Source organism: Paenibacillus sp. PsM32, from assembly GCF_030433815.1.
Classification (GTDB): Bacteria; Bacillota; Bacilli; order Paenibacillales; family Paenibacillaceae; genus Saccharibacillus; species Saccharibacillus kyungheensis.
Genome location: NZ_JARUWY010000009.1, coordinates 1 through 57,671, shown reverse-complemented (window position 1 = coordinate 57,671; position 57,671 = coordinate 1). Strand labels below are relative to the sequence as shown.

Below are 57,671 nucleotides of genomic sequence, written 5' to 3'. Positions count from 1 at the left end.
GAAGGAGGGTTTAATAATGGAAGTGAAATTATCGGTTGATTATGATCAGAATGAAAATGGGGTCAAGCTAAAAGATTTGATCACAGAACTGGTTGCTGATGTAGAAGCTTGCAAAGCCATTACCAGCTTGATTATAGGGGATTGGGGCGCAGCTTATGAAGATACGATGGATGATGCTATTCCAGCTCTGATTGAAGCAAGCCCGATATTACCGAATTTAAAAAGCCTTTATATTGGCGAGATGTCTTCAGAAGAATGTGAAGTTTCGTGGATCAATCAGACCAATCTAGGGCCTGTACTTGCTGCTTATCCACAGATCGAATCGTTTACGATTCAAGGAAGTACAGACTTATCGTTAGAACCTTTACATCATGATAAATTACATACATTAACTATTATTTGCGGAGGATTGCCCAAATCCGTTTTGAATGAGATTTATAACGCGCATTTACCTGAATTAACAACACTTACTTTATATCTAGGAGTAGAAGATTATGGATTTGATGGTTCTATAGAAGATATTTTGCCATTTTTGAATCAGAATCCTTTTCCTAAATTAAAATATCTAGGTCTAACTGATAGTGAAATTCAAGACGAGATCGCTATCGCAGCGGCAAATGCGCCTGTACTTGAGCAACTAGATACGCTCGACTTATCGAATGGAACACTATCTGATAAAGGTGCAGAAGCACTTATCAATAGTGATGCGGTCAAAAAGCTTAAACATTTGAATTTAAATTATCATTATATGTCTGACAAGATGATCAAGCGCTGGAAAGATACAGGCTTGTCTGTTGATACAGGTGACCAACAAGAAGTAGATGAAGATGGCGAGTACGAATGGCGTTATCCTGCACTTACGGAGTAATGAATTTGATATGAGTAGATCTACATCGACTTCTTATCAACAATGGCTAGCTTCTGCGTCTGCTTGTATTTTGTTTGGTAATCCTAATAACAAGCGGACAGCAGGCTGGCAACAAGCAAGAGAACAATATGATCTGTCTTCTGCATTGGTCGTTCCTTATATTCGTCTGTTGCATAGTATTCGTGCAGGAGAATCGCTGGATGATCTGTTACAAGCAGTATTTCAAAGACAGACTCATCATCAGCATCCTATTCGTGTGAGTGAACCCAAAATCGGTATTGATGGATGTTCAACATCCTCTGGTGTAGAGTCATCTTCGTTATCTCCATCTTCGTTATTATTGCGTCTGGATGCGCCTGGTGATCATTTTGCGGTTGAACGTGAATTGATTGCATTAGGTGCAGTAGATGCAGAAGGAGATATAGAGGATGCGTTAGTACCGTTAGATGCTTATACATTAGGTGCTTCAATCTCAGCAACAGCAGCACGTCGATTGCAACCTCAACATGGACGTATCTGGTATCCTGCTCAGTGGTTTCGAGGGTATTGCCGATTGTTATCGTGGCTTCAGCGTGAAGTATCATTGTTATTACCACACGCAAAATGGATGAATGATCCTGCTGATATTGCTATCATGTTCGATAAAAGGCGCTGTCATCAGTGGCTACATACAGCAGGTGTAGCTGTACCTCCACTTGTACCTGATCTGCTAGGAAAGCATACTGGTTATGAACAACTTCGGCAAAGTATGAAGCAACACCGAATTCATCGCGTATTTATCAAATTATTTTGTGGATCTGCGGCTTCGGGTGTGATCGCTTATCAATACAATCCCCGTACAGGGGCAGAGATTGCGACCACTACAATCGGAATAGATAACAGTGGCAACGAATCTTATTATTATAACTCTGGCAAATTACGTCGTTATACAGACTCTAAGACTATAGCGCAGATTATCGATTGGGTAGGGCAAGAAGGTATGCATGCCGAACGATGGATCAGTAAAGCCAGCTGGCAAAATAAAGCTTATGATGTACGCCAGTTGGTGTGCCGACATGAAGCAGGGCATGGGGTTATGCGATTAAGTCATACTCCGATTACGAATTTACATTTGCGTAATGATCGGTTGGTAGTGTCTCAATCTCATTTGTCAGCAGACCAAGTACATGCTATTGAACAGACAGCGATGGCCGGGCTACGTACGTTTCCTTATTCATTTTGTGCAGGAATTGATGTGCTTGTTCCAAGTCACGGTGGACAGCCTTATATTATAGATATGAACCCATTTGGTGATTTGCTGTATGATGTAGAGCATCGCGGGTTAGGCACTTATGCATGGGAGTTACAACAATGGTTAGAGCATGAGTGACAATGAAAGGATTATCGTTATGCTTAATATGAATGAAATTGTCGGTACACATGACATTTTGATGATTACACTGGATACGTTGCGATATGATGTAGCCAAGTTAGAAGAAGAGAACTGTACTCATTTATGTGCAACAGGAGGATGGGAGAAGCGTCATAGTCCGGGTAGTTTTACGTATGCTGCGCATCATGCTTTTTTCGGTGGATTTCTACCGACTCCTGCTAATACGGACAAAGCTTCACATATTCGATTATTTCATGGAAAACACAGCGGATTTCGCACTCATCCGTACACCTGGCTATTTGATGCACCTGATATCGTATCTGGATTGGCGCAAGAAGGATACCGTACGATCTGTATCGGTGGTGTAATCTTTTTTACGAAAAAGAATAAACTGGCAAAAGTATTACCTGCTTATTTCCAGGAGAGTTATTGGCGAATGACATTTGGCGTAACCAATCCACGTTCTACCGAACATCAAGTGAATCACGCGTTACAATTGTTAGACGGAGCTGATCTAGAGCAACGTTTATTTTTATTTCTCAATGTATCTGCTATTCATGGACCGAATCATTATTTTATTCCTAATCATATTCGTAAAGACTCGATAGAGACTCAGCGAGCGGCTTTGCGTTATGTTGATAGAGAAGTAGGACGACTATTTGAGGCTTTTCGCAAGCGAAAGCGCCCAACCTTATGTCTGGTATTTTCCGATCATGGAACCGCTTATGGGGAAGATGGATACGAAGGTCACCGGTTAGCACATGAAGTAGTCTGGAATGTGCCTTATCGTGAATTTATATTATAGAAAATGTATATGATATAAGCTGTGCATTGTATAAAAAGTATAAAATTATGCAGATAAAACAAAACATGAAGCTGTTCAAGTTAAGCGGTTATTGATAAAAAAGGAGTGTTGTAGTATGAATTCGGAATCATTACAGTTACCTCTCCATGCGATTCCACCATCAGAATGGACACCTCAGTTGCAGGAATGGGAACAACAGATGAAGAGTGCTCCTTATCGTTCATATCTTTACTCTTATCCACATAAGACAGCGTATCGTGAACTCAGTCCACCGTATTCGTTGCAACAATTATGGGAGCAAGAGCAACTGGAAAGTTATTTTCTTTATATGCATATTCCATTTTGCGGAGCCCGCTGTGGGTTTTGTAATTTATTTACGTTGCCAGATAAGCGGGTTGATGTACATCAGCAATATGTAGATGCGCTGGAACGTCAAGCCAAGCAATGGGCACCACTTGTAGCCAGACGACCTTTTTCACGATTTGCGATTGGTGGAGGTACGCCTACTTTATTACAGCCAGATCAATTGAATCGATTGTTTGATATTGCTGAACATATTATGGGGCTTGATCCTACACATGCTTCGATTTCTGTAGAAACATCGCCGGATACGGTAACACCTGAGCGGTTAGATATTTTGAAGCGTCGCGGAACTGACCGAGTGAGTATGGGGATTCAGAGCTTTGTTGAATCGGAAAGTAAAGCAATCTATCGTCCGCAAAAACCAGAGTTAGTACGTGAAGCGTTGCGGATGTTAGTGGATTATGATTTTCCTTTACTGAATGTAGATCTGATCTATGGATTGCCTGAACAGACGGTAGAGACATGGTTGTATTCAGTAGACCAAGCATTATCGTATAATCCAGGTGAAATATTTATTTATCCATTATATATTCGAGAAAATACCATATTGAAGCCAGGGCATACCGGATTAGAGCAAGATATTCGCTTAGAGTTGTATCATGCTGCTCGTACCCGTCTAGAAGCCGCTGGATATACACAGTACTCGATGCGACGTTTTGCTAAGCCGTTATCTTCCTCTAAGCAACTATTGCCGTATAGCTGTCAGGAAGAAGGGATGGCTGGACTTGGATGTGGAGCACGTTCCTATACTAGAGAGGTGCATTACGCTTCTCATTATGGAGTGAGCGCTGCCACAACACGTAGTATTATCGAAGACTATGTAGCCGCTGAACGTCATGATCAGGCGAATTATGGATTTGTACTGAATCAAGAAGAACGCCAGCGACGTTTTATTCTCAAAGCTATTTTACATCGCGAAGGATTAACGATAGCTGATTATGTAGAACGGTTTGGTCAATCACCACTTACTCATTTCCCAGAATTACACAATTTGATCTGGACAGGGATGGCTGAACTTGTAGAAGACGAGCAACAATCTCAAGTGTTACAACTAACCACTGAAGGGTTAGCTTATTCAGATGGTATCGGAGATTGGTTTATTTCAGACGATGTGTATGCATTGATGGAAGGATATGTAGGCTCATGAGTATGCAGGCAACTATTTATTATCGGGGCAAATTATCTTCGTGCAATTATAGTTGTCCCTATTGTCCGTTTAGCAAAACAGTCGATAGCAAAGAGACATTGATGCAAGATCGTGAACAATTGTCACGCTTTATGGAGTGGGTACGTGAACAACAGCATTATGGTCATCAGCTTTCTATCTTTTTCAATCCTTATGGAGAAGCTCTTGTTCATTCATGGTACCGGGAAGCGATGATTGAATTATCTCATATGAGTCATGTGAACAAAGTGGCTGTGCAGACCAATCTGTCTGTGAAATTAGATTGGACAGCTCAACTGAATCCAACCAAAGTATCGTTTTGGGCAACGTATCATCCAGAACAAGTACGTGAAGATCGATTTGTTGCTCAAGCGATGACATTGTATCAACAAGGCATAGTATTTAGTGCAGGTACAGTCGGATTACGGGAAGCTTTTCCAGCGATTCATCGTTTGCGTGCTCGATTGCCTGAAGATGTCTATGTCTGGGTCAATGCATTCAAAGATCGTCCGCACTATTATAGCGAAGCAGAAGTAAAAGAATTGAGCGGGATCGATCCTTATTTTAGATACAATCTGCAAGATTATGATAGTCTCGGGCAAGCTTGTCAGGCAGGGGAGCATGTTTTTTATGTTCAAGGTTCAGGGATTGTAAAGCGTTGTTATCAAGATAAGCGCGTGATTGGACATCTTTATCGTCATTCTTTGGAAAAGTTATCGCAAGATCGTCCGTGTCAGATGAAAACATGTGGTTGTTATATCGGTTATATTCATATGAAAGATCAACCGTTTGCTTCTATATACGGATCGCATTTGTTGGAGCGTGTACCTCAATCGTATCGTAAGTTAGCTACACCTATACATCTATAACAAAAACCGGAATGGAATATATCCATCACCGGTTTTTGTTTTTTATCGATTCTATTGGTAAAAGAGTATACGTTTATGAAGAAGAAACGCTGGTTTGTTGAGGTACTTGTTGTTGATTTAACATGTACTCCATATTGAACAATTGTTTTTCTACTTTTTCCCAGACGTTTAATTTATAACTATCAATCATAATACAACCGTTATGCATATTGTTCACATACACATGAGTACGTGCTTTGAGTACGCAGTGTGCATTGCTACTACTACCTACATTTTGAGCAACGATTCGATCCATAGCTTCCAGTTGAGAACCACGACATACGGAATGTTCATCTAAAAAAGCGATACTGCCCGCAGAATACAATTCACTTTGGATCACGCCTGCTTGTGTAACTACGATATCGCCATTTGATTTGATAATAGCATTCTGACATTGAGCCATTTCGATACTGACTTTGGTCTCTTGCATACTGGCTACATTGGAATGAAGCTGTTCTAACAATAATCTCATTCGTCCCAAAGTCTGTTCGCAGAAAATATCCGCTACTTGAGCGGATTGAATGATCTGTCGAAGCAATAGCAATAACTGTTCATTTTGTTCAGTCTGCACTTGTTGGATACTTGCAAATACTTGCAATAGATCACGAGCAAGATCAGGAATAATCTTAAATTTGCTTTCTAACAACAACATAATAACCTGTCCATACCGTACCGTTTGTTTACGTGCACGTATTTCATTAGTCAGCAATTGAGCAGCAATCTCTAAGCGTTCCATTTCTTGCTTGAGTTGCTTGGAGACCATATACATTCGATTGAACATCACTCCGAAATACCCTGAATACAACTGACCACTAATCACATTTCCTTTAACCAGAATACTTCCTGTCGCTGTGATTGTAGAATTATACACATTTCCATGAACATAGACATTGCCAAGCGATTCAATAATCATATGATCGGTGACATGACCATGAATAATCACATCACCTGAAAAGACGATATTACCAGTACTAAGATCTACATTGCCTTCCACGATAAAAGCATTAGAAATATCGAATTGATGTACTTTTTTGCCCGTTAAGCGTGGTCTGCCCGGAGTGAGAGCAATAATCTCACCTTTGTCATTCATTTCCGTTGATTCTTTAGCGACCACTATAATATCTTGAGCAGGTGTAGGAGGAAGCATATCTCCATATACGTTATAGCCTGGAATCCCATCGACCAATGCATGTTTGACAGCAATCACATCACCTTCATGAACAGAAGGGATACGGCGATGACTGCGATAATCGATTACACCACCAATTTCATGGAAGATCGTTTCAACTTGTTCAGGAAAAAATAACTCTAATCTTGCATCGATGCCCGGTGTTGACGCTTTGCCACGAGCTACCACCACAGGTTGGTGAGTAGGATGTTCCAATTCTTCCATAATAGCAGCGGTATCCACATGTTTGCGAATCCCTAGCTTCTCAAGTGTATTGATAATATGATTGAATTGCACCACATCAATTACCAGATCTTTGTTCGGTGCAACTTTAATAAAAGCACGATCAGAAGCAGGCAAATCTTGCAGTTCCCATGTATATTTTTCACGCGAATATAGAATGAATGAAGCTTCCATTTGATCGCGAGACACTTTAATTTCAAATAAAGGTGGGTATTTAATATCCCATGTAATAATATCGTCTTCGGTAACTTCTGTTGCTCCATTTAAAGGAATCCCGTTGATCAATAATGTTAAAGGGGAGACTGCACAAATAGTGGCCGGCTTTTTACCTTCATCTGGTGAAGTGACGATAATCTGATGATTCTCCACCTGAATCCATCCATTACCATGAAAAGAATCCGATGCACCAGACTTACGATCTACAGAAGCAGACGATGAATCCAAGTTCATTCGGTTAATAAGTAAGCCCAGTTCCTTTTCGGAGATGGGTGTAGCCATAGGGAATACCTCCATTTCAATTGCTGATAGATACTATAGGAAAATGGAACTGACATGAGTATGTTTGAAAAAATAAGTGGGAGCGTTTGCAAGTAGGAAAAGTATGTATGCGTGGGAGATTCGATATAGGTATATTAATCCACTTTTTTCCAATTGAAACTTATAATTGAATATAAAGTACCACGTATTTCATAAAAAAAACAGGTAATTCTAAGTATATAATAATTTTTTTTGAAATTAAATACATAATAGAGTATAATCAATAATGTTGTATTACATACATAACCTATTTGTCTCAGTAGCTCAGCTGGATAGAGCAACGCCCTTCTAAGGCGTCGGTCGGGGGTTCGAATCCCTCCTGGGACGTATTTTATTAATTACAAACGGATTGATACAATTGAGTTTAGAAGAAATTAGGGATTTGTTCAGGGCGTTGGTCACTGATGCAGAATCCCTTTTTTTATATTTAAAATTAGTAAGGAGTATAAAATGGATAAACAAAAACTTCAAAATGAATTACATAATGAACTTTTAAAAGCAGCAAAAATCGCTAGTAGCATTGGATATAATCCTCATATTTTTAATCAAATGTTAGCAAGTGAAGGAGGATACGCAGTTGCAAAAAAACTAATACACAAAGTTTCTTCAGGATTTGAAAAACTATGGGAAATTAATCGATTAGATTTATCCGCTGAAGCAGTGATGTTAAATCCTAAATTTAAAGACTTATTTACTCAAGAAGAAATAGATACAGCAAAAATGAGATTAAAAGAATTTGGTTACGAGATAGAAGAAATTATCTTACCTATTTTACAGCCAAGTGGTCGTAAAAGAGAATATGATAATTATCAAGATGAAATTAAAGCAAAGGTTATTTACGAGCATCTTGCTAATGGTTTAACACATAGAGAATTAGATGAGAAAGTACTTGGCTTAGATAGAGATAAAAGTAAAGGGTTACAGTCGATGAATATTCTTCATTATTTAGGAATGAAGGCTGATTACAAAGGCATTTTTGAAGGTAAGGAATTAAATGAAGTCTTAAATATCTTAAAAAAGCAAGATGAATCTTTTACAGAAGCAGTTCGATTACTAATATTATTAACTGATGAAGAATTAATAAACAATATTAATTCAGATCTAAAAGCTGAGTTAGAAGAAGAAGGTCATAGGATTGAAGGACAAGTAAAATATTATTATGGTAAACGTTATGAGAGAGATTCTAAAAATAGATTACTAGCAGTTAAAAAGCATGGTTTAAACTGTTATACTTGTGGATTCAATTTTGAAGCAGTATATGGAGAACGTGGTAAGGATTTTATTGAAGTACATCATATTAAACCATTAAGTACATTAGAAGAAGCAACTGAAGTGAACCCTGAGACAGATTTAGTTCCTCTTTGTGCCAATTGTCATCGAATGATACATAGGAGAAAAGAGGAGATACTAAGCCCTGACGAACTCAAAGTATTAATAGAAAAATTCAAGAATGTAACTTGATTCAATCCCTCCTGGGACGTAAAAAAAGAAGTCTTCTCATTATACCAATGGGGAGACTTCTTTCTATATTCAATAACCATAAATAAAAACAGTAAGCATACAATCACTTAGCAATAGATTTCACTTATGTGTTACTAACTAGATAAGTCACATTACATACATTCCCACTACCACCAATCACCTGAACCGTATAAGCAGGTGAACTACTTTGTGCAGAAAATCCGTCTGAACCCACGTATGGATCATCAAAGTACAACGTAATTTCTCCTTGAGGTAACTTGTAATAAATTGTTCCTTCTACCCCTGTTGCGAATCCATCAGAATCTGCTTCAAAATTAACAGGCTTAGCATTGTTTGTTACATTGGTCGGAGAAACCACCCATTCTCCATGAGCTAAATTCGTTTTACTTTCCAAAACCAATTCGCTGTCAGTTACATTAATTACAGAAATGTGTACTTCGCGTTGAGACATACGAAAATCACTCCTCTAATATAAAGTGGTCTTGCAGAACTATAATAATTTAATTTACTAATTTAATCAATATATTTATTTTAAAACATTTTTGGTATAAAAAGTAAAATGTAAGTATGAATGTAAAGCTTTGAATAGTTTCATTGCGGGTTCTCAATTCCGATTGTATAATCTATGGATAGACGAATATATACAAATAAAAGATCGTAGATCGTTATAGAATAGAGGAGGATCACCTTGAAATCGTGGATGAGTCATATTTATAAAATACCTGCTATTTTACAAGGAATATTGAATACTACACTTGTTTTAGTAGGTTTTACACTAACGTTTTTTCTTCTTAAAGAAACATGGTATATTTTTAGCTTTATGTTTATTGATTCAGATGTGGGTAAAACAGATTATGAATTTACAGAACAGCTTTTAGTATTCTTTTTGTATTTCGAATTTATTGCACTGATTATCCAGTATTTTAAAAGTGGATTTCATTTCCCGTTACGCTACTTTATTTATATTGGGATTACTGCGATTATTCGTCTGATCATTATCGACTACACCAACGCATCCAATACATTATTGTGGTCGATCTCGATTGCTGTATTGTTAGGTGCACTGGTACTGGCGAATATGAAAGTCGTACGAAGAGACGAGCATTAAAGACTTATTCATCTAACCCTAATTCTGGAGGAATCCGTATGAGTGAACAAGTGAAAGTATCGCAGCGTACCGCATTGATTTTAGAGCGTCTACGTCGTGATGGAATAACGCAAGAGCAATTGATCGATGCTTTGGAACGCCAAGATATCGCTCCATTAGAGCAAATCACATCATCACAGACTGATTTTCAAGAATGGTTTACTTATGCAATAGAGCATAATGAACCTCTAGTACAGGCAGTAAAAGAAGGATACCGAATCACATTTAATACGATTCAAGGACTGAAAATGTGGTTGGATTATCGCTTTTTGCTTGAAGAAGATGATGATTATACAGAAGGCGAAGGTCGCTTGGATGAGATTACATTGACTGCTGACCAGATTGAGCAATTAAAAGAGGCTATCGCTGTAAATTGGGTAGTGTTAGAACAAGAAGATGGTACAGTATCTCTTGCGCTACGAGGATTGTTACCTGCTTCATAAATACATGTACAATAAAAAGACTTCTATACTCACACTTAGATGATATATCGGTGGAGATCGAAGTCTTTTTATTTTGTTTGGTTTGCGGCTTTTTGAAGCTAGCTTTTTTGATATTAACTTTTTGATTTCAACTTATAATAATGTGATTTTAATAAGTGATCATTTCAATCTATCTTATGCTTCATTTGAACATAGCATTTCATTACGATATGGTATACATAGACTCAAATCAAAAAGAAAACAATAGGAGAACGATGATGCAAAATATTGAAACACAGCGATTGCGATTGAGACATTTTATCGAAGCAGATGCGCAAGGACTTTTAGAATATTTAGGACAGCCACGGGTAAATTGTTTTCTCGATGACAAAATCAATACATTACAAGAAGCTCAATTAAAAATTCAAAAAAGAAGCAAAGATGATTCATATATCGCTGTCTGCCTTAAAGAAACGAATGAGTTGATCGGAGAATTATTTGCGTTAAAAGAAGAACCGGATACGTATTGTGTCGGCTGGAACTTCAATGCTCGGTTTGAAGGCAAAGGGTATGCCAGTGAAAGTGTACAGGCGTTGTTTCAATACCTATTTACACAGATGCAAGCGAGAAGATTATATGCTTATGTTGAAGATGATAATTATAGATCACAGAAATTATGTGAACGATTTAAAATGCGTCAAGAAGGTTGTTTTGTAGAATTTGTATCTATGACCACGTATGAAGACGGCACTCCCAAATATGAGAATACTTTTCAATATGCATTGCTCAAAAAAGAGTGGTTACAACATCAGTCTATGTAGTCACCACTTAATTGTATATTCAAAAATCGCATATGCAAAAGAATGTTTGTAGATAGAAGTTTCTTTGACAGAAATATTAAAATATATGCAAAAGGTAGCTCATCTTATACACTGCATGTTTATCTATTTACACCTATATGTTTGGCAGAAGCCCGGTATTCCCGAGGACTGACCTGAGATAAATGCTTAAACATTTTACCAAAATGCGAAAAGTTACCGAAGCCCACTGTATTTGCGATATCGATAACTTTAAGCTCAGATTCTCGTAACAATCGTTGTGCTTCCTGTATACGAACTGTATTCAAATATTCGGTGATACTGAATCCTGTTGTTTTTTTGAAAATACGACTAAGGTATGACGGGCTTAAATGAAATTGATCTGCTAGTAAAGGTAAAGAGATTTCCTGCTGGTAATGAGACTTGATATAGCGAGCCACTTCAGACATATGTTGATGAGCTTCAGTTCCGATAGGGGCAGGGAGCTGAGGCTGTTCGCGATGCAGACGAGCACAAGTAATTAGTAATTCAGTTACAATACACTGCATACATAATTCATACCCTGGTGCTTGAACAGTTAACTCACGCAATAGTTGTTGTACAAGAGGATTCAGATGAGATTGTTCTCGTGTAGATAAATGAAAAACAGGTTGCTTGGACTGGAATAAAGATAATATCCATGCACGATGCCCGGCAAAATGTTGTTCAGCAAAATGATCATTAAAGTACATCACAATTCGTTCATGTTCAGGCAGTTCAGCAGGAAGTGTACGATGCAATTCATTTTTGGCGATAAATACAAGATCTCCTTGTTGCACACGATAGATCTGATCTCGTATAAAATAATGGCGCTCACCTGATAACAAAATGTACACTTCATAATGAGGATGAAAATGCTCATGAGTCATCGCAAAATAATCGCTTCGTCCCGCATATTCTACAGTGAGCGCATTCGGCGTCTGCGTATCAGTCAAGCTTGATCCTGTCTTATATCCATGATTCATATCTAGCTTCCTCCTGCTCGATAAAATCCATCAGCTTTTATGTGCCATATCTATTTATCTAGTCTATCTGTCTATCTGTCTATCTACATATCTGTAAGCGTTATCTTTAAATGAGTATATCACAACAAAATAAGCGGTATATATGAAATAAAACAAGATTTGCGGAGAAATACAATGCTTTATTTGCTACTCTTTTTATAACCAATGATAAAGTAATGAGAGGGGAAAATAGCATGACATTGAAAAAATATGTATTAGTAGGTACAGGTGGACGGGCTGAATTTTTTTATGGAGCTATAGCAAATACATATCGAGATACGTCGGAATTAGTGGGACTATGTGATATCAATCTCACTCGCGCCCGTCATGCTAATCAATTACTACAAAATAAATACAATTACCATGCTGTAGATCTATATACCGCAGATCAATTTGAACAGATGATTCATGACAAACGTCCAGATGTTGTGATCGTGACCAGTGTCGACCGTACCCATCATCGTTATATTATCAAAGCACTGGAATTGGGATGCGATGTAATTACCGAAAAACCTATGACAGTCGATGAGCATAAGTGTCAGGATATTATTGATGCTGTGGAACGCACCGGTCAGAAAGTAAGAGTGACATTCAATTATCGTTATGCTCCTCATCATACCAAAGCACGTGAATTGATCGCAGACGGTACGATTGGTGATATCACTTCTGTCCATTTTGAATGGTTGCTTAATACAGAACATGGAGCAGACTATTTCCGTCGCTGGCATCGAGACAAGCGCAACAGCGGTGGATTATTAGTCCACAAATCAACCCATCATTTTGATCTGGTTAACTTCTGGATCGGTTCACAGCCGGATACAGTATTTGCGATGGGAGACTTATTGTTTTATGGTCGTGAAAATGCAGAAGAACGAGGCGAAACGAATTTCTATGCACGTTCTACAGGAAGCGAAGTCGCTAAAAATGATCCATTCGCTTTACCACTGGACACCAATCCTAATCTAAAAGCGATGTATCTGGATGCCGAACATGAAGATGGCTATATTCGGGATCAGAGTGTGTTTGGAGATGGAATTAATATTGAAGATACAATGAGTGTTGTGGTGCGTTACAAAAATAAAGCGATGCTAACCTATTCGTTAAATGCGTATATGCCCTGGGAAGGATACCGTATTGCTTTTAACGGAACCAAAGGACGTATCGAAATGGAAGTCGTCGAAAAATCTTATGTCAATGCAGGCGGAGAAAAAGCAGACGAAGGTGCTCTCAAACGCAAAACGATCAAAGTGTTCCCGATGTTCGCTGAAGCCTATGAAGTGCAAGTGGAAGAAAAAGAAGGCGGACATGGTGGAGGTGATCCTGTGCTTCTAAACGATCTATTCGGCGAACCTGTTGAAGACCCTTTCCACCGCGCAGCCGATCATGTGGATGGAGCACGCTCGATTCTAACAGGAATTGCGGCTAACCAATCGATCCGTACCGGCTTACCTGTCAAAATCGATGGTTTGGTTCATTTTAATCAATCCAAGTGATATGCAAACATTATCAATTTAGAGATCAAACACAATAGATAAGAAAAAGCCCTTCTCTCTTCAATAAGAAGGGCTTTTTTTCTATGTCTATTCATCCTCCTCATAGTGATTACAATCACTACCTTGAATATATGCACATGTTACGATTCATTTGAGAATAATTCTCAATAAACAGAATGATAGCCAAGCATGATCGATAAGGAAGGATTGAACTATAATGAGTGAACTGATCAACAACCGGGAACATCGGAGTCCCTTAGAGGATACACGTCAACAGATGCTAAAAGAAATTATTAAAGAATTGCATCAAGGTAAAAGTACTGAAGAAGTCAAAGCCAGATTTACAGAAGCAGTAGGTGATATTACGGTCGAAGAAATTTCTAGCTTGGAACAATCATTAATGGAAGATGAAGGCATTCCTGTGGAAGAAGTGCAACGGTTATGTAGTGTACATGCAGCGATTTTCAAAGGATCGATTCAAGATATTCATCGTGTTCACAGACCAGAAGAACAACCCGGACATCCTGTTTATCTATTAAAAAAAGAAAATGCAGAATTAGAACGGTTATTGCATTTCTCTATCAGTCTGCATCTAGATCAATTTCGCAAATCAGATGCCGAGCATAACCGTCTCAAATTACTGGAAGATTTGAGCTTATTGTATGATGTAGATAAGCATTATAGCCGTAAAGAAAATTTGATTTTTCCATTTTTAGAAAAGTACGGTATTTTCGGGCCGACCAAAGTAATGTGGGGTGTCGATGATGCGATTCGTGGAGCGATCAAAGAAGCCAAACAGTTGTTAACGACTTATCAAGGCAATGCTGATGAAGTGATTGCTTGTATAGAGCAAGTCAGCCGCGAAGTTAGCGAAATGATTTTTAAAGAAGAACATATTTTATTGCCGATGGCATTGGACAAATTAACAGAAGATGAGTGGGTATCGATCGCTCGTGAAAGTGATCAGATTGGATTTTGCTTAATAGAATCGGATTCGCAGTGGAAGCCTGATCGCCAGCCATTACCTCTAGCTTCTACAGAAGAACATTCAGGTTATATTCATTTACCAACAGGTATACTTTCGGTACAACAACTTGAACTGATGATGAATCATTTACCTGTAGATCTTACATTTATAGACGAAAATGATGTAGTTCGTTATTTCTCTCATGGCAAAGAACGGATCTTTGCACGAACCAAAGCAGTGATCGGTCGCACGGTACAAAATTGTCATCCTCCGCAAAGTGTACATGTAGTTGAAGAACTTTTACGAGATTTCAAAGCAGGGATTAAAGATATCGAAGATTTCTGGATTCCTTTAAAAGATCAATTTATCTATATCCGTTATTTTGCTATTCGTGATGAAGCAGGCACCTATATGGGAACATTAGAATTTACCCAAAATATCAAACCTATTCAAGCGCTAGAAGGACAAAAGCGCATTTTATCCTGATCATATATGTATAAAGGATATAATAAAAAAGAACAGTACCACAATAAAAATACAAAAAAAGAAGTATTCTATAATGAAATAGAATACTTCTTTTTGGTACGTCCCAGGAGGGATTCGAACCCCCGACCGACGCCTTAGAAGGGCGTTGCTCTATCCAGCTGAGCTACTGAGACAAATAAAATATGCGTTTGAAGCGCAACAAAAGTATTATAGCATAATATAAATAGGTAAGACAACACTTTTTTTAGATTGTAAAATAACGTAATGCAACGAGGGAAGAACGATTACATACTTTTTGAAGCAGGGACAAGCTATGTTATAATCATAAAATCGTAACGCTTATATTGATATTTTCGTAATATTAAATATACAGTTAGCATTGAAATGTAGGAGGTGCTATTATAACGGACTCAACGAATTCACATACAGAATCATCTGGAAATGTTATTTTGTTTCCCAAAACGTTAGATTTTTATCAGATTGAATTAACAAATATGTTAGAAACCGAACGTTATGGCGAAGCGATGTCTTTGCTTGATTTTTTACTGCATTGTCAGGGACAAAGCGACCAGCAAATCGAAGAGTGGGAATCGCTATTAGGTTGGTTACGGATGAGCTTTCCAGAAGCAGCGATCCAAAATAGTTCTTTGGATCAACAAGAAGAGGAAGAGAACCATCCAGATAGTGATACGATGATGCGAGATCGTATCAAAGGGAAACAATCAGCAGATCATTCGTATGAATCCCAACTACTGGAGACAGCCATGCAACAGCCTGTCACCGAGCGCACGTTGTTAGCGCTTGAACAGCTATCTTATTTGGATCAGCCAAAGATTGATGACGAGTTGATTGAATGGTTGCAGACAGGTAAGCAACATCCTTTAATTCAATTCCGTATTTTGCAAACGTTGCGTAGACGTGGGCATTTGGGTAATGTAAGCTTTGAACGTGATCATGAATGGATTGAAGTCGAAGTGGAAAATGTTCCGTTAGAACCTGCTGAGTTTCCTTTACCGGTTATTCAGATTTTGGAGCGTGTCGCTGATAAGACGGAAAGCGATGCACCAAACTTATTTTACTTTGCTCAAGAATTATGGTCACAGTTTATGATGGGCATATACGGTACATCTAATTATCAGTTGATCGCAAGAGGCGATGATGCTGAACTTGATATTTGGGCAGCGGCTCTTCATCAGACCGTTTCTGAGACATTAGAAGGTAGCAAGGAAGAAGAAAGTATCCGTTTACTATACGGGGTAACAGATAATATTCGCTTCCGCTATGAACAAGCTTATCGCGCTATGCACCAATTTGTGTCAGGACAATTGCCACGTTCTTGATCTAAGAACACAGAGTCCAGACCATCAAAGGAATCACGCTTGAAAAACCATCGATAGTTGTATATACTATAATGGTTATTCTGTACGTGAAATTAACATTTATACAATGTGAAATATTTTTTGGAGGGGAATACTTGAAATGACAGCAAAATGGGAAAAAACAGAAAAGAACCTTGGGGTTCTTGAGGTAGAAGTAGGTGCAGAGCGTGTAAGCGCGGCACTTGATAAAGCATTCACTACAGTAGTTAAAAAAACCAGCATCCCTGGTTTCCGCAAAGGTAAAGTGCCTCGGTCTATTTTTGAAGCACGCTTTGGCGTAGAAAGTCTTTATAACGATGCAATCGATATCTTGCTTCCAGAAGCTTACTCTGAAGCTGTTGACGAAGCAGATATTTTCCCTGTGGATCGTCCTGAAATCGAAATCGAGCAATTCGCAAAAGGCGAAACTTTCAAATTTAAAGCTAAAGTTACTGTAAAACCTGAAGTTAAATTGGGCGAATACAAAGGACTAGAAGTACCAGTTGCTAAAGCTGAAGTTAGCGAAGAAGACGTGAACGAAGAATTGACACGTTTGCAACAACGTCATGCTGAATTGTCTGTACTTGAAGAAGGCGCTGCTGAAAATGGAGACGTTGTTGTTATCGACTTCGACGGTTCTGTAGATGGCGTTCAATTCGAAGGTGGACAAGCAGAGCGTTATTCTCTTGAATTGGGTTCTAACTCCTTTATTCCAGGATTTGAAGAGCAAGTAGTTGGTATGGCTACTGGCGACTTCAAAGACGTAAGTGTAACTTTCCCAGACAGCTACCATGCGGTAGAACTTGCTGGTAAAGATGCAGTATTCAAAGTAAAAGTTCACGAAATCAAACGCAAAAACCTTCCTGAATTGGACGATGAGTTTGCTAAAGATGTAAGTGAATTTGATACACTTGATGAGTTCAAAGCAGATTTGAAATCTCAAATTGCTACTCGTAAAGAAAACGAAGTAAAAGCAGCAAAAGAATCAGCAGCAGTAGAAAAAGCAGCTGAAAATGCTGAAGTAGAAATTCCAGAAGCGATGATCAGCTCCGAAACAGAAAACATGGTTCGTGATTTTGACAACCGTCTTCGTCAACAAGGTATGAACCTTGAAATGTACACAGGATTCTCTGGTCAAACAACAGATGATCTTAAAGAGCAAATGAAAGAAGAAGCTTCCAAACGCGTTCGTAACAACCTAGTGTTGGAACAAATCGCTAAAGAAGAAAATATCGAAGTTTCTGAAGAAGAAGTAACTGCGGAATTGGAAAAAATGGCTGGACAATTCCAACGTGATGCTGAAGAAGTTCGTAACATTCTTGCTGCGAATGGTTCTCTTGCAAGTCTTTCTGACGAAATCAAATTGCGCAAAACAATCGAAATCTTGGTAGACAACAGCAAAGAAGTTGAGCCTGTAGCTGCTGAGAAAGCTGAGTAATTTTTAACTTTATATGAACGTTGCAAATATTTGCAACCTTTTCAGATAAGGCACGTATACATTTGCGTGCCTTATTTTTACCTATTTATAGATAAAATGATTAGCACTGAAAAAATGACATGAGACCTTGTACATGTTAAAATGGTTCTGTGTCATTATTTCTATGCATTTTTATATGCCCTATATTTTATGACAAAGAAAAGAGGTTGGTCTTATGAGTCTAGTACCTATGGTTGTCGAACAAACCAGTAGAGGTGAACGATCTTACGATATTTATTCAAGATTGCTCAAAGACCGTATCGTGTTTCTGAGCACGGCGATTGATGATGATGTAGCCAATCTCATTATTGCACAACTATTGTTTTTAGCTGCGGAAGATCCAGAGAAAGACATTCATCTATACATCAACTCTCCTGGTGGTTCTGTCACAGCAGGGATGGGTATATACGATACAATGCAATTCATTAAGCCAGATGTATCTACGATCTGTATCGGTATGGCTGCAAGTATGGGTTCACTGTTGTTAACAGCAGGTGCACCAGGTAAACGTTATGCATTGCCGAACAGTGAAGTGATGATTCATCAACCGCTTGGTGGTATTAGCGGACAAGCATCAGATATGAAAATCCATGCTGAATGGATTATCAAAACACGTCAAAAATTGAACCAAATTTATGTAGAACGTACGGGGCAATCTTTAGACAAGATTGAAAAAGATACCGATCGCGATTATTTCTTAGAAGCTGAGGAAGCGAAAGCTTACGGAATTATAGATCAAATTCTCACTCGTCCGATCACAAGCTAAAGAGGGGTGCTTACATGTTTAAATTTAATGATGAAAAAGGACAGCTTAAATGTTCTTTTTGCGGAAAATCTCAAGATCAGGTCCGTAAGCTTGTAGCAGGTCCTGGTGTTTATATATGTGACGAATGTATCGAACTTTGCACAGAGATCGTAGAAGAGGAATTGGGACATGAAGAAGAGTTAGATCTTAAAGATATCCCAAAACCACAAGAAATCCGTGCGATTTTGGATCAATACGTTATCGGACAAGATCAAGCGAAAAAATCATTGTCTGTAGCTGTATATAATCACTACAAACGTGTAAATTCACAAAGTAAAATTGAAGATGTAGAATTGCAAAAAAGTAACATTATGCTTGTAGGACCAACAGGTTCTGGTAAAACGTTACTTGCGCAAACAATGGCTCGTATTTTGAACGTACCATTCGCGATTGCAGATGCAACTTCATTAACAGAAGCTGGTTATGTAGGGGAAGATGTTGAAAATATCTTGCTCAAACTAATCCAAGCTGCTGATTATGATGTAGAAAAAGCAGAACGCGGTATTATTTATATCGATGAAATTGATAAAGTAGCTCGTAAATCTGAAAATCCTTCAATCACTCGTGATGTATCCGGTGAAGGTGTTCAGCAAGCATTGCTGAAAATCCTTGAAGGTACGGTTGCTTCTGTTCCACCACAAGGCGGACGTAAGCATCCTCATCAAGAATTTATTCAAATCGATACCACTAACATCTTGTTTATCGTAGGTGGTGCTTTTGACGGTCTTGAGCAATATATCAAACGCCGGATCGGTAAAAAAGTAATCGGTTTTAACTCTAACAATGAAGGTCAAAAAGAATTGAAAGCAGGCGAATACCTAAGTATGGTATTGCCAGAAGATTTGCTTAAATTCGGTTTGATTCCTGAATTTGTAGGACGTCTACCAGTTATTTCTGCTCTAGAACCACTAGATGAAGAAACATTGGTACGCATTTTGTCTGAACCTAAAAATGCATTGGTAAAACAATATTCCAAAATGCTGGAAATGGACAATGTAGAATTAGTATTTGAACAAGGTGCACTTGAAGCGATCTCCCGTGAAGCGATCAAACGTAACACTGGTGCTCGTGGACTTCGTGCCATCATCGAAAGCATTATGCTTGATGTGATGTATGAAGTACCGTCTCGTGATGATGTAACCAAATGTGTGATTACTCAGCAAGTTGTTGAGGATAAAGTGGTTCCTGAGTTACAGACAGGCAAAGATAAAAAGCAAGAAGAAAGTGCATAATAACTTAACGATCAATGGTTGAGTATGCGTTTCTTCTATGATGTTCATAGATAACGCGCCGGCCTTTTTCCTTTGCAGGATGAAGGCTGGTTTGCGATTAAGCCCACATGTAAGGGAGCAAAAAAAATGTTTTTGAGAGAAAACACAAGACCGGTCAAAGTCGGAGATTTGACAATTGGCGGCAGTAATGAAGTTCTGATTCAAAGTATGTGTACCACCAAAACAGCAGATGTAGAAGCGACTGTAGCTGAAATACTACGTCTGGAAGAAGCAGGTTGTCAGTTGGTGCGTGTAACAGTCAACAATGAAGAAGCAGCAGCGGCAATCAAAGAGATCAAAAAACGCATTCATATCCCTCTTGTAGCAGATATTCATTTCAATCATAAATTAGCTTTACTTGCGATTGAAAATGGAATCGACAAAGTACGTATTAATCCGGGTAATATCGGTAGACGTGATAAAGTCGAAGCTGTTGTACGTGCATGTAAAGAAAAAAATATTCCAATTCGTATCGGAGTTAATGCCGGTTCACTGGAAAATCATTTGCTTGAGAAATATGGTTACCCAACACCAGAAGCAATGGTAGAAAGTGCATTATTCCATATCGGTATTTTGGAAGAATTGGATTTCCATGATATTATCGTTTCACTTAAAGCATCTGATGTGCCTATGGCGATCGAAGCTTATAGTCAAGCAGCGAAAGTGATTCCTTATCCGCTTCATTTAGGAATTACAGAAGCAGGAACATTGAATGCAGGAACGATCAAAAGTTCTGCGGGTATTGGTGCACTTTTAGCACTAGGTATCGGTTCTACTGTTCGTATCTCATTGAGTGCCGATCCTGTAGAAGAAGTAAAAGTAGCTCGTGAACTACTCAAAACATTCGGCTTGATTACGAATGCAGCAACATTGGTATCTTGTCCGACTTGCGGACGTTTGGATATTGATCTGTTTTCGATAGCCAATGAAGTTGAAGAGTATATTTCCAAATTGAAAGTGCCGATCAAAGTATCTGTACTGGGTTGTGCGGTAAATGGACCAGGTGAAGCGAAAGAAGCCGATATCGGTATCGCTGGTGCTCGTGGAGAAGGACTTCTTTTCCGCTATGGTAAAATGATCCGTAAAGTACCCGAAGCAGATATGGTCGTAGAATTGAAAAAAGAAATCGATGCAATTGTTGTAGCGTTTGAAGCGACAGGGAAAATTCCGGGTCGTGAAGAGCGTCATGCACCTGCAACGAAGTAAATGTATAGACTAATGTAATAAAGCATACGTAAAGATACTGGTGGAGGAAGTTGCCTCAATCAGTATCTTTTTTTACATGAATTTCTGCAAAATCAGATCGGTTGGAGGATCATTGGTTTTTCAATGTGATATTTGGTAAACTAGGAATGATATAGGCAGTATGATACGCACAAGCATAGGAGGATGAAAGCGATGGGACCAAATAAAAATAAGGGGCGTCGTTTTCCTTTACTGCCTTTGAGAGGACTACTTGTCTATCCAAGTATGGTATTACATCTGGATGTAGGACGAGATAAATCTGTAAAGGCATTAGAAAAAGCGATGGTTGACGATAATTTAATTCTTCTTTGTTCGCAATCGGAAGTCAGCATCGAAGAGCCGAGCCAGGATGAGATTTTTAGAATCGGAACGGTAGCTAAAGTCAGACAAATGTTGAAGCTGCCTAATGGAACGATTCGTGTACTGGTAGAAGGTTTGGAACGTGCAGAGATTATTCAATATATTGATAATGAAGAATACTATGAAGTGCAAGCAAAAGAACTACCAGAAGAAGAAACCAATGATCCGGAAGTCAGTGCATTGATGCGGACCGTATTGACTCAATTTGAACATTATATTAATTTGTCCAAAAAGGTAACGCCAGAGACATTAGCAGCGGTATCTGATATTGAAGAACCCGGTCGATTGGCAGATGTGATTACCAGTCACTTATTGATCAAAATCAAAGACAAACAAGATATTTTGGAAACGGTTGATGTTCGTGCGCGTCTGGAACGTTTGTTAGATATTTTGAATAATGAACGTGAAGTATTAGAATTGGAACGCAAAATCAATCAACGTGTTAAAAAGCAAATGGAAAAAACGCAACGTGAATATTATTTACGTGAACAAATGAAAGCGATCCAAAAAGAACTAGGTGAAAAAGAAGGTCGAGCTGGCGAAGTCGAAGAGTTACGTCAACAATTATCCGAAATTTCGGTACCTGAAAAAGTACAAGAAAAGATCGAAAAAGAAATCGATCGTCTGGAGAAAATGCCTGCCAGTTCTGCTGAAGGTAGTGTTATTCGTAACTATGTTGACTGGTTGATCAGCTTACCGTGGTCGAAATCGACAGATGATGATCTGGATCTTCATCATGCAGAAGCGATTTTGAACGAAGATCATTATGGACTTGATAAGCCCAAAGAACGGGTGCTTGAATATTTAGCAGTACAGAAATTAGTGAAAAAGCTAAAAGGACCTATTCTTTGTCTTGTAGGGCCTCCGGGTGTTGGTAAAACATCATTAGCACGTTCGATTGCCAAGTCTTTAGGACGCGAATTTGTTCGTATCTCACTTGGTGGCGTGCGTGATGAAGCTGAGATTCGTGGTCATCGTCGTACGTATGTAGGAGCGATGCCTGGACGTATTATTCAAGGGATGAAAACAGCAGGTTCGACCAATCCTGTCTTCCTGATGGATGAGATCGACAAAATGGCTTCTGATTTCCGTGGAGATCCTTCAGCGGCATTGTTGGAAGTGCTTGATCCCGAGCAAAACAATACGTTTAGTGATCATTTTGTTGAAGTTCCGTTTGATCTATCCAACGTTATGTTTGTGACAACAGCAAATAGTGTGCAAAGTATTCCTCGTCCGTTATTGGATCGGATGGAGATGCTTTCTATTCCTGGATATACTGAACTTGAGAAAATGCAGATCGCTAAGCAGTATCTATTGCCTAAGCAGACCGAAGAACATGGTCTAACTCCTGAGCAATTAGAAATTGGCGAAGATGCACTGTTACGTATGATTCGTGAGTATACACGTGAATCGGGTGTGCGTAATTTAGAACAACAAGTAGCTGCACTTTGTCGTAAAGCAGCCAAAGCAATCGTCTCTGATAATTTAGAAAAAGTATCTATTGAACCGGATCAGATTAAAGATTATCTAGGCGTACCTAAATTCCGTTATGGTCTGATTGAAAAAGAAGATCAAGTCGGTAGTGTCACTGGACTTGCTTGGACAGAAGTAGGCGGAGAAACGCTAACGATTGAAGTCACCGTTGTACCGGGTAGTGGTAAATTAATGCTGACAGGTAAATTAGGCGATGTGATGAAAGAATCAGCGCAAGCTGCATTCAGTTACACTCGTTCCAAAGCCAAAGACCTGCATATTGCAGACGATTTCCATGAGAAAAATGATATCCATATTCATATTCCAGAAGGCGCTATCCCTAAAGACGGTCCTTCTGCCGGTATTACGATTGCAACTGCACTAATCTCGGCTCTAACCGGTCGCCCTGTATCTAAAGAAGTCGCCATGACAGGTGAAATCACACTGCGTGGACGTGTACTCCCTATCGGTGGTCTCAAAGAAAAAACATTAGCTGCTCACCGTGCAGGCTACAAAAAAATCCTACTTCCCATGGATAACGAACGCGACTTACGTGACATTCCAGAAAGCGTAAGAAACGATCTTACCTTTGTTCCAGTATCTCATATGGATCAGGTGCTAGAAGAAGCTCTTATCGCTCCCAAAGAAACACCTGAAACGATCCAACCTTTAATCTAAACCACTCAATTTAATAACAAACTACCAACGGAATCGTTCTATAAGCAGTAAAATAGAGCGATTCCGTTTATTTGATGTGCTATACTATTACTAATCCGTTGATGGAGCAGAGTATCTTTTGTAGCACGGAACGAAGCAAACGGAATTATTCGATAGAAGCGAAGCGCTCGCCTTTAAGATCAAATATCTACTGCGACCAGCAGTATTTCAAGATATTTGATCTTAACAGCGATCGACAGAATAATCCGTTTGTGAAGTGGTCAAGCTACTTGATCCGATGCTTACCTTCAACTTCTAACTAAAGGGGAACTTGTAATTATGAAAGTAAATAGCGCGGAATTTATTATTAGCGCGGTGCGTCCGAACCAATACCCGGAAGATGGGTTGCCAGAGATTGCTCTAGCAGGACGATCTAATGTAGGTAAATCTTCTATGACTAACCGTTTGATTAGCCGTAAAAACCTGGCACGTACCAGTGCAACACCGGGTAAAACACAACATCTAAACTACTATATGATCAATGAATCGATGTATTTCGTCGATTTTCCTGGATATGGTTATGCCAAAGTTTCTAAAAGTCAGCGTGAAGCATGGGGTAAAATGATTGAAAAATATTTACTTGAACGCGAAACATTACGTATGGTTGTACTGGTGATCGATCTTCGCCATCCACCTTCCAAAGACGATGTAATTATGTATGAGTGGCTTAAATACTATGAACGGGATGTATGTATCGTTGCTACCAAAGCCGATAAGATTCCACGTAGTAAATGGGACAAGCATATCAAAATCGTTAAACATGGTTTGAGCTTTGTACCGGAAGATGATTTTGTACTGTTTTCATCTGAAACAGGATTGGGTAAAGATGAACTATGGTCCGTCATCGAACGTTATGCTTTTGCACTTCCTGAGTCAGAAGATGATGAAGAAGTAGCGCAAGTGGAGACAGAGAACGAAGATCATCCGTTAGAAATGGAAGAGTCCAAACCCCCTCAAAGCAATCAATAAAGTCACGAACAGGTCAGCAAAACGAAGAAGTTTGTATAGAAAAGTGAGTATTCAGGCCGTTCTTTAGAACTTTACGGGGATTGTTCCGTTTTTTTCTGGAATATGGTGAAAATAGTTCATCTTGATCACAAGCAAGGCGTTTCGCAGATGATGTATAATGAATATATTGGAATGTTAAAAGAATTGAGGAGATTTTTATGGCTCAGCGGTTAGCCACAGAATATATTAAAGCCAGTTTACAGTTGTCGAAAGCTCAAATGTCCCAGTTTGTCCATTATGCCGAAGATCCTCAGATCCACCATCGGGTAAAAATACTTGATAACGGAAATCAGGAAATTGTTCTCGGAGTGAAAAACGGAGAAGAAGTGCATTTACCTTTTGACCTCAGAGAAGGAAGCTATGTCTGTGAGTTATCTTTCCGCTTGGTAAATCCGCAGTTAACCAACATCATTCGCAAACTATTTGTTGCTTTCAAAGGCAATGGAATAGTCAATCGAATCTATGATGGATTTATCATGAGATACCATTATCAACAAGGCTCTGTTCGTCAGATTGTGGAATGTATAGGCGAACAAGAGAAAATGATCTACCAACACAAACATACAGCAATAGATATGAAAAGCCAGTGGCAATCCGTATCTGTTGAGACTGATATTGAATTGGTACGAAGTATTGTAGATCGTCTGTTGGACCAACGTTTAGCTTCACAAGGTCCGTATGAACAGATTGATCAAGAGCTACGTATTCAATCCCAACGATTGTTCGGTATGGAAGCTTAACTACGAATCATAGTGTCTGTTTTCCTTTTGAGGAAAGCAGGCTTTTTTATTATAAAAATATTATATTTATACATAAAAATGCATGCTAAATCAGATAAAATAAACAATCTTTAAATATTTAATAAATATTGCAAAAAGGCTTGCATTTCATGTCGATAGATGTTATTTTTAATCTCGTTGAAAATAATATTAGGAACCAGGATTCACTCAGGACATAGTAATGTTGCGAGAGATAAGACCCTCGGGAAGTGAATGACGTAGGTCCTAGCGGATGAAATTTTTCAAACATTTTATTCCTAGGAAGGGGGAACCGGAAGATGGAATACTCAACTTTCGGAAGACACGTTGCTGTTGATACTTGGGGTGTAGATTTTGATATGCTGAATAATGCTGAGGTTTTGCAAGCTCATATGGTTGATGCAGCTGAAGCATGCGGAGCAACAGTAATGTCTGTTCAAGCCAAACAATTCGAACCACAAGGTGCTACAGTACTTGTTTTGTTGTCGGAGAGTCACCTCTCGATTCACACATATCCTGAGAGAGGATTCGCGGCTATTGACTGCTATACCTGCGGAGAGACCGTAGATCCACAGTTAGCTATTGACTACCTGGTATCCGTTCTGAAACCTGAAAAAACGTATGCCAAAAAATTAGTTCGCGGTTTGGGAGAACTTCAAGTGGAAACACCTGAAATCAAATCGGTTGAACTTATCAATCAATAATATAAACTTTGCTTTGTAGAAGCAAAAGATTAAAATGAAATAAGATCTAAACAATAGCCATGGGGGTTACCTATGGCTATTTCTTTTTAAGTCCATCATTTGACGATATGAAATCATTTGATTATGGTAGGGATAAAGAAATTGTGTCTATATTCCGATGATGATTTCATAAACATTTCATAAAAACGACGAAATTCGTAATTTAGCTGTGATATAATTAACGTATTGTTAATGAACGTATAGAGATATGACTTTTAGATTAGGCAGGTGAACTTGCAATGCACATCGTTGTTGTCGGATTGAATTACCGCACAGCACCCGTTGAAGTGAGAGAACGGTTTGCTATTGCGGACGAAGATTTACCGCAGGCGCTCCGGCAGCTCAGAGAAACTAAGAGTGTGTTGGAAGGGACTATTGTAGCGACTTGCAACCGTACGGAGATTTACGTGGTATTAGATCGTCTGCATATGTGTGGACATTTTATTCGTACCTTTATGGAGCAGTGGTTCGGTATTCCCCGTCAGGAATTTACACAGCATTTATATATATATGAAGATGAACAAGCGATTAGTCATCTTTTTCGTGTAGCTTGTGGATTGGATTCGATGGTGCTGGGTGAGACTCAGATTCTGGGTCAAGTAAAGCGTTCATTCCAATGGGCGCAAGAAAATAAAGCAACAGGTACGTGGTTTAATATGTTGTTTAAGCAAGCTGTGACACTGGGCAAACGTGCACATTCAGAAACAATGATCGGTGAAAGTGCAGTTTCGATCAGTTATGCAGCTGTAGAGTTGGGCAAGCGCATTTTCGGTGCTTTTCATAATAAAGTGATTATGATTCTAGGTGCTGGTAAAATGAGTGAGCTTACTGTGAAACATCTATATGCGAACGGTGCGGCTGAAGTAATTGTAGCGAATCGTACACTTGGACGTGCTCAAGAATTGGCGCATAAGTTCAACGGTACACCGTGTACTATTGAACAAGCGATGGATCGTTTACATCAAGTAGATATTCTGATCAGTTCTACAGGAGCACAAGGATATGTACTAAATGCAGATACACTTGCTCAAAGTATGAAATTGCGTAAGTCTCGTCCTTTGTTTATGATTGATATAGCGGTTCCACGTGATATCGATCCAGCAATTGGCGATATTAGCAATGTGTTTTTATATGATATCGATGATCTAGAAGGTATTGTAGAAAGCAATATGGAAATGCGCCGAGCAGAATCGATTAAGATTGAGCGTATGATCCGCCAAGAAGTAGAATCGTTCAATCAATGGCTCAAAACATTAGGTGTACGTCCAGCAATTCGTGCTCTACAAGAACGTGGAGCAGATATTCATGCAGAGACACTGGAAAGTTTATTTAATAAATTACCAGAGTTAGATGAACGACAACGTAAAGTGATCAGTCGTCTAACCAAAAGTATCGTAAATCAAATGAATCATGAACCGATTCATCGGATTAAAGAAATGGCTGCCGAGAAAGATGGGGCTGAAGCACTTGATTTGTTCACTCGAATATTTGCTTTAGAAGATCAGCTTGAACATTCAGCAGATCAAGTCAATCAAAGCGAAGTTTCTGAAGCACAGTCGCCTGTGCAAGCTAATAAATTGGGATTAGAAGGTAGTTTTGGGTCTTTTGCTCCCGCAACCCTATAGGCAGGTGATTCGCTTTGACGCTTTTTAACCTGTTATACGATATTATTATTTATTTATACGCCCTGAGCCTTCTGTTTTATTTCTCGGATTGCATTCGTCGCAATCCGAGGGCGAAGCGGTTAGGCACAGGGTTTCTTATTTTGGTATTTGTTATTCAGATCGTCAGTATTACGATTCGAACGATAGAGGAAAAAACATTACCGTTATTTTCAACGTATGATTTTTTCTTTGTACTGACTTTTATTTTAATATTAATTTCCTTTTTTATTGAAAAGGTATTGAAGACTGATTATGCCGTATTGCTGTTAAATGTAATCGGCTTTTGTGCTATGGTGCAAAATCGACTTCATTCACCGGGTGAAGGTGTACTCCCTACAGGTTGGGATACCGTTCATGGATTATTAATTTTACATGTAATATTTGCTAATATTAGTTTTGCTGCTTATACGGTAGCTGCTGTGTTTGCTTCGATGTATCTCTTTTTACATCGCAAATTAAAACAAAAAAAATGGGATAATACAGTACGCCGTCTACCTAGCTTAGAAAGTATGGAGAAGTACACTTACACAGCGATGTTAATCGGTACACCGGTATTGATCGTTTCGTTGATTGTCGCTTTGATGTCGATTGTTGCAGAAGGAAGATATATTCTTTTGCTGGATTCCAAAGTGGTGTTTACGTTGTTAGCGTTATGTGTGTATGTTGCTTTTTTTGCTACCAAAAAAATACGTAACTATTCAGCCAACACAATGGCACTATGGGCAATCTTAGGATATATTTTGTTTATTTTAAATTTTGTTTCTAATTCATGGTCTGCTTTTCATCAATGGGTGGGTGTATGAGTGATTCTATTCATTATCTGCCTATTATGCTGGATTGCAGAGATCAAGATTGTCTGATTGTAGGTGGCGGTAAAGTGGCTGAACGTAAAAGTATCTCTTTGCTACAAGCAGGAGCATTACTCACGATAATCAGCCCTACTGTAACACCAAAATTGCAACAATTAGTAGATCAACAGCAGATACGCTGGCATGATCGCGAATATCAGAGTGGTGATATCGCTAATCGTGTTCTTTCCGATGAGAAACTTAGTGAATTTGGTTACAGACCTTATTTTTTGGTACATGCGGCTACATCAGTACCTGAAGTTAATAATCAAGTTGCTAATGAAGCACGTTCTTACCGCATTCCGGTAAATGTTGCTCATCAGCGTGAACACAGTACTTTTATTAATCCAAATGTGATTCGTCGGGGACGCTTAACGATAGCTGTAGCGACTTCTGGAGCTGGACCTTTAGCAGGTCGTCATATTGCGAAAGAAATCAATCAACATTTTGGAAATGAATATGAGATGTATATTGATTTTTTGTATCATTTACGGGAAACAATTGCTACACAAGTTAGTGATGAATCATTACGCAAATCATTACTACATCAAGCGATGTCGCTTTCTATTTTAGAAGATATTCGGCAGGGTGTATTTGAACCCTGGAGTGAGCAACAAATACAACACTGGATCAACCAATCAATAGAGCAATTAGACTATTGAATACAATGGGATCAGGAGATGAATATATGCGTACGATCGTAGTAGGAAGTAGACAAAGTGCTCTAGCGTTAACACAAACAGGTCATGTGATTGATGCGTTAACCGCGATTAGTGAGGAGCAAGGTCTAGAAGTACATTTTGAAATTAAAAAGATCATTACCAAAGGCGACCGGATTTTAGATGTTACTTTGTCCAAAGTGGGGGGAAAAGGTCTATTTGTTAAAGAAATTGAGCAAGCGCTGCTTGATGGTGAGATTGATATGGCTGTGCATAGTATGAAAGATATGCCGTCTGAATTACAAGAAGGTCTTATCAATGGTGCTATACCGCCAAGAGTCGATCCTAGAGATTGCTTGATTACACGTACAGGTTGTTCGTTAGAAGAGCTTCCGCAAGGGGCTAAGCTTGGTACAAGTAGTCTTAGACGTGCAAGTCAGCTTAAATTATATCGTCCTGATCTACAAATTGAATCGATTCGCGGCAATATTGATTCTCGTTTGCGTAAGCTTGAAACCGAAGGCTTTGATGCGATTATGCTAGCGGCGGCAGGATTAGAGCGGATGGGTTGGTCGGATCGAATCACTTCCTTTTTACCGACAGACATCTGTCTGCCTGCTGTAGGACAAGGAGCACTTGGAATCGAATGTCGCGCAGATGATATCGAAATGTTGCAATTGTTGTCTTTGTATAATGATGATCTAACCGCAGTCACAGTCACAGCAGAACGTACATTTTTGGCTGAGTTAAATGGTGGTTGTCAGGTGCCTATCGGTGCATATGCGGTTCGTCTTCAAAGTTCGGATGTGCCGGAAGAGCAAAGTATTATACAATTAACAGGAATGGTTGCTACACCGGATGGCAGTATTATGCTGAAAGAAACGATGCAGGGCACAGATCCTGTAGCACTTGGTATTGCTGTAGCGGCACAACTGAAAAGTCAGGGAGCAGATCGGATACTGGCAGAAGTAAGGGGATGAGTGTATGACCGGTAAAGTGTATTTGGTGGGGGCAGGTCCTGGAGCGTTAAAGTTAATTACGCTTCGGGGCTGGGAATGCATAGGGCTTGCAGATGCGGTAGTCTATGATCGTCTAGCAAGTCCACGGTTGCTCAAGCAAGCCAAGCCAGGAGCAGAAAAAATTTATGTAGGCAAATTGCCTGATCGACATACGATGAAGCAAGAAGAGATTAATCAGTTGCTGGTTGATCTGGCTTTACAAGGGAAAACGGTTGTCCGTCTAAAAGGTGGCGATCCGACGATTTTTGGTAGAGTAGCGGAAGAAGCTGAATTGCTACGCCAACATCAGATTCCTTATGAAATTGTACCGGGGATTAGTTCTTCGATTGCTGTGCCTGCATATGCAGGTATTCCGGTTACTCATCGTGACTTTGCTTCATCTTTATCTATTATTACAGGGCATGAGAGTCCTGATAAATTGGATCAAAGTATTCACTGGGATAAAGTGACTAACGCTACAGGAACACTTGTCTTTATGATGGGTGTTGCTAAGATCGGTTATATTAGTGAGCAATTGATAAAGCATGGACGACCGACATCTACACCTGTTGCTTTGATTCGTTGGGGAACGCGAGCTGAACAAGAGACCCTGGTCGGTACACTTGAAGATATCGCTGCTAAAGTAGAAGCTGCCAACTTCAGACCGCCTGCTGTCATTGTAGTCGGTGAAGTGGTGAATCAACGTGAACATTTGAAATGGGTAGAAGATTTGCCTCTATTCGGTAAGCGTATTTTGGTAACTCGTGCACGTAGTCAGGCAAGTGAATTGGTCAATCGTATTGATGAGCTAGGCGGAGAACCGTATGAGTATCCAGTGATTGAGACAAGGCTGTCTGTAGATGAAGAAAGCACTCAAAATATCGCCAATGCTTTATCAAATTTGCCTAAATATGATTGGGTATTCTTCACCAGTGTTAATGGAGTAGAGTACTTCTTTGAACATTTGAAGCTACATGCTCAAGATATTCGAGCATTGTATCGTGCCAAAATAGTAGCTGTCGGTCCTGCTACACTAGAAGCTTTACGATTGCACGGGATTGCTGCTATGCCCTTGCCTGAGAAATTCCAAGCAGAAGGCTTGTTAGACAGCTTAGAAGGTCAACTACAAGCCGGACAGCATGTTTTACTACCTCGTGGTGATCTAGCACGCTCATGGTTACCGGATACACTTCGAACAATGAATATAGAAGTGACCGAGATCGATACGTATGAGACAGTTATGGTCGGAGAAGATGATATTGAGTTACGTAAGTTATTAGAGGAAGAAGCGATTCATGCTGTTACATTTACCAGTTCTTCGACAGTAACTAATCTTTTAGCAGCTTTGAAAAAGATGGGCATTGAAGATCCTGTACAAGCATTGCAACATTCGATGATTGCTTGTATTGGACCGCAGACTGCTTTAACAGCCGAGCAAGCAGGCCTTAAAGTAGGATTATTGGCTGAACAAGCAACGATTGAAGGATTACTAGATGTGCTTTGTCGTTGGAATGCTGATGTATTAATAGATGTTTAAGTTATAAATTGATGATCGACATCAGATATGCCGACCTTGCAAGTGCTGGTCGGTTTTATTTATCTAGGGTAGTAAGAATATGTTGTTATTTATGATGTATACATTCAAGGAGGAATATGATTATGAGTCAACCCTTTTCACGTCACCGTCGTCTTCGCAAAACGCCTGCTATTCGTAGCATGGTAAGAGAAACAATGTTGCACAAAAGCGATTTTATTCAACCGGTATTTGTAACATACGGTACAAATGTAAAAGAAGAAATTTCGTCGATGCCTGGCGTATACAATTTCTCATTAGATACCATGCAAGCAGAAATTCAAGAAATTGCTGAATTGGGCATTCCAGCAGTCTTATTATTTGCTGTTCCTGAAGTGAAAGACAGTGTAGGTACAGGTGCTTATGCTCAAGATGGTCTGGTACAACAAGCGACTCGTTGGATTAAGGCTAATTATCCGAATCTACTAGTGGTTGCAGATACGTGTCTATGTGAATTTACCGATCATGGACATTGCGGTGTTGTACATGCACATGAATGTGATGGTCATATTGAAGCTGAAGTCGATAACGATGAATCGTTAAAATTGTTAGTCAAAACAGCAGTCTCTCAAGCAGAAGCAGGAGCAGATATTATTGCTCCTTCTAATATGATGGATGGATTTGTATATGCGATTCGTGAAGGCTTAGATGCAGCAGGATACAAAGATATTCCAATTATGTCGTATGCTGTTAAATATGCTTCAGCATTTTATGGTCCATTCCGTGAGGCTGCTCAATCTGCACCTCAATTTGGTGATCGTAAGTCTTATCAAATGGACCCTGCTAACGTGCGTGAAGCATTACGGGAAGCTGAAAGTGATGTAGCCGAAGGAGCAGACATGTTGATGGTCAAACCTTCTCTTGCTTATATGGATGTATTGCGTGCTGTACGTGAGAACTTTGATCTACCATTGGTGGCTTATAACGTAAGCGGTGAGTATGCTATGGTCAAAGCAGCTGCGCAAAATGGCTGGATTAATGAACGTGGGATTGTAACTGAAATGATGCTTGGCTTCAAACGTGCAGGAGCAGACATGATTATTACGTATTTCTCCAAAGATGTTGTACGTTGGTTGCGTGAAGAACAATAATTTAATTTCAAATAAATTGATTGATGGAGGTATTTGCTCATGGAATCTACTCATTCTGTTCGTCGTGATGAGCGTTCACGAGAAGCTTTTGAAGAAGCAAAACAATATATTCCTGGAGGCGTGAACAGCCCTGTTCGTGCTTTTAAAACGGTAGGCTTAACACCAATCTATGCTGAACGTGGTGAAGGTTCAAGATTGTATGATATTGATGGTAATGTATTTATCGATTATATCGGCTCTTGGGGACCACTCATTATGGGACATGCGCATCCTGATGTGGTGCGTGCTCTTCAAGAAACAGCAATCAAAGGAACAAGCTTTGGTGCACCTACTGAACTGGAAACAAAAATGGCGAAGCTTGTCGTAGAACGTGTTCCATCAATGGATATTGTACGCATGGTCAATTCAGGAACAGAAGCGACCATGAGTGTGATTCGTCTTGCTCGTGGATATACAAAGCGCAATAAAATTTTGAAATTTGAAGGTTCATATCATGGACATTCCGATAGTCTGCTGATCAAAGCAGGTTCAGGTGTCGCTACATTAGGTTTACCTGATAGTCCGGGTGTTCCTGAATCAGTAGCAACCAATACGATTACAGTTCCTTACAATGATCTGGAATCTCTAAAGTTAGCGTTTGAACGTTTTGGCGAAGAGATTGCTTGCATTATTGTAGAGCCTGTTGCTGGAAATATGGGAGTGGTTCCACCGCAACCGGGATTTTTACAGGGATTACGTGATATTACGACTCAATATGGTAGTTTACTTATTTTCGATGAAGTGATGACAGGTTTCCGTGTTGATTTGAATTGTGCACAAGGACGTTATGGTGTTACACCTGATTTGACATGTCTGGGTAAAGTCATCGGTGGTGGATTGCCTGTAGGTGCTTATGGTGGTAAACGTGAGATTATGGAGCAAGTAGCGCCAACAGGTCCTATTTATCAAGCAGGAACATTGAGTGGTAATCCACTGGCTATGGCAGCAGGGTACACCACACTTAGTCTTTTAACTCCAGCAGTTTATGAGCGTTTGGAGACAATTTCTGCTCGTTTGCAAGCAGGATTTGAAAAGAATGCGGCTGAGTTTGGGATTCCGTTGACTGTCAATCGTGTAGGATCGATGGTATGTCCATTCTTCACAGCAGGGCCGGTAACAGATTATGATTCTGCCAAAGCTAGCGATATGGATATGTTTAAGCGTTACTTTGGAGCCATGTTAGATCGCGGAATCAGTGTAGCTCCGTCTCCATTTGAAGGTATGTTTGTATCAGGTGTTCATAGTGATGAAGATATTGAACAGACGCTTGCAGCTCATTATGAAGTGATGAAGTCTTTGCAATCATGATGAATGTATCCGATCCTAAGCCATCTTCTATTCTGGCTCAGTGTTCTATAAGAGATGGGGAATGGTTACAAATCACACCAGATCATGATCTTCTACAAGCAGAAGGCAATACCAGGCACAAAGCGGTGATGCAGTGGTTAGAACAAGTATCGGTTCCGGTGAAATTAATCGGTCGACTGCATTCCAAAGGTGAAGTGAAAATAGACGGAGAGCATATTCGGCTTCGTCTGTTTCCACCGATGGATTATGGATTTGATCCTCGTCCACATGATCGCGCGAAAGTGCTCTATGAAGATGATTATGTTCTGGTAATGCATAAGCCAGCAGGTATGAATGTACATCCTTCGGAAGCATCTGATCCAACGATTACATTAGCCAATGTAGTGGCCGATCATTATCAAAAAACAAATCAGAAGTGTGCTGTTCGTCATGTGCATCGTCTGGATGAAGATACAACAGGCCCTGTTTTATATGCCAAAAATGAATTTGCTTTATCCAAATTAGATGAGCAAATGCGTTCTAAAACGATTGATCGTAAATATATAGCTATTGTACAGGGCAAAGTAAGTGATCAATTGACTATCATAGATCAACCGATCGGCAAAGATCGCCACCACAAACAGCGTCGACGGGTGTCTCCGACAGGGCAAGAAGCGATTACTCATATTGAGAAAATATACAGTTCAGCCAGAGCGAGTCTTGTGCGGTTAACACTAGAAACAGGGCGAACTCATCAAATTCGTGTGCATATGAGTGATGCCGGTCATACTCTTATCGGAGATGTTCTTTATGGAGGTAGTCAAGAATTTTATCGTCAGGCACTTCATGGAGAACAATTAACATTTGAACATCCTTTTACAGAGGAAATAATGACTGTTAATGATCCTTTACCAGAAGATATGATCGAATTATTGGATCAATCAGGCATACCTCGCCTTTAAGTCAGCTCTATGACAGGTTTTTTATTGACTTTGATAGGAGCAACGGGTATGATTTGGAGTAAATATTGATTTATTTATGATCTCAATAACCTTGAACGGGAATAGTAGATTATATCGTCCTCAAGAGAGTAGAACTGTTGCGCTGAAAGGTTCTATAGGATCCGGTAGATCGAAGTCGCCTGGGAGTTGTTTATTTGAATTTCAGTAAACCTATTAGATGGATACTGAATGTAGAATAAACCGGTAGCAGCCGTTATCTGCCTCGGAGTGTCGTTCATAGGCTTTTTTATGCATGGACGAAACAAAGGTGGTACCGCGAGAGCTAAGTCCTTTCGTCCTTTGAGACGAAGGGCTTTTTTTATTGAGAATTTTAGCAAAATGACTACGAATATGGGGGTATTTACTATGGCAGATACGTATGAGAATCAAGCAACAACTTCAATGCCGACAACTTATGATCCTAAAGCGGCAGAACGTAAATGGTATGACTATTGGATGGAAAATGATTTTTTCAAAGCAGGGCAACGTCCTGATGCGAAGCCATATACAATCGTTATTCCACCTCCTAACGTAACAGGTATGCTTCATATTGGACATGCACTTGATTTTACATTGCAAGATATTATGACACGTACCAAACGGATGCAAGGTTTTGATGCGCTTTGGCTTCCAGGAGCAGATCATGCAGGGATTGCAACACAGACCAAAGTAGAGCAGAATCTGCGTGCAGAAGGTATTACTCGTCATGATTTGGGACGTGAGAAGTTTGTAGAAAAAGTATGGGAATGGAAAGACAAATACGCAGCTAACATTCATGAGCAATGGGCGAAAATGGGCTTTTCTCTTGATTATTCACGCGAACGTTTTACATTGGATGAAGGTCTATCCAAAGCGGTTCGTGAAGTATTTGTAAAGCTATACAACAAAGGTCTCATTTATCGTGGTAAATACATTATTAACTGGGACCCTGAAGCACGTACAGCTTTATCAGATATCGAAGTAGAATACAAAGAAGTGAACGGACATCTGTATCATTTACAATACCCGCTTCAAGATGGTAGCGGACATATTGTGGTAGCAACGACTCGCCCGGAGACAATGCTTGGTGATACAGCGGTAGCCGTTCATCCCAAAGACGAACGTTACAAAGATATGATTGGTAAAATGCTAGTATTACCAATTACCGGACGTGAAATTCCGATTATTGCTGATGATTATGTTGACCGTGAATTCGGTAGTGGCGCTGTAAAAATCACTCCTGCTCATGATCCGAATGACTTTGAAATGGGACATCGTCATGATCTGCCTCAGATCGTAGTAATGGATGAGACAGGCACGATGAATGAAAATGCAGCGCAATACGAAGGATTAGATCGTAGTGAATGTCGCAAACAGATCGTTAAAGATCTAGAAGCAGCAGGCGTTTTGATCAAAATCGAAGATCATGTACACCAAGTAGGGCACAGCGAACGTACAGGCGCAGTAGTTGAACCGTATTTGTCTACGCAATGGTTTGTAAAAATGAAACCACTTGCTGATGTTGCGATTAAAGCGCAAAAAGAAGGCGAAGGCGTTAACTTTGTACCGGATCGTTTTGAAAAAACGTATTTGAACTGGATTGAAAATGTACGTGACTGGTGTATCTCCCGTCAATTATGGTGGGGACATCGTATTCCAGCATGGCATTGTGAAGAAACAGGCGAGATTATTGTAGCAACCGAAGATCCAAGTCATTTGCCTGAACATGCAGGTAAAACTTTGCGTCAAGATGAAGATGTATTGGATACATGGTTCAGTTCTGCATTATGGCCGTTCTCTACACTTGGCTGGCCGGATGAAACAGAAGATTTGAAACGTTATTATCCTACTGATTTACTTGTAACTGGATACGATATTATCTATTTCTGGGTATCTCGTATGATCTTTACAGCACTTGAATTTACAGATCAAATTCCATTTAAAGACGTATTGATGCATGGTTTGGTACGTGCTGCGGATGGACAGAAAATGTCCAAGTCGCTAGGTAACGGTATTGATCCACTTGAAGTGATTGAGCAATATGGTACAGATGCGATGCGTTATATGTTGTCTACAAGTAGTACACCTGGACAAGATTTACGTTTCCGTCTGGAGCGTGTAGAACAAGCACGTAACTTTGCAAATAAAATCTGGAATGCTTCCCGTTTTGTTTTGATGAATATGGAAGGCTTCCGTTATGAAGATATCGACTTGAGTGGTGATCTTAGTACAGCAGACCGCTGGATACTACATCGTATGAACGAAACAGCACGTGATATTACACGTCTAATCGATTCATATGAATTTGGTGAAACAGGTCGCCTATTGTATAACTTTATCTGGGATGATCTATGTGATTGGTATATCGAAATTGCTAAGTTGTCACTATATGGTGAAGATGCAGTAGCGAAGAAAACAACGCAATCGGTATTAGCTTATGTGTTGGATCGTACATTGCGCATGATTCATCCATTTATGCCATTTATTTCAGAAGATATCTGGCAACATTTGCCGCATGAAGGCAATACAATTACACTTGCAGCTTGGCCTGAATTTGATCCGGCTTTAGAAAACAAAGCTGCGCAAGAAGAAATGAATTTGTTGATCGACTTGATTCGTGCTGTTCGTAATATTCGTGCAGAAGTGAATGTACCGATGAGCAAAAAAATCGAATTGATGGTTAAAGCCAAAGACCAAAAAACATTGGATATTATTCAATCCAACGAAGGATATATTCGTCGCTTCAGCAACACTTCTGAGTATCAATCTGGATTGGATCTAGCAGCACCGGATAAAGCGATGACAGCGATTATTACCGGCGCAGAGTTGTATTTACCACTTGCAGGTCTACTTGATATCGGTCAGGAAATCGCTCGTCTGGAAAAAGAAGTAGCGACTTTAACTTCTGAAGTTGAACGTGTTGATAAAAAGTTAGCTAATCAAGGCTTTGTAGCTAAAGCACCTGCTAAAGTGATTGAAGAAGAACGTGCTAAACAAGCCGATTATTCGGAAAAACGTGAAAAAGTTCTTGCCCGAATCGCAGAATTGAAAGGGTAAGGTGAACAGGATGGAACATGGAACATCAGAGGGGCATCAAGCCCCTTTTCACACTTATGAGCAAGCTGTTGAATGGATAAATAGTCTGATTCCTTTTGGGATTCGTCCGGGGTTATCTCGTATTGAAGGTCTGATGGAGTTATTGAATAACCCGCATCGTAAGCTTAAATTTGTACATGTTGCAGGGACGAATGGTAAAGGAAGCACGTGTGCTTTTTTAACAAGTGTTTTGATACAGTGCGGCTATGATGTCGGTACATTTACATCGCCGTATATCACCAAATTCACCAATCGTTTTCAATATAACGGTATAGATATTCCAGAAGAGATATTGTGTCGCTTAGCTAATCGTCTATATCCTTTAGTGGAGCAAATGGCAACAACAGATTTAGGATCACCAACGATGTTTGAAGTATCAACAGCACTTGCCATTTTGTACTTTGCTGAAGAATGTTATCCTGATGTGGTGATCTGGGAAACAGGTCTTGGTGGACGAATGGATGTAACCAATATTGTTCATCCAATATTGTCGGTCATTACAAATGTAGGCTATGATCACACTGATATTCTAGGAGATACATTAGAGCAGATTGCTAGTGAAAAAGCCGGTATTATCAAGCCGGGCGTACCTGTAGTGAGCAGTGTAGATCAACCGGAAGTGATCGAAGTACTTCGTGCTAAAGCAGCAGCTTGCAAATCAACGCTTTATTTAGCAGGTGAACAATACACAGCAGAACGTCTATCCGGTGATGAAGCGGAGCAAACGTTCCGTTACAAAGGTCTTTTTCGTGAAATCGATATTACGATCTCTATGCAAGGAGAACATCAATGTACCAATGCAGGTGTAGCGATGATGGCGTTAGAAGTACTGCGTCAATATTCAGCTTTTGTATTGGACGATGAGCTTTTGCTGAAGGGATTTAGACATACTTTTTGGGCAGGACGCTTAGAGAAAATGCCTGGCGAACCAACGATTGTACTGGATGGAGCACATAATCCTGAAGGAGCAGCAATGCTTGTCAAAAGTATACCGCAGACTTATCATTACAAGAAGCTTCATATGCTTGTCGGCATGTTAGAAAACAAGCATCATGAACCTGTATTTAGACATCTATTATCAATTGCAGATACAATTATTTTGACAGAACCCGATTTTCGACGCAAAATGGATGCAGATCAATTGGCACAATTAGTGATCAGATTACAACAAGAAATGAACAGAACAGAAGTAAATGTTATAGTGGAGCGTGACTGGCGGCAAGGTATTCAGTTGCTTCAATCACGAACAGAACGGGAAGATCTAGGGGTCGTAACCGGAACACTGTATTTAATTTCGGATGTAAGAGCGACTCTTTTGCATCAAACCGATTCTGAAAAGGGCTGGTGAGTCAGATGAATAAGACAGAACATGTACATTTTATCGGGATTGGTGGGTACGGTATGAGTGCCATCGCCCGTGTTATGCTTGAAATGGGATACAAAGTAACAGGTTCCGATATGGCAATGAGCGCGTTAGCAGCGAAATTGCAACAAAAAGGAGCAGTCATTCATATAGGTCATGCGACAGAACAAGTTCATGGTGCTGATCTGGTAGTCTATTCTACTGCACTATCTGATGATAATGCGGAATGGGTAGAAGCGAAGCGTCTTGATATTCCAGTGATCCATCGTTCTGAAATGTTAGCAAGATTGCTTAATGAACGTAAAGGTGTAGCTGTAGCGGGTGCTCATGGCAAAACAACCACTTCTTCGATGATTGCACTGGTGATGGAAGAATGTGATACCGATCCAACGTATATTATCGGTGGAGAAATCGTTAATCTGGGTACGAATGCCAAAGCAGGTAAAGGCGACTATGTAGTTGCAGAAGCCGATGAAAGTGACGGTACTTTTTTACAATACCATCCTGCTATCGCTGTAGTAACTAATATTGAAGCCGATCATCTTGAAAATTATGATGGTGACTTTGCTAATCTCAAAGCAGCCTACGTACAATTTTTAAGTCAATTACAAGCGGGTGGTAAAGCTATCGTTTGTGGTGATGATGAAAATATTCGCGAAATTATACCGAATATCGAAGGCACAACGATCACTTATGGTGTAGAAGCGCAAAATGATTATACAGCGACAGACATTCAACCCGGTGACCGTAAAATTTCCTTTACTATGCAATATCAAGGAGCAGATTTGGGTCGGATTGAATTATCTGTGCCAGGACTGCATAATGTATATAATGCGATGGCAACTGTAATTTCATGTTTGGAAGCAGGAATTTCATTTACAGCGATTGCAGCAGCGATTGTTCAATTCCATGGCGCTAAGCGTCGTTTTCAGGTGGTCGGTGATGCTAGAGACATTTTGATCGTCGATGATTATGCTCATCATCCTACTGAAATCGAAGCGACGATTGTTGCAGCTCAAGCAACAGGCAAACGTGTGATTGCTGTTTTCCAACCGCAACGTTATTCACGCACCTTCTTTTTGTTAGATGCTTTTAGTCGTGCTTTTACAGGAGCTGACGAAGTGATTATTGCTGATATCTATTCACCAGCAGGAGAAAAGCAGATTGAAGGTATTAACTCTGCACGTCTGGTTGAACTGATTAAGCAAAATAGTAATGCGGGTGCGCGTTATATCGCACAAAAAGAAGATATTATTGCAGACTTATCTACTCGTATTCAACCCGGCGATCTTGTTATCACTATGGGTGCAGGCGATATATGGAAAGTCGCAGAAGCACTTGCTGCTGATTTGCAAGCCACGGAGAAAATAGAGTAATGTGATAAAAAAGGCTGTCTCCGGACAGTCTTTTTAACTGGAATAATAACAAAATGTTTGCGAAATGAAGGCGATAAGTTACAAAAAATTGTTACTTTCATTTTTGTTTGTATTGATGTGGGAATAAACGTATAATGATGAAGTGTCAAATTAAAGGCAGGAGAAATAAGAATGAAAAAGAATGCAGGTATGCTTATTTTATTTTTATTGCTAGGCTGGTTTATTGGCACATGGGTAGCCACTTTACTTGAACCTGTAGCGATGGTATCTTTTCTCACGCGATCGACAACGATTGATTGGGAGCCTAGCGCTAATTTAGACATGATTCGTTATCATCTCGAGATTCATTTCAAAGTGAGTCTACTTAGTTTGATCGGTATTGTTGCTAGTATTTGGGCATATCGCAAACTGTAAAGAACCAATCTGACTTTTAACACAAAGGAGAGGACCTTTCGATGAACAGAGAATCAACACGCCGTCTCATTTTGGCGTCCGCTTCTCCAAGGAGAAAGGAATTAATGACCTCTTTACAACTGGAATTTGAAGTGTTACCCAGTGATACAGACGAATCGGTGCCTGAAGACTGGTCACCAGAGCAAGTCGTCAAAGAGCTTGCACTGCGCAAAGCTACTGCTGTTCAACATCATTATACAACCGAGGTAGCAGATAGTATTATTATAGGCAGCGATACAATTGTTGTTTTGGATAAACGTATATTTGGTAAGCCTCGTGATCATGATGAAGCTGTAGCGATGTTAGATGCTTTGCAAGGAAGAAGTCATTATGTCTACACAAGTGTAGCTTGTATTGATACTTCTACTGGTGTAACTCGTGTGGAATACCGGCGAACTCTTGTACATATGAAGCCGCTCACCCCTTCCAAAATTCAATCATACGTACTTAGCGGTGAACCTGCTGACAAAGCTGGAGCTTATGCTATTCAAGGTCTAGGTTCGACGTTGATCGATAAAATAGAAGGCTGTTATTTTACAGTCGTCGGATTGCCTGTATCACTTTTGAGCGATATGTTGGAACAATTTGGTGTGCAGATTATTTGAATCTGTCGTGGAGAAGAGGAACATATTAATGGAGGCGCCACAGTACCTTTTACGTGATGTTCCACTGGAAGAAAGACCCCGGGAACGGATGATGAATTACGGTGCAGAGGCGCTTAGTCATGCAGAATTACTAGCGATTTTACTGCGCACAGGCACAAAAGATGAATCGGTTATGCATTTAGCAAACCGAATTATGCGTCAAGTAGGCAGTATCCGGCAACTGGTTGATCTCAGTATTGAAGAATTAACAGAGATCAAAGGAATCGGAACAGCCAAAGCAATCCAGATCAAAGCGGGTATCGAGTTAGGTAGACGTATTACCCGTACTGGTAAAGAAGAAGTCAAAGCTATTCGCAGTCCGCGTGATGCGGCTGATTTATTGATTGAACAATTACGATATCTTCAAAAAGAACATTTTGTATGTCTGTTTCTAAACACGAAGAATCATATTATTTCCCAGGAAACATTGTCGATGGGTAGTTTAAATGCGTCTATTGTTCATCCACGTGAAGTTTTTCGAGCAGCGATCAAATGTAGTAGTGCATCTGTTATTTTTGCACATAATCATCCTAGCGGTGATCCTACACCAAGCCCGGAAGATGTAGCACTAACCAAACGGCTTGTAGATGCAGGCAAAATTATTGGAATTGAAGTACTGGATCACCTTGTGATTGGTGATATGAAATTCGTAAGTTTGAAGGAACAGGGCTTAATGTAATATAATAGTCGAGATTTAGGAAGAAAGGGAGTTAATAGTTATGTTGGGTGGCTTTTCAAAAGATTTAGGGATTGATTTAGGAACAGCAAACACGTTGGTATATGTAAGAGGTAAAGGTATTGTCGTTAGAGAACCGTCGGTTGTGGCGATTCGTACAGATACGAATACAATCGAAGCAGTAGGAGAATCTGCAAAAAAAATGATCGGTCGTACACCTGGAAATATCCGTGCAATTCGTCCGATGAAAGATGGCGTTATTGCTGATTTTGATACAACAGCTACGATGATTAAATATTTTATACGTCAAGCGCAAAAACAACGTTCGATGTTCCCGCAACATCCAAACGTAATGGTTTGTGTACCATCGGGTATTACAGCAGTAGAACAACGCGCTGTTGAAGATGCAACCAAACAAGCTGGTGCGCGTGAAGCTTATACGATTGAAGAGCCTTTTGCAGCAGCAATCGGTGCAGATCTTCCAGTATGGGAACCAACAGGTAGTATGGTTGTTGATATCGGTGGCGGTACAACAGAAGTAGCTGTTATTTCTCTTGGTGGTATCGTAACAAGTCGTTCTGTACGTGTAGCCGGCGATGAAATGGATGAGTCGATTATCCAGTACATCAAACGTCAATACAACTTAATGATTGGTGAACGTACATCGGAACAATTGAAAATGGAAGTGGGTTCTGCAACTCCATTTGAAAAAGTCGAAACGATGGAAATTCGTGGTCGTGACCTTGTAAGTGGTCTACCAAAAACATTAACAATCACTTCAGACGAGATTGCTGAAGCATTGTCAGATACAGTAGCTGCTATTGTAGAAGCTGTAAAAGTAACTTTGGAGAAATGTCCTCCAGAACTTGCAGCAGATATTATGGATCGCGGTATCGTATTAACAGGTGGTGGAGCATTACTTCGCAATCTGGATAAATTACTTGCTGGTGAAACAGGTATGCCTGTAATCGTTGCTGAAAATCCTTTGGATTGTGTAGCAATTGGTACAGGAAAAGCATTGGAGAATATCCACCTGTTCAAATCACGTAGTAGTTCGTCACTTCGTTCAAAACGCTAATTTTCGGCCAGGTATGGTCAACCCCTGCTAGGGAAAGAAAAACCGTTAATTAAGAGGGTGTTGAAACTGTTTAAGCTGCTGGGTAACAAGAAACTGTTTATCCTGCTTGTAGGACTCATTTTATTTATCGCTTTAATGGGATTTACGTTGACGAATCGTACATCTTTGTCCTGGCCTGAGAAGTTCGTCCGTGATACTGTTGGTTTTGTTCAAGGTGTGTTTTACAAGCCCGCTTCTTACATGGCGGGCTTGTTTGAAGATATCGGCAACTTGGACAACCTTTATGAGGAAAACCAACAGTTGAAGCTGACAGCTGCGCAGTATTTACTGCAACAAGCGAGTTATAACAAATTAGTCCAGCTCAATAAAAGCTATAAAGAAGATCTTAAATTTACACAACAGCAACTTGCTCAAAACCAATTTGATCTTCATATTGCAAATGTAACGAGTGTCGATACAGATGCAGATACAGGAACGATTGTGATTGATCTGGGGCAAAATGATGGGGTACGTAAAGATATGCCTGTTATTTCCATAAAAGGTATGGTTGGAATTATTAGTGAGACAAGTCCGTTCCATTCAACAGTGAAGCTGTTAACGACACTTGATCCACTGGATTCTAATTCCAAAGCGATTGCTGCAACTGTAGTAGGTAAAGAAAATGAATCTTTCGGCATGATAGAAAGCTATGATAAAGCAACAGGTATGCTCACAATGACACAAATTAAAGAAAATGATCCGCTCAAAAGAGGCGATGAAATTGTTTCATCCGGTAGTGGTGGATTATTTCCAAGTGGCATGATTATTGGTAAAGTCGTTAGTCGTCAAGTTGGTGATTTTGGATTGACCAATACAGCTACAATTCAACCAGCGGCAGACTTTAAAGACTGGAAAGAAGTATTTGTAGTGTACACCAAGGAGACTCAGGAATAATGGTACGTCGTATCGTATTGCTGTTGTTGTTATTTCTAGTATTTGTCTGTGAATCAACCATTGTGCCATGGCTGATTCCAGATGTATTGCATACTAGATTGATTCCACATTTAGCGTATATTTTAATTTTGTTTGTAACAGTTTATTATCATCGTCATACAGCGCTTGTGCTAGGATTGGTTTTTGGATTATTGCATGATGTTGTATTTTACGGTGATATGATTGGTGCTTATTCGTTCTCTATGGGATTGTCTGCTTATGTATTAGGGCTGCTGTTCCAATCTCCTCGAGCACCATATCCACTAATGATGACAGTGGTATTAATCGGTAGTTTGTTACTGGATAATATGCTGTATGGACTTTATTTGGTATTTGGTTTAACTAGAGAACCTTACAGTTGGGCGTTAGGACATTATATGTTCCCGAATTTGCTGCTTCATTTTATATTTGCTTTGCTGGTGTTTGTACCTGTTCGTCGTCAACTGGAGAAAGTAGCCAAGTTGCGTAAACGGGCTGCCGAAGATGAGTAAACGTATAATATTCCCACATGCAGAGACATTCAGTTCCTGCTTAATTTGCGGATGAAGCAGGAAAATCCCGCGACTAGCACGAACTGATAGTAAGGTGGGGGTGACAGGTGAATGGCTGTAAAATCATCAAGATATGTAACCATCAAAGGAATTAAAGATGGATTGATTTTTCAATTTGATGATCAATGTGAATTTAATGACCTTGTAACAGAGCTGACGTATAAGCTGGAACATAGTCATCAAAATATTTTAACAGGCCCGCTAGTTCATATTGATATGAAATTAGGGAAACGGGAAATTACAGATGAACAAAAAGATACATTGTTAGATATACTTAGTCAAAAAGGAAATCTGATTGTTCGTTCATTTGATTCTCCGCATGAGGAACCTGTAGTAGCACCTTTGCCAGAAAAACATATGGTCAAAACGATCAGTGGTATGATTCGTTCCGGTCAGGTATTTGAGCATGAAGGAACCGTTCTATTTCTAGGCGATGTTAATGCAGGAGGTACGATTATTAGTACAGGTGATATCTATATTTTGGGAGCACTTCGCGGAATGGCTCATGCAGGTATAGATGGTAATGAACAGGCCGTAATCGCTGCTTCTTTTTTCTCACCTACACAGATTCGGATCGCGGATATGATTAGTCGCCCGCCAGATGAAGGTGAAAGTCGAGAATCTCATATGGAATTTGCTTATTTGCAGGACGGAATCATGAAGATTGATAAAATGGCTAATATTGCTCGACTTGGTCGGGATTTCAATGTGTTCAAAGGGGTGTAGTACATGGGAGAGGCTATTGTCGTCACTTCAGGCAAAGGCGGAGTTGGAAAGACAACCACTACTGCTAATATAGGTACCGCGCTCGCGCTTCTTGGTAAGAAAGTCTGTCTAGTCGATACAGATATCGGTTTACGTAATCTGGATGTTGTAATGGGGCTGGAAAACCGGATTATTTATGATCTTTGTGATGTAGCGGATGGTCGTTGCCGTTTAAATCAAGCATTAGTCAAAGATAAACGGTTTGATGAGTTATACATGCTTCCAGCTGCGCAAACAAAAGATAAAAATTCTGTATCGCCAGAACAAGTCAAAGAGATCATTTTAGAGCTCAAAAAAGACTTTGACTATGTAGTGATTGATTGCCCGGCAGGTATAGAGCAAGGATTCAAAAATGCGATTGCAGGTGCGGATCAAGCGATCGTTATGACAACGCCCGAAAATGCTTCTGTTCGAGATGCAGATCGAGTAATCGGATTACTTGAAAATTCACATATTACAGCACCCAAATTGATTGTAAACCGTATTCGTCAAAGTATGGTCAAATCAGGAGATATGCTGGATATTGATGAAGTATTACAAGTGCTGAATATTGATCTTTTAGGTGTTGTACCGGATGATGAAATGGTAATCAAAGCTGCCAATTCAGGGGAACCTACAGTCATGAATCCTGAATCCAAAGCAGCGATTGCTTATCGTAATATTGCTCGTCGTATTTTAGGTGACACAGTTCCTTTGATGCCACTGGATCAAAAGAAAAGTGCATTCACTCGCTTTAAGAAGTTTTTTGGAATGGGTTGATCGATTTTGCTTAACAAGCTAAAAAAGCTAGACTTGGGTATTATTACTTTACTCGTTGTTTTTATGGTGTTTAGCACGTTGATCGTGCGCAGTGCAATTGCTCCTGATCCCAAATTTCAGGGCTATGATACGCGGACGATCATTTTCTATGTCATCGGGTTTATCGTTTTATTTGCAGTCAGCATATTTGATTATCGCATCTTATTACGCAAACACTGGTATTTATATGGCTTAGGTTTACTTTCGCTGTTGTTATTGTATCCGTTTGGTTCAGAGATTAATGGTGCCAAAAGCTGGTATGCTTTTCCAGGAGGGTTACAATTTCAACCTGCCGAAATGGTCAAAATTGTGCTTATCTTAACGATGGCTCATATGTTAAGTAAAAGAGACGGAGATCCTCTTCGATTTCGTTCTGATCTGATACCAACGGCTTTTATTGCATTGGTACCTTTTCTGATTGTATTGATTCAACCCGATTTGGGAAATGCAATTATCTATCTTATTATACTGGTAGGTATGTTGTGGATCGGTAACACCAAATATACCCATGTATTGATTGGATTAACGACAATTGTAGGTGGACTTATATTGGTTGTAGTGATGTTTACTACCTTTAATACACAGATTCATGATTACTTAGAAAGCCATAGTAAGTTGCACTGGTATCAACGTATCAATACATTTATAGATCCAGCCCAGGCTTCAGATGATGATAAGCATCAATCTAGTTATGCATTGATTGCTGTAGGATCAGGCGGTTTGCTAGGCGACGGTTATATGAATGGACAATTAAAAAATAATAAATTTGTACCTTATCCGTATTCAGATTCTATCTTTGTCGTTATTGGTGAAGAATTTGGGTTTATCGGCGCATCAATATTATTACTTTTGTATTTCTTACTCATCTATAGGATGATTTTGATTGCATTGCAGTGTTATGATCGGCGCGGTTCATATATTATTATCGGAATTGTCAGCATGTTCGTATTTCAGATTTTTGAAAATGTGGGTATGATGATTGGTCTGATGCCTATTACAGGAATCACGTTACCATTTATTAGCTACGGCGGTACTTCATTGCTTTTGAATATGTTTAGTATCGGGCTTGTCCTTAGTATTAAGATTTATCAAGAAAAATACGAATTAGAATAGCCGGTACCGGAAGGTGCCGGTTTTTTGTTAACACTATAGTGATGATGAAACTTTTTACTTACAGATAACGTCTAGACATCAAGGGAACGTATAAGGTTCGTTAGATAAATAGTAGCCTTGATGAGAGATAGAGGTGGAACATATAGTGAAGCAAATGATTGTAAACTGTGGTGTCAAAGATACACGTATGGTACTGCTTGATAATAGTAAATTAGTTGAATTTGCTTCAGAACAATCATCAGGTAGCGGAATTGCTGGAAGTTTTTATAAAGGAAAAGTGATGAATGTTCTGCCGGGGATGCAAGCTGCATTTGTAGATATCGGTCAGAAGAAAAATGCTTTTCTATATATTGATGATGTTTTGCATGCTCATTTAGATAAACAACCGAAAGTCAAACCAAGTATTGCTGATCTATTAAAACCCGGTCAAGAAATACTAGTACAGGTGACCAAAGAACCTTATGCTAACAAAGGGGCACGTATTACCACTCATTATTCATTGCCAGGGCGATGGATTGTCTATATGCCGGAAGCTGACTATATTGCTGTATCCAAAAAGATCAGTACCGATGGAGAGCGGGCACGATTACGTCAATTGGGTTCACATCTGAAGCAAGGTGAAGAAGGGCTTATTTTACGTACTGTAGCTGAAGGAGAAAATGACGAAGCCATTACAAATGATCTGAATACACTAAGACAACACTGGCAACATATTCGTGAATCTTTTGTTCAGAAATCGGCTCCAGCAGAATTACATCGTGATCTAGGGATGGTGGAACGATTAATTCGTGATGTATTTAATCCATTACAAGATCAATTGATTATTGATAACCAAGAGCGAGCTACTTCTGCTATTCAATTTCTGCAAACCTTACTTCCTGCTGGAGTACAACCACCGGTATCTATTTATACGGAAAAAGAACCTTTATTCCATGCAATGAATATACACGAACAATTGCATCGTGATTTTCAACGTAAAGTATGGTTGCAAAGTGGCGGTTATATTGTATGGGATCAGACAGAAGCTTTTACGGTGATTGATGTAAATACAGGTAAATTTACAGGCGGAATCACACTGGAAGATACAGTAACGCAGACTAATCTTCAAGCAGCTTCAGAAATTGCACGATTGCTTCGGCTACGGGATACCGGTGGAATCATTATTGTAGATTTTATAGATATGGATAATGAAGCTAATCGCCGATCAGTAGTAGAAGCTTTGGAGCAGATTTTACAAAGAGATCGAACCAAAACTCATATTGTTGGATGGACACGATTAGGACTTTTAGAATTAACTCGTAAAAAAGTTCGCGAAGAAACAGGTGGCTTTTCATATGAGACCTGTACCGTGTGTCAGGGAACCGGTAAAATAGCATCATGGATAAAAGATTGATTTCTTAAAATGGCTGTGATAGAATAGTCAAGTATGTGTCTGGTTCATAAGCTTTTCACATGCTGTAACCGCTCCGATGGGGTCACAAGCTTATACGTTGTATAACGTATGACACCTGCATTAGGCGAGTCTGAGACATGAGGAGGTGCAATTCAAATGTACGCAATTATCGAAACAGGTGGTAAACAATACAAAGTTCAAGAGGGCGACGTATTGTTCATTGAAAAGTTGGACGCTAATGATGGCGACAGCGTAACTTTCGACCGTGTTCTAGCAGTATCTAAAGAAGATGGTTTGGTAACTGGTTTACCGTTGGTAGAAGGTGCTTCTGTAACAGCGACTGTCGAGAAACACGGCAAAGGAGCTAAGGTTGTAGTTTACAAATACAAACCTAAGAAGAACTATCACGTGAAACAAGGTCATCGTCAACCATATACAAAAGTAACTATCGGAAAAATCCAGGCATAAGAAGGTGCGGTAATTGATTATCGTGCGAATCGAACGTAGACCAGATGGTACGATTGATGGTTTTTCATCCCGAGGACATGCCGGTTATGCCGATCCTGGTGAAGATATTGTCTGTGCTGCTGTTTCCGCTATAACAATCGGAACAGTGAACTCAGTTGAAGCTTTAACAGGAGTAGTTATGAAATCAAGAATGAAAGACGGGTTTCTAAGTGCGCGTTTACCGAAGCTTTCGGAAAATGCAAATATGGAACAGATTCAACTGTTACTTGAATCTATGCAGGTTATTCTTATTGGAATTGAAGATGAATATGATAAGTATATAAAAATAAAGCAAGTCACAATCTCGTAAGAAGGAGGTAGACCACATGTTAAAAATTAATTTGCAGTTATTCGCATCGAAAAAAGGTGTAGGTTCCACAAAAAACGGACGTGATTCTCACTCCAAACGTTTGGGAGCAAAACGTGCTGATGGACAATTCGTAACTGGTGGTAATATTTTGTTCCGTCAACGCGGTACAAAAATTCACCCAGGAACTAATGTAGGCATCGGTAAAGACGATACACTATTTGCAAAAGTGGACGGCGTTGTTAAATTCGAACGTTGGGGCCGCGACCGTAAAAAAGTGAGCGTCTACCCGGTTGACGTTGCACCAGTAGCAGCAGCAATCGAAAATTAATCATAAACCTGATAGGTTAGATTAGATAAGCCTCCGGTACTTGATGTGCCGGGGGCTTATTATATTTGCATATAAGTTGGACGTTAACGTAATTTTTAGTATAATAATGTCATAAAATTCTGCGCTATATGTTATACTTGTTCTTGGTTAAAAAGCCATTGAAAGAATGGAGAGAAACCATGAAGCAATCCAATCAAGTACCCACGCTTTTACTTATTTCTATTATCATCCCATTAATTATTGCTTATTGGACGCAATCTTGGATTGCTTACATTGTACTCGGCATCTGGATTGTTGCAACCTATGCAAAAGGTGTACAATATACACGTCGTTTTTATGAAAAGCGTGAGCAAGTGCAACTTGGAGAATACCATAACGGACAATCCAAAATGGCTGTGAAAAAGAAACAGTATCAAGCAGAACATCAAAAACAACGTGCAGTCATTGACCAAGCTCATACAAAATTAGATGAAGTTTATGCAGTAGCAGTTGATGCTTTAAGCCATCATCGGCATGACTGGATGAATGAACTCCAATTATTGTACGGTTATGTTCAATTAGGCAAACGTGATAAGCAAGTCGAATGTGTTGAAAGAATTAAAGAGCAAATGCTAGCAGAGAGTCGCGTTTCCAAACTGGGTATTCATTCCCTTGTTTTTTATTTACAATCTTTTAAAGCGGTGAATCGTTCGATTCAATTAGAAGTTGAATTAAATGACGGAATCACGCTTGCAGATCGATTGGGAACGGAACAGAGTGAGGAATTGACCCGAGTCATCAAAGAGACGGTCTCTGCATATGAGCAATTTGGTGGATCGTCCTGGGGTGAGTGCCCCACACTATTTCTGATGGTGAGCGAATATGAAGGAGCAGTTCATTTTATATTTGAGCCAGAAGAAGAGTATCCTAATCCTGATGGAGTATGGGAAGCTATTGATTTGATTGTTCAAGACACCCAGATCACAGCAACTCGAACGGAAGAAGATCCTGCCTCCATTTCTCTGCAAGTGTTAGTGGATTCTAAAAATTAGAGGTGTAATCATGTTTGTAGATAAAGCGAAGATTTATGTAAAAGGCGGTGACGGTGGAGATGGTATTATCTCTTTCCGTCGTGAAAAATATGTACCTAATGGCGGCCCGGCAGGTGGCGACGGTGGACGTGGTGGAGATGTCATTTTTCGTGTAGATGAAGGTTTGCGAACATTGATGGATTTCCGGTACCAACGTCATTTCAAAGGCGAACGTGGCGTTAAAGGTCGTAACAAAAGTCAGCATGGTGCGAATGCAGAACATACGATTGTTCGTATTCCTCCAGGTACAGTGATTTTGAATGATGATACAGGCGAAGTGATCGCAGATTTGACCCGTCATGGTCAAGAGATTGTTATTGCTAAAGGTGGGCGTGGTGGACGTGGTAACGTTCGTTTTGCTACAGCAGCGAATACAGCTCCTCAAATCGCTGAAAATGGTGAAGAAGGACAAGAACGTTATATCGTACTTGAACTTAAAGTAATGGCTGATGTAGGGTTAGTTGGCTTTCCAAGTGTAGGTAAATCTACACTGTTATCTGTAGTATCTGCTGCTCAGCCCAAAATTGGCGCATACCATTTTACAACAATCACTCCGAACTTGGGTGTAGTTGATGTAGGAGATGGACGCAGTTTTGTGATGGCTGATCTACCTGGATTGATTGAAGGTGCACATGAAGGCATAGGGCTTGGACATGAATTTTTACGTCATGTTGAACGTACACGTGTAATTATTCATGTGGTAGATATGTCCGGTTCAGAAGGACGCGATCCATTTGAGGACTGGCAGAAAATCAACGAAGAATTAAAACTATATAATGCAGAACTTGAAAATCGTCTACAAATTATTGCAGCTAATAAAATGGACGATCCACAAGCTCAAGAAAACTTAGAAGAATTCTCTAAAAAAGTACGCGAAGTTCGTTCAGATATTGAAATTCTTCCTATTTCTGCGTTGACTCGTGATGGTATTCAAGAAATGCTTTACAAAACAGTCGATATGCTTGATAAATTACCAGATGCAGTAGCGGTAGAAGAAGTAGAACAAATTGCTGAACGTAAAGTATACACATTAGAAAAGAAAGAAGACGATGGCTTTATTATTCGTCGCGAGAACGATACTTTTGTTGTGGAAAGTGCCAAAATTGAGAACATGATGAAACGGATGCAATTGAATTCTCATGATGCTATTCTCAAATTAGGACGTACACTTCGTCATATGGGTGTAGATAGCGAACTTCGTCAACGTGGTGCGAAAGATGGCACATTAGTACGTATCGGTGAGCTTGAATTTGAATTTGTTGAAGGTAGTAGTTACTTCTAAGCGCAATCTATATCACTATCAAAAACCGGACATGGATCATCATGTTCGGTTTTTTTGTTATGATTTTAGAAGAAAGCTAATCGTTTTTCCCTATAAAATAGGTAAGGAAATAATATTAAAAAAGTTGTGCAAAATGACCTTTCTTCGTAATATAGTTGCCTAACACGAATGGTTACTTTATAATGTCCACTATACGAATACATGAGTCTTTGAGGAGAGGACGTTGTGAAAGAGCGCTATTATTTAGTTCGAGAAGATATTTTACCAGAAGCAGTGATCAAAACGATGCGTGTGAAAGAACTGCTTGCTGCTGGAGAAACTCGGACGATTAACGAAGCAGTCGAAAAAGTTGGTTTAAGCCGGAGTGCTTTTTATAAATACAAAGATGGGATTCATCCTCTTAACCGTTTGGAAAAAGATCAGATTATTACGATCTCATTTGATTTAGAACATCGTTCCGGTATTTTGTCTCATGTACTGGGTCTGATGGCAGAGTACGGTGGAAATGTATTAACGATTCATCAAAGTATTCCTCTTCAAGGTCGAGCGAATGTGGTACTCTCTGTAGAGATTTCTCGCTTAACAGAAGATTTGGAAACGATGGTAGAAGCAATGGAAAATGTTCCGGGTGTCAAACAAATTCGGATTACCGGTCAAGGATAATCTTATCAGTGAATCTACTTTAATCTAGAAGCAATATAGGATAAGCTACAATAAAATAAATATCCTATAATAAAAGCTTGCTAATGAATAGTTCCAGGAGGGAAACAACATATGAAACCAGTAAAAGTAGGATTGCTTGGACTCGGTACAGTAGGTACAGGAGTTGTGCGTATCGTAGAAGGAAATCAAGAAGATCTAAGCAGTCAGGTAGGATCGCCTATTCTGATTGGTAAAGTAGCTGTAAAAAATATAGACAAGCTACGCAATATCGAAATTGATCCGTCCAAACTTACAGAAGATCCATGGGAAGTTATTCGTGATCCTGAGATTGATGTCATTGTAGAAGTGATGGGTGGCATTGAACAGACCAAAGAATATATATTAGAAGCTTTAAATCTTGGCAAACATATCGTAACAGCTAATAAAGATTTAATGGCACTGCATGGCTCAGAGATTTTAGCCAAAGCTCAAGAAAAGCAATGCGATGTTTTCTATGAAGCTAGTGTGGCAGGTGGTATACCTATTATTCGTACATTAATCGAAGGATTCTCTTCTGATCGTATTATCAAAATCATGGGTATCGTTAATGGAACAACCAACTATATTTTAACCAAAATGAGTCAAGAAGGAGCTTCCTATGAAGATGTGCTTAAAGAAGCGCAAGAATTAGGGTATGCAGAATCTGATCCTACAGGTGATGTAGAAGGATTGGATGCTGCACGCAAAATGGCTATTCTCGGTACACTCGGATTCCGTACAAATGTAGATTTGAGTGACGTAAGTGTCAAAGGTATCTCTTCGGTAACCAAAGACGATATTACGTATGCCAAAAATTTGGGTTATGAAATGAAGCTAATCGGTATCGCCGATCGCCAAGATGAACATATTACAATCAGTGTGCAACCAACAATGATTAAGCAGTCTCATCCGATCGCTTCTGTAAATGGTGTATTTAATGCTGTAGTAGTACATGGTGAATCTGTAGGGGAAACGATGTTCTATGGAGCAGGCGCAGGAGAATTACCAACAGCCACATCCATCGTAGCTGATCTTATCGCTGTAATCAAAAATCTTAAATTAGGCGTAAATGGACTCAAAGCGATTGTTCCTTATAAGACGAAGAAATTACAAAGCGATGAACAAATCTTTTATAAAAACTTTATTCTGCTGCATGTAGATGATAAAGCAGGGGTACTCGCTCGAATTACACAGATTTTTGCAGAATATGATGTAAGTTTAGCTTCTGTTGTTCAACAACCTAATGAACATAATCCAGATGCAGAGATTATTATCATCACTCACAAAGCAAGCAAAGCCAATATGGACAAAGTACTTAAACATTTTGAACAGTTGGATGTTATTCAACGAATCAAAAGTGTATATCGTGTAGAAGATATTTAATTGACTACCGATTCGTGGAATACATTTGAAGTAAGGAGTCATAGATTATGATAGAGCAAGACACTAAACAAGAACATTGGCAGAACCATACAGTACGTGTAGCTGTACCAGCAAGTACTGCTAACTTAGGGCCGGGATTTGATACATTAGGAATGGCGGTTAATCTATATTCTTGGATCGAGATGAAAGTGTCTACCGAGACCAAAATTACTTTACTAGGTGATGAGCTTTATGGTATTCCGACAGACAAAAGCAATCTGATCTACAAAATGGCACAATTGGTTTTTCAAAAAGCACAAGTAACTATCCCGGACTTAGAAATCACAATGTACTCTGATATTCCACTTACGCGTGGCTTAGGAAGTAGTGCATCAGCGTTTGTTGGTGGACTATGTGCGGCTAACGCTTTAATCGGTTTTCCTTTAACAGACAAAGATATTCTGAATATATCAACTTCTATCGAAAAGCACCCTGATAATGTAGCGGCTTCCTTATATGGAGGGATAGTCGTAGCGACATGGGATGGGCAAGAAGCTAACTGTATTCAGATTACTCCACCAGAAGATTTGGAAACATTAGTTGTTATTCCAGAATTTCAACTATCCACTTCCAAAGCTCGTGAAGTATTACCGACTGGGTTATCTGTAGCAGATGCGATATTTAATATTAGTCGTAGCTCCTTATTAGTAGCTGCATTATCATTAGGCAAACTAGACATGATCAAAACAGGGATGCAAGATCGACTGCATCAACCGTATCGTGCGTCGCTTGTACCTGGTATGCAGCAGATACTGGAGCAAGCTACAGAGCAAGGAGCATTAGGTATAGCGCTTAGTGGAGCAGGCCCTACAATGATCGCTTTTGTAGATCGTCATTCAGTGCAAAAAGAACAACTGGAGCAATATCTGGTAGATACAATGAAAGATCAAGGAATCAATGCACAGGCAATGTGGCTCAAGCCTGTAACTGAAGGTGTAATATACTATGATGATATAGAATCTCATTCATTCATGGATGTAATTAAAGGAGAAGTACGTTTATGATTCGTATAGCTGCTTTACCCTCTGGATCTGTTTCACATGAAGCACTTTTGCATCTACTAGGAGATCAGGAAATCGAGATCTCTCATCATAAGCTTATCGCAGATGTATTTCTTTCAACTGCTGAAGGGAAAACCGACTACAGCGTTATTCCGATTGAAAATACAATCGAAGGTTCTGTAAGTCTTCATATGGATTGGCTTGTACATGAAGTCGATATTCCAATGCAAGCAGAATGGGTGTATCCATCTATTCAGAATTTGATTGGTAATCGTGCTGAATTCAGCAATGAAAAAAATGAACTTGATTATAGTGGAGTGCAGAAAGTATTATCACACCCTGTAGCAATGGCACAGTGTCTTCATTTTATTCGAAAAGAAATGCCTCATGCAGAACTAGAGCATGTAGGCAGTACAGCAGAAGCAGTAGAGATGGTTAGCAAAAATGCAGGTAAAGGTTGGACTGCTATCGGCACTTCGTTGGGAGCACTTCGATATAATCTTGATATACTAGCCGATCGAGTGACAGACCATGATAACAACTACACACGATTTGTTTTGATAGGACAACAACCTGTTCATATTGGGCGAGCAGCAGATCATACCAAAACAAGTATATTAGTCACGCTATCAGAAGACTTTGCAGGAGCACTCCATCAGGTACTAGCTACGTTCTCCTGGAGAAAGTTAAATCTATCACGCATTGAATCTCGTCCAACTAAGAAGAAGTTAGGAAGCTACTATTTCTATTTGGATGTACTAGCGCCTCAAGATTCAATTTTATTAACAGCAGCGATAGAGGAAATTATAGCTCTAGGTTGTCAGGTGAGAGTACTAGGTTCGTATCCTTGCTTTGAATACAACCTCGTATCCAAGTAGTATAGTTAATCTAAATGAATAGCATACCTTAGGGTATAGATATACCTTTGAGGTATGCTATTTTAACTTTTAAAAATAAATCCAAAATAATGCTTGCTAAATAAATTCAACCATGATATATTATAAAAGTTGTCACGAACGAACGACAACACACGCAAAACATCATACGAAAACAACTTGAAAAAACACTTCAAAAAAAGTGCTTGCCAAGTGGTTGGAAACATGATATGATATAAAAGTTGTCACCGAGAAACACTGACAACGAAAAACGAA

Annotated in this window: 53 protein-coding genes, 2 tRNA genes and 2 other annotated features; of the genes, 51 read left to right on the top strand and 4 right to left on the bottom strand. The window is 39.6% G+C overall.

What is annotated here, in order from left to right:
* Positions 1 to 16 precede the first annotated feature (16 nt).
* The 5 genes from QCD85_RS16765 (at position 17) to QCD85_RS16745 (ending at position 5,442) form a co-directional block, all read left to right on the top strand.
* A complete protein-coding gene (locus QCD85_RS16765; protein WP_274172012.1) occupies positions 17 to 868 on the top strand; it encodes an STM4015 family protein in 852 nt (283 codons plus the stop codon).
* 10 nt (positions 869 to 878) lie between these two features.
* On the top strand, positions 879 to 2,237 hold the full coding sequence (locus tag QCD85_RS16760) for an STM4014 family protein (RefSeq protein ID WP_301263280.1): 1,359 nt from the start codon (positions 879 to 881) through the stop codon (positions 2,235 to 2,237).
* 19 nt (positions 2,238 to 2,256) lie between these two features.
* Entirely contained in the window at positions 2,257 to 3,045 is a 789-nt protein-coding gene (locus QCD85_RS16755; protein ID WP_301263279.1) for an STM4013/SEN3800 family hydrolase, read from the top strand.
* 199 nt (positions 3,046 to 3,244) lie between these two features.
* Positions 3,245 to 4,555, top strand: a complete 1,311-nt coding sequence (locus QCD85_RS16750) for an STM4012 family radical SAM protein (protein ID WP_301263381.1) — start codon at positions 3,245 to 3,247, stop codon at positions 4,553 to 4,555.
* A gap of 2 nt (positions 4,556 to 4,557) precedes the next feature.
* Complete coding sequence (locus tag QCD85_RS16745) at positions 4,558 to 5,442, top strand: STM4011 family radical SAM protein (protein WP_301263380.1); 885 nt, start codon at positions 4,558 to 4,560, stop codon at positions 5,440 to 5,442.
* A 73-nt stretch (positions 5,443 to 5,515) separates the two neighbouring features.
* Here the strand turns inward: QCD85_RS16745 and QCD85_RS16740 are convergent, their stop codons facing one another.
* A complete protein-coding gene (locus QCD85_RS16740; protein ID WP_301263278.1) occupies positions 5,516 to 7,390 on the bottom strand; it encodes a DUF342 domain-containing protein in 1,875 nt (624 codons plus the stop codon).
* Positions 7,391 to 7,682: 292 nt separating this feature from the next.
* Here QCD85_RS16740 and QCD85_RS16735 point away from each other — a divergent pair.
* Together QCD85_RS16735 and QCD85_RS16730 are read left to right on the top strand one after the other, a co-directional pair.
* Positions 7,683 to 7,756 (top strand) — tRNA-Arg (locus QCD85_RS16735).
* Between the two features lie 123 nt (positions 7,757 to 7,879).
* Complete coding sequence (locus QCD85_RS16730; protein WP_301263277.1) at positions 7,880 to 8,890, top strand: HNH endonuclease; 1,011 nt, start codon at positions 7,880 to 7,882, stop codon at positions 8,888 to 8,890.
* 124 nt (positions 8,891 to 9,014) lie between these two features.
* Here the strand turns inward: QCD85_RS16730 and QCD85_RS16725 are convergent, their stop codons facing one another.
* Positions 9,015 to 9,362, bottom strand: coding sequence for an aegerolysin family protein (locus QCD85_RS16725; RefSeq protein ID WP_204826715.1), 348 nt, complete (start codon positions 9,360 to 9,362; stop codon positions 9,015 to 9,017).
* Between the two features lie 237 nt (positions 9,363 to 9,599).
* Between QCD85_RS16725 and psiE the strand changes: the two genes are divergently transcribed.
* From psiE to QCD85_RS16710, 3 genes are all read left to right on the top strand, one after another.
* The gene (psiE, locus tag QCD85_RS16720) at positions 9,600 to 10,019 is read left to right on the top strand and encodes a phosphate-starvation-inducible protein PsiE (protein ID WP_274172017.1); all 420 of its coding nucleotides are present in this window, start codon (positions 9,600 to 9,602) and stop codon (positions 10,017 to 10,019) included.
* 38 nt (positions 10,020 to 10,057) lie between these two features.
* A complete protein-coding gene (locus QCD85_RS16715) occupies positions 10,058 to 10,501 on the top strand; it encodes a hypothetical protein (RefSeq protein WP_301263276.1) in 444 nt (147 codons plus the stop codon).
* 257 nt (positions 10,502 to 10,758) lie between these two features.
* Positions 10,759 to 11,301, top strand: a complete 543-nt coding sequence (locus tag QCD85_RS16710) for a GNAT family N-acetyltransferase (protein WP_301263275.1) — start codon at positions 10,759 to 10,761, stop codon at positions 11,299 to 11,301.
* A gap of 119 nt (positions 11,302 to 11,420) precedes the next feature.
* Here the strand turns inward: QCD85_RS16710 and QCD85_RS16705 are convergent, their stop codons facing one another.
* A complete protein-coding gene (locus QCD85_RS16705; RefSeq protein ID WP_301263274.1) occupies positions 11,421 to 12,302 on the bottom strand; it encodes a helix-turn-helix transcriptional regulator in 882 nt (293 codons plus the stop codon).
* Positions 12,303 to 12,535: 233 nt separating this feature from the next.
* On the opposite strand from QCD85_RS16705, the gene QCD85_RS16700 reads away from it, so the two are divergent.
* Both QCD85_RS16700 and QCD85_RS16695 read left to right on the top strand, forming a co-directional pair.
* Positions 12,536 to 13,834, top strand: coding sequence for a Gfo/Idh/MocA family protein (locus QCD85_RS16700; RefSeq protein ID WP_274172021.1), 1,299 nt, complete (start codon positions 12,536 to 12,538; stop codon positions 13,832 to 13,834).
* Between the two features lie 217 nt (positions 13,835 to 14,051).
* Positions 14,052 to 15,287 carry a DUF438 domain-containing protein gene (locus QCD85_RS16695; RefSeq protein WP_301263273.1) on the top strand — a complete coding sequence of 412 codons (1,236 nt, stop codon included), beginning with the start codon at positions 14,052 to 14,054 and terminating at the stop codon, positions 15,285 to 15,287.
* Positions 15,288 to 15,386: 99 nt separating this feature from the next.
* Here QCD85_RS16695 and QCD85_RS16690 read toward each other — a convergent pair.
* Positions 15,387 to 15,460: transfer RNA gene (locus tag QCD85_RS16690), tRNA-Arg, on the bottom strand.
* Positions 15,461 to 15,736: 276 nt separating this feature from the next.
* Here QCD85_RS16690 and QCD85_RS16685 point away from each other — a divergent pair.
* From QCD85_RS16685 to pheA, 39 genes are all read left to right on the top strand, one after another.
* Positions 15,737 to 16,627 carry a hypothetical protein gene (locus QCD85_RS16685; RefSeq protein WP_373461983.1) on the top strand — a complete coding sequence of 297 codons (891 nt, stop codon included), beginning with the start codon at positions 15,737 to 15,739 and terminating at the stop codon, positions 16,625 to 16,627.
* Positions 16,628 to 16,766: 139 nt separating this feature from the next.
* Positions 16,767 to 18,083 carry a trigger factor gene (gene tig / locus QCD85_RS16680; protein WP_273613393.1) on the top strand — a complete coding sequence of 439 codons (1,317 nt, stop codon included), beginning with the start codon at positions 16,767 to 16,769 and terminating at the stop codon, positions 18,081 to 18,083.
* A 214-nt stretch (positions 18,084 to 18,297) separates the two neighbouring features.
* Positions 18,298 to 18,888: an ATP-dependent Clp endopeptidase proteolytic subunit ClpP gene (gene clpP / locus QCD85_RS16675; RefSeq protein WP_069325532.1), complete on the top strand. Its 591-nt coding sequence runs from the start codon at positions 18,298 to 18,300 to the stop codon at positions 18,886 to 18,888.
* A 14-nt stretch (positions 18,889 to 18,902) separates the two neighbouring features.
* Positions 18,903 to 20,159, top strand: coding sequence for an ATP-dependent protease ATP-binding subunit ClpX (clpX, locus tag QCD85_RS16670; RefSeq protein ID WP_069325531.1), 1,257 nt, complete (start codon positions 18,903 to 18,905; stop codon positions 20,157 to 20,159).
* A 126-nt stretch (positions 20,160 to 20,285) separates the two neighbouring features.
* Positions 20,286 to 21,404, top strand: a complete 1,119-nt coding sequence (gene ispG, locus QCD85_RS16665; RefSeq protein WP_204826707.1) for a flavodoxin-dependent (E)-4-hydroxy-3-methylbut-2-enyl-diphosphate synthase — start codon at positions 20,286 to 20,288, stop codon at positions 21,402 to 21,404.
* A gap of 192 nt (positions 21,405 to 21,596) precedes the next feature.
* Positions 21,597 to 23,954: an endopeptidase La gene (lon, locus tag QCD85_RS16660; RefSeq protein WP_273613392.1), complete on the top strand. Its 2,358-nt coding sequence runs from the start codon at positions 21,597 to 21,599 to the stop codon at positions 23,952 to 23,954.
* A 318-nt stretch (positions 23,955 to 24,272) separates the two neighbouring features.
* Positions 24,273 to 24,962 carry a ribosome biogenesis GTP-binding protein YihA/YsxC gene (yihA, locus tag QCD85_RS16655; RefSeq protein ID WP_301263272.1) on the top strand — a complete coding sequence of 230 codons (690 nt, stop codon included), beginning with the start codon at positions 24,273 to 24,275 and terminating at the stop codon, positions 24,960 to 24,962.
* A gap of 197 nt (positions 24,963 to 25,159) precedes the next feature.
* Positions 25,160 to 25,741, top strand: a complete 582-nt coding sequence (locus tag QCD85_RS16650) for a non-ribosomal peptide synthetase module (RefSeq protein WP_274172025.1) — start codon at positions 25,160 to 25,162, stop codon at positions 25,739 to 25,741.
* A gap of 317 nt (positions 25,742 to 26,058) precedes the next feature.
* Positions 26,059 to 26,463 (top strand): adenosylmethionine decarboxylase, encoded by a 405-nt coding sequence (gene speD / locus QCD85_RS16645; protein ID WP_204826703.1) that lies wholly within the window; start codon positions 26,059 to 26,061, stop codon positions 26,461 to 26,463.
* A 278-nt stretch (positions 26,464 to 26,741) separates the two neighbouring features.
* Complete coding sequence (gene hemA, locus QCD85_RS16640) at positions 26,742 to 28,127, top strand: glutamyl-tRNA reductase (RefSeq protein WP_273613389.1); 1,386 nt, start codon at positions 26,742 to 26,744, stop codon at positions 28,125 to 28,127.
* A gap of 14 nt (positions 28,128 to 28,141) precedes the next feature.
* The gene (locus QCD85_RS16635; protein WP_301263271.1) at positions 28,142 to 28,969 is read left to right on the top strand and encodes a cytochrome C assembly family protein; all 828 of its coding nucleotides are present in this window, start codon (positions 28,142 to 28,144) and stop codon (positions 28,967 to 28,969) included.
* A complete protein-coding gene (locus QCD85_RS16630) occupies positions 28,966 to 29,676 on the top strand; it encodes a precorrin-2 dehydrogenase/sirohydrochlorin ferrochelatase family protein (protein WP_301263270.1) in 711 nt (236 codons plus the stop codon). Before QCD85_RS16635 ends, QCD85_RS16630 begins: the two co-directional genes overlap by 4 nt.
* A gap of 26 nt (positions 29,677 to 29,702) precedes the next feature.
* Positions 29,703 to 30,653, top strand: a complete 951-nt coding sequence (gene hemC / locus QCD85_RS16625; protein WP_273613386.1) for a hydroxymethylbilane synthase — start codon at positions 29,703 to 29,705, stop codon at positions 30,651 to 30,653.
* Positions 30,654 to 30,657: 4 nt separating this feature from the next.
* Positions 30,658 to 32,208 (top strand): uroporphyrinogen-III C-methyltransferase, encoded by a 1,551-nt coding sequence (gene cobA, locus QCD85_RS16620; RefSeq protein ID WP_274172027.1) that lies wholly within the window; start codon positions 30,658 to 30,660, stop codon positions 32,206 to 32,208.
* 122 nt (positions 32,209 to 32,330) lie between these two features.
* Positions 32,331 to 33,335, top strand: coding sequence for a porphobilinogen synthase (gene hemB / locus QCD85_RS16615; protein ID WP_301263269.1), 1,005 nt, complete (start codon positions 32,331 to 32,333; stop codon positions 33,333 to 33,335).
* Between the two features lie 39 nt (positions 33,336 to 33,374).
* A complete protein-coding gene (gene hemL / locus QCD85_RS16610) occupies positions 33,375 to 34,682 on the top strand; it encodes a glutamate-1-semialdehyde 2,1-aminomutase (RefSeq protein ID WP_273613383.1) in 1,308 nt (435 codons plus the stop codon).
* On the top strand, positions 34,679 to 35,623 hold the full coding sequence (locus QCD85_RS16605; RefSeq protein WP_301263268.1) for an RluA family pseudouridine synthase: 945 nt from the start codon (positions 34,679 to 34,681) through the stop codon (positions 35,621 to 35,623). The genes hemL and QCD85_RS16605 overlap by 4 nt, the downstream gene beginning before the upstream one ends.
* 82 nt (positions 35,624 to 35,705) lie before the next feature.
* Positions 35,706 to 35,966 (top strand) — a binding site (T-box leader).
* 62 nt (positions 35,967 to 36,028) lie between these two features.
* Positions 36,029 to 38,698 (top strand): valine--tRNA ligase, encoded by a 2,670-nt coding sequence (locus QCD85_RS16600; protein WP_301263267.1) that lies wholly within the window; start codon positions 36,029 to 36,031, stop codon positions 38,696 to 38,698.
* Between the two features lie 10 nt (positions 38,699 to 38,708).
* Positions 38,709 to 40,085, top strand: coding sequence for a bifunctional folylpolyglutamate synthase/dihydrofolate synthase (locus tag QCD85_RS16595; RefSeq protein ID WP_301263266.1), 1,377 nt, complete (start codon positions 38,709 to 38,711; stop codon positions 40,083 to 40,085).
* Between the two features lie 5 nt (positions 40,086 to 40,090).
* Positions 40,091 to 41,476 carry a UDP-N-acetylmuramate--L-alanine ligase gene (gene murC, locus QCD85_RS16590; RefSeq protein WP_274172032.1) on the top strand — a complete coding sequence of 462 codons (1,386 nt, stop codon included), beginning with the start codon at positions 40,091 to 40,093 and terminating at the stop codon, positions 41,474 to 41,476.
* 171 nt (positions 41,477 to 41,647) lie between these two features.
* The gene (locus tag QCD85_RS16585; protein WP_273613378.1) at positions 41,648 to 41,890 is read left to right on the top strand and encodes a DUF4321 domain-containing protein; all 243 of its coding nucleotides are present in this window, start codon (positions 41,648 to 41,650) and stop codon (positions 41,888 to 41,890) included.
* Between the two features lie 41 nt (positions 41,891 to 41,931).
* A complete protein-coding gene (locus QCD85_RS16580; protein ID WP_274172033.1) occupies positions 41,932 to 42,534 on the top strand; it encodes a Maf family protein in 603 nt (200 codons plus the stop codon).
* Between the two features lie 28 nt (positions 42,535 to 42,562).
* Entirely contained in the window at positions 42,563 to 43,252 is a 690-nt protein-coding gene (radC, locus tag QCD85_RS16575) for a RadC family protein (protein ID WP_204826691.1), read from the top strand.
* A 40-nt stretch (positions 43,253 to 43,292) separates the two neighbouring features.
* Positions 43,293 to 44,327: a rod shape-determining protein gene (locus QCD85_RS16570; RefSeq protein WP_069325512.1), complete on the top strand. Its 1,035-nt coding sequence runs from the start codon at positions 43,293 to 43,295 to the stop codon at positions 44,325 to 44,327.
* 60 nt (positions 44,328 to 44,387) lie between these two features.
* Positions 44,388 to 45,260 carry a rod shape-determining protein MreC gene (gene mreC, locus QCD85_RS16565; RefSeq protein WP_273613376.1) on the top strand — a complete coding sequence of 291 codons (873 nt, stop codon included), beginning with the start codon at positions 44,388 to 44,390 and terminating at the stop codon, positions 45,258 to 45,260.
* Positions 45,260 to 45,790, top strand: coding sequence for a rod shape-determining protein MreD (gene mreD / locus QCD85_RS16560; RefSeq protein WP_273613375.1), 531 nt, complete (start codon positions 45,260 to 45,262; stop codon positions 45,788 to 45,790). Before mreC ends, mreD begins: the two co-directional genes overlap by 1 nt.
* Before the next feature lie 111 nt (positions 45,791 to 45,901).
* Entirely contained in the window at positions 45,902 to 46,576 is a 675-nt protein-coding gene (gene minC / locus QCD85_RS16555) for a septum site-determining protein MinC (RefSeq protein WP_301263265.1), read from the top strand.
* Between the two features lie 3 nt (positions 46,577 to 46,579).
* Positions 46,580 to 47,374 (top strand): septum site-determining protein MinD, encoded by a 795-nt coding sequence (gene minD, locus QCD85_RS16550; protein ID WP_273613373.1) that lies wholly within the window; start codon positions 46,580 to 46,582, stop codon positions 47,372 to 47,374.
* Positions 47,375 to 47,380: 6 nt separating this feature from the next.
* Positions 47,381 to 48,526, top strand: a complete 1,146-nt coding sequence (locus tag QCD85_RS16545) for an FtsW/RodA/SpoVE family cell cycle protein (protein WP_274172036.1) — start codon at positions 47,381 to 47,383, stop codon at positions 48,524 to 48,526.
* A gap of 145 nt (positions 48,527 to 48,671) precedes the next feature.
* The gene (locus tag QCD85_RS16540) at positions 48,672 to 49,919 is read left to right on the top strand and encodes an Rne/Rng family ribonuclease (protein WP_273613371.1); all 1,248 of its coding nucleotides are present in this window, start codon (positions 48,672 to 48,674) and stop codon (positions 49,917 to 49,919) included.
* Positions 49,920 to 49,975: 56 nt separating this feature from the next.
* Positions 49,976 to 50,061: a sequence feature (ribosomal protein L21 leader region), on the top strand.
* Between the two features lie 14 nt (positions 50,062 to 50,075).
* Entirely contained in the window at positions 50,076 to 50,387 is a 312-nt protein-coding gene (rplU, locus tag QCD85_RS16535; RefSeq protein WP_204826684.1) for a 50S ribosomal protein L21, read from the top strand.
* Between the two features lie 13 nt (positions 50,388 to 50,400).
* Positions 50,401 to 50,736 (top strand): ribosomal-processing cysteine protease Prp, encoded by a 336-nt coding sequence (locus QCD85_RS16530; RefSeq protein ID WP_301263264.1) that lies wholly within the window; start codon positions 50,401 to 50,403, stop codon positions 50,734 to 50,736.
* 16 nt (positions 50,737 to 50,752) lie between these two features.
* A complete protein-coding gene (gene rpmA, locus QCD85_RS16525) occupies positions 50,753 to 51,064 on the top strand; it encodes a 50S ribosomal protein L27 (protein ID WP_069325503.1) in 312 nt (103 codons plus the stop codon).
* Between the two features lie 179 nt (positions 51,065 to 51,243).
* On the top strand, positions 51,244 to 52,095 hold the full coding sequence (locus QCD85_RS16520; RefSeq protein WP_301263263.1) for a Spo0B domain-containing protein: 852 nt from the start codon (positions 51,244 to 51,246) through the stop codon (positions 52,093 to 52,095).
* A gap of 10 nt (positions 52,096 to 52,105) precedes the next feature.
* Entirely contained in the window at positions 52,106 to 53,416 is a 1,311-nt protein-coding gene (gene obgE, locus QCD85_RS16515) for a GTPase ObgE (protein ID WP_273613368.1), read from the top strand.
* A gap of 225 nt (positions 53,417 to 53,641) precedes the next feature.
* Complete coding sequence (locus QCD85_RS16510) at positions 53,642 to 54,079, top strand: ACT domain-containing protein (RefSeq protein ID WP_204826679.1); 438 nt, start codon at positions 53,642 to 53,644, stop codon at positions 54,077 to 54,079.
* Between the two features lie 111 nt (positions 54,080 to 54,190).
* On the top strand, positions 54,191 to 55,480 hold the full coding sequence (locus QCD85_RS16505; RefSeq protein WP_301263262.1) for a homoserine dehydrogenase: 1,290 nt from the start codon (positions 54,191 to 54,193) through the stop codon (positions 55,478 to 55,480).
* A 47-nt stretch (positions 55,481 to 55,527) separates the two neighbouring features.
* Positions 55,528 to 56,523 (top strand): homoserine kinase, encoded by a 996-nt coding sequence (gene thrB, locus QCD85_RS16500; RefSeq protein WP_274172041.1) that lies wholly within the window; start codon positions 55,528 to 55,530, stop codon positions 56,521 to 56,523.
* Positions 56,520 to 57,398 (top strand): prephenate dehydratase, encoded by an 879-nt coding sequence (pheA, locus tag QCD85_RS16495; RefSeq protein WP_301263261.1) that lies wholly within the window; start codon positions 56,520 to 56,522, stop codon positions 57,396 to 57,398. The genes thrB and pheA overlap by 4 nt, the downstream gene beginning before the upstream one ends.
* The last annotated feature ends 273 nt before the right edge of the window (positions 57,399 to 57,671 follow it).

What these genes read in the sequence shown, in the direction of transcription:
- QCD85_RS16765 (WP_274172012.1), top strand. Translation starts at nt 17, where the DNA reads ATGGAAGTGAAATTATCGGTTGATTATGATCAGAATGAAAATGGGGTC.
- QCD85_RS16760 (WP_301263280.1), top strand. Translation starts at nt 879, where the DNA reads ATGAGTAGATCTACATCGACTTCTTATCAACAATGGCTAGCTTCTGCG.
- QCD85_RS16755 (WP_301263279.1), top strand. Translation starts at nt 2,257, where the DNA reads ATGCTTAATATGAATGAAATTGTCGGTACACATGACATTTTGATGATT.
- QCD85_RS16750 (WP_301263381.1), top strand. Translation starts at nt 3,245, where the DNA reads ATGAAGAGTGCTCCTTATCGTTCATATCTTTACTCTTATCCACATAAG.
- QCD85_RS16745 (WP_301263380.1), top strand. Translation starts at nt 4,558, where the DNA reads ATGCAGGCAACTATTTATTATCGGGGCAAATTATCTTCGTGCAATTAT.
- QCD85_RS16740 (WP_301263278.1), bottom strand. Translation starts at nt 7,390, where the DNA reads ATGGCTACACCCATCTCCGAAAAGGAACTGGGCTTACTTATTAACCGA.
- QCD85_RS16730 (WP_301263277.1), top strand. Translation starts at nt 7,880, where the DNA reads ATGGATAAACAAAAACTTCAAAATGAATTACATAATGAACTTTTAAAA.
- QCD85_RS16725 (WP_204826715.1), bottom strand. Translation starts at nt 9,362, where the DNA reads ATGTCTCAACGCGAAGTACACATTTCTGTAATTAATGTAACTGACAGC.
- QCD85_RS16715 (WP_301263276.1), top strand. Translation starts at nt 10,058, where the DNA reads ATGAGTGAACAAGTGAAAGTATCGCAGCGTACCGCATTGATTTTAGAG.
- QCD85_RS16710 (WP_301263275.1), top strand. Translation starts at nt 10,759, where the DNA reads ATGCAAAATATTGAAACACAGCGATTGCGATTGAGACATTTTATCGAA.
- QCD85_RS16705 (WP_301263274.1), bottom strand. Translation starts at nt 12,302, where the DNA reads ATGAATCATGGATATAAGACAGGATCAAGCTTGACTGATACGCAGACG.
- QCD85_RS16700 (WP_274172021.1), top strand. Translation starts at nt 12,536, where the DNA reads ATGACATTGAAAAAATATGTATTAGTAGGTACAGGTGGACGGGCTGAA.
- QCD85_RS16695 (WP_301263273.1), top strand. Translation starts at nt 14,052, where the DNA reads ATGAGTGAACTGATCAACAACCGGGAACATCGGAGTCCCTTAGAGGAT.
- tig (WP_273613393.1), top strand. Translation starts at nt 16,767, where the DNA reads ATGACAGCAAAATGGGAAAAAACAGAAAAGAACCTTGGGGTTCTTGAG.
- clpP (WP_069325532.1), top strand. Translation starts at nt 18,298, where the DNA reads ATGAGTCTAGTACCTATGGTTGTCGAACAAACCAGTAGAGGTGAACGA.
- clpX (WP_069325531.1), top strand. Translation starts at nt 18,903, where the DNA reads ATGTTTAAATTTAATGATGAAAAAGGACAGCTTAAATGTTCTTTTTGC.
- ispG (WP_204826707.1), top strand. Translation starts at nt 20,286, where the DNA reads ATGTTTTTGAGAGAAAACACAAGACCGGTCAAAGTCGGAGATTTGACA.
- lon (WP_273613392.1), top strand. Translation starts at nt 21,597, where the DNA reads ATGGGACCAAATAAAAATAAGGGGCGTCGTTTTCCTTTACTGCCTTTG.
- yihA (WP_301263272.1), top strand. Translation starts at nt 24,273, where the DNA reads ATGAAAGTAAATAGCGCGGAATTTATTATTAGCGCGGTGCGTCCGAAC.
- QCD85_RS16650 (WP_274172025.1), top strand. Translation starts at nt 25,160, where the DNA reads ATGGCTCAGCGGTTAGCCACAGAATATATTAAAGCCAGTTTACAGTTG.
- speD (WP_204826703.1), top strand. Translation starts at nt 26,059, where the DNA reads ATGGAATACTCAACTTTCGGAAGACACGTTGCTGTTGATACTTGGGGT.
- hemA (WP_273613389.1), top strand. Translation starts at nt 26,742, where the DNA reads ATGCACATCGTTGTTGTCGGATTGAATTACCGCACAGCACCCGTTGAA.
- QCD85_RS16630 (WP_301263270.1), top strand. Translation starts at nt 28,966, where the DNA reads ATGAGTGATTCTATTCATTATCTGCCTATTATGCTGGATTGCAGAGAT.
- hemC (WP_273613386.1), top strand. Translation starts at nt 29,703, where the DNA reads ATGCGTACGATCGTAGTAGGAAGTAGACAAAGTGCTCTAGCGTTAACA.
- cobA (WP_274172027.1), top strand. Translation starts at nt 30,658, where the DNA reads ATGACCGGTAAAGTGTATTTGGTGGGGGCAGGTCCTGGAGCGTTAAAG.
- hemB (WP_301263269.1), top strand. Translation starts at nt 32,331, where the DNA reads ATGAGTCAACCCTTTTCACGTCACCGTCGTCTTCGCAAAACGCCTGCT.
- hemL (WP_273613383.1), top strand. Translation starts at nt 33,375, where the DNA reads ATGGAATCTACTCATTCTGTTCGTCGTGATGAGCGTTCACGAGAAGCT.
- QCD85_RS16605 (WP_301263268.1), top strand. Translation starts at nt 34,679, where the DNA reads ATGATGAATGTATCCGATCCTAAGCCATCTTCTATTCTGGCTCAGTGT.
- QCD85_RS16600 (WP_301263267.1), top strand. Translation starts at nt 36,029, where the DNA reads ATGGCAGATACGTATGAGAATCAAGCAACAACTTCAATGCCGACAACT.
- QCD85_RS16595 (WP_301263266.1), top strand. Translation starts at nt 38,709, where the DNA reads ATGGAACATGGAACATCAGAGGGGCATCAAGCCCCTTTTCACACTTAT.
- murC (WP_274172032.1), top strand. Translation starts at nt 40,091, where the DNA reads ATGAATAAGACAGAACATGTACATTTTATCGGGATTGGTGGGTACGGT.
- QCD85_RS16585 (WP_273613378.1), top strand. Translation starts at nt 41,648, where the DNA reads ATGAAAAAGAATGCAGGTATGCTTATTTTATTTTTATTGCTAGGCTGG.
- QCD85_RS16580 (WP_274172033.1), top strand. Translation starts at nt 41,932, where the DNA reads ATGAACAGAGAATCAACACGCCGTCTCATTTTGGCGTCCGCTTCTCCA.
- radC (WP_204826691.1), top strand. Translation starts at nt 42,563, where the DNA reads ATGGAGGCGCCACAGTACCTTTTACGTGATGTTCCACTGGAAGAAAGA.
- QCD85_RS16570 (WP_069325512.1), top strand. Translation starts at nt 43,293, where the DNA reads ATGTTGGGTGGCTTTTCAAAAGATTTAGGGATTGATTTAGGAACAGCA.
- mreD (WP_273613375.1), top strand. Translation starts at nt 45,260, where the DNA reads ATGGTACGTCGTATCGTATTGCTGTTGTTGTTATTTCTAGTATTTGTC.
- minC (WP_301263265.1), top strand. Translation starts at nt 45,902, where the DNA reads ATGGCTGTAAAATCATCAAGATATGTAACCATCAAAGGAATTAAAGAT.
- minD (WP_273613373.1), top strand. Translation starts at nt 46,580, where the DNA reads ATGGGAGAGGCTATTGTCGTCACTTCAGGCAAAGGCGGAGTTGGAAAG.
- rplU (WP_204826684.1), top strand. Translation starts at nt 50,076, where the DNA reads ATGTACGCAATTATCGAAACAGGTGGTAAACAATACAAAGTTCAAGAG.
- rpmA (WP_069325503.1), top strand. Translation starts at nt 50,753, where the DNA reads ATGTTAAAAATTAATTTGCAGTTATTCGCATCGAAAAAAGGTGTAGGT.
- QCD85_RS16520 (WP_301263263.1), top strand. Translation starts at nt 51,244, where the DNA reads ATGAAGCAATCCAATCAAGTACCCACGCTTTTACTTATTTCTATTATC.
- obgE (WP_273613368.1), top strand. Translation starts at nt 52,106, where the DNA reads ATGTTTGTAGATAAAGCGAAGATTTATGTAAAAGGCGGTGACGGTGGA.
- QCD85_RS16505 (WP_301263262.1), top strand. Translation starts at nt 54,191, where the DNA reads ATGAAACCAGTAAAAGTAGGATTGCTTGGACTCGGTACAGTAGGTACA.
- thrB (WP_274172041.1), top strand. Translation starts at nt 55,528, where the DNA reads ATGATAGAGCAAGACACTAAACAAGAACATTGGCAGAACCATACAGTA.
- pheA (WP_301263261.1), top strand. Translation starts at nt 56,520, where the DNA reads ATGATTCGTATAGCTGCTTTACCCTCTGGATCTGTTTCACATGAAGCA.